The 57,500-nt window shown below is 45.4% G+C and carries 57 protein-coding genes, 2 tRNA genes, 2 rRNA genes and 1 pseudogene (2 of these 62 running past the window's edge); 61 read left to right on the forward strand and 1 reads right to left on the reverse strand.

Features of this window, described 5'->3' with window-relative positions; translation table 11 throughout:
• The 12 genes from MHB72_RS00205 to rsmI all read left to right on the forward strand — a co-directional run.
• A protein-coding gene (locus MHB72_RS00205) for a 5-bromo-4-chloroindolyl phosphate hydrolysis family protein (protein ID WP_023855986.1) crosses the window boundary here: on the forward strand, positions 1 to 168 show its 3' end. Its footprint begins 450 nt before the window's first position; the window shows 168 of its 618 coding nt (coding positions 451-618); the start codon falls outside the window, past its left edge; the stop codon is at positions 166 to 168.
• Positions 169 to 184: 16 nt separating this feature from the next.
• A complete protein-coding gene (locus MHB72_RS00210; RefSeq protein WP_216922097.1) occupies positions 185 to 1,378 on the forward strand; it encodes a toxic anion resistance protein in 1,194 nt (397 codons plus the stop codon).
• Between the two features lie 139 nt (positions 1,379 to 1,517).
• A complete protein-coding gene (locus MHB72_RS00215) occupies positions 1,518 to 2,960 on the forward strand; it encodes an aminotransferase class I/II-fold pyridoxal phosphate-dependent enzyme (protein ID WP_105979408.1) in 1,443 nt (480 codons plus the stop codon).
• A complete protein-coding gene (gene tmk / locus MHB72_RS00220) occupies positions 2,957 to 3,595 on the forward strand; it encodes a dTMP kinase (protein ID WP_026579005.1) in 639 nt (212 codons plus the stop codon). The genes MHB72_RS00215 and tmk overlap by 4 nt, the downstream gene beginning before the upstream one ends.
• 74 nt (positions 3,596 to 3,669) lie before the next feature.
• The gene (locus tag MHB72_RS00225) at positions 3,670 to 3,999 is read left to right on the forward strand and encodes a cyclic-di-AMP receptor (protein WP_003178156.1); all 330 of its coding nucleotides are present in this window, start codon (positions 3,670 to 3,672) and stop codon (positions 3,997 to 3,999) included.
• A gap of 11 nt (positions 4,000 to 4,010) precedes the next feature.
• The gene (locus tag MHB72_RS00230; RefSeq protein WP_020449792.1) at positions 4,011 to 4,451 is read left to right on the forward strand and encodes a YaaR family protein; all 441 of its coding nucleotides are present in this window, start codon (positions 4,011 to 4,013) and stop codon (positions 4,449 to 4,451) included.
• Positions 4,452 to 4,462: 11 nt separating this feature from the next.
• Positions 4,463 to 5,452 carry a DNA polymerase III subunit delta' gene (holB, locus tag MHB72_RS00235; protein WP_216922101.1) on the forward strand — a complete coding sequence of 330 codons (990 nt, stop codon included), beginning with the start codon at positions 4,463 to 4,465 and terminating at the stop codon, positions 5,450 to 5,452.
• Positions 5,453 to 5,454: 2 nt separating this feature from the next.
• Positions 5,455 to 6,282, forward strand: a complete 828-nt coding sequence (locus tag MHB72_RS00240) for a PSP1 domain-containing protein (protein ID WP_020449794.1) — start codon at positions 5,455 to 5,457, stop codon at positions 6,280 to 6,282.
• 14 nt (positions 6,283 to 6,296) lie between these two features.
• Positions 6,297 to 6,659: a DNA replication initiation control protein YabA gene (yabA, locus tag MHB72_RS00245; RefSeq protein ID WP_020449795.1), complete on the forward strand. Its 363-nt coding sequence runs from the start codon at positions 6,297 to 6,299 to the stop codon at positions 6,657 to 6,659.
• Between the two features lie 64 nt (positions 6,660 to 6,723).
• The gene (locus MHB72_RS00250; RefSeq protein WP_020449796.1) at positions 6,724 to 7,467 is read left to right on the forward strand and encodes a tRNA1(Val) (adenine(37)-N6)-methyltransferase; all 744 of its coding nucleotides are present in this window, start codon (positions 6,724 to 6,726) and stop codon (positions 7,465 to 7,467) included.
• Positions 7,454 to 7,747, forward strand: coding sequence for a GIY-YIG nuclease family protein (locus MHB72_RS00255; protein WP_020449797.1), 294 nt, complete (start codon positions 7,454 to 7,456; stop codon positions 7,745 to 7,747). Before MHB72_RS00250 ends, MHB72_RS00255 begins: the two co-directional genes overlap by 14 nt.
• Positions 7,722 to 8,597: a 16S rRNA (cytidine(1402)-2'-O)-methyltransferase gene (gene rsmI / locus MHB72_RS00260; protein ID WP_216922126.1), complete on the forward strand. Its 876-nt coding sequence runs from the start codon at positions 7,722 to 7,724 to the stop codon at positions 8,595 to 8,597. The genes MHB72_RS00255 and rsmI overlap by 26 nt, the downstream gene beginning before the upstream one ends.
• Positions 8,598 to 8,646: 49 nt before the next feature.
• Here rsmI and MHB72_RS00265 read toward each other — a convergent pair whose 3' ends face one another.
• Positions 8,647 to 8,937 carry an AbrB/MazE/SpoVT family DNA-binding domain-containing protein gene (locus MHB72_RS00265; protein ID WP_085959887.1) on the reverse strand — a complete coding sequence of 97 codons (291 nt, stop codon included), beginning with the start codon at positions 8,935 to 8,937 and terminating at the stop codon, positions 8,647 to 8,649.
• 507 nt (positions 8,938 to 9,444) lie between these two features.
• On the opposite strand from MHB72_RS00265, the gene metG reads away from it, so the two are divergent.
• The 49 genes and pseudogenes from metG to MHB72_RS00510 all read left to right on the forward strand — a co-directional run.
• Positions 9,445 to 11,433, forward strand: a complete 1,989-nt coding sequence (gene metG, locus MHB72_RS00270; protein ID WP_216922105.1) for a methionine--tRNA ligase — start codon at positions 9,445 to 9,447, stop codon at positions 11,431 to 11,433.
• An 83-nt stretch (positions 11,434 to 11,516) separates the two neighbouring features.
• Complete coding sequence (locus MHB72_RS00275; protein ID WP_020449800.1) at positions 11,517 to 12,284, forward strand: TatD family hydrolase; 768 nt, start codon at positions 11,517 to 11,519, stop codon at positions 12,282 to 12,284.
• A gap of 244 nt (positions 12,285 to 12,528) precedes the next feature.
• Entirely contained in the window at positions 12,529 to 13,725 is a 1,197-nt protein-coding gene (locus tag MHB72_RS00280; RefSeq protein WP_020449801.1) for a G5 and 3D domain-containing protein, read from the forward strand.
• A 167-nt stretch (positions 13,726 to 13,892) separates the two neighbouring features.
• Positions 13,893 to 14,453, forward strand: coding sequence for a ribonuclease M5 (gene rnmV, locus MHB72_RS00285; RefSeq protein ID WP_020449802.1), 561 nt, complete (start codon positions 13,893 to 13,895; stop codon positions 14,451 to 14,453).
• The gene (gene rsmA / locus MHB72_RS00290; protein WP_020449803.1) at positions 14,446 to 15,324 is read left to right on the forward strand and encodes a 16S rRNA (adenine(1518)-N(6)/adenine(1519)-N(6))-dimethyltransferase RsmA; all 879 of its coding nucleotides are present in this window, start codon (positions 14,446 to 14,448) and stop codon (positions 15,322 to 15,324) included. Before rnmV ends, rsmA begins: the two co-directional genes overlap by 8 nt.
• Positions 15,325 to 15,483: 159 nt before the next feature.
• Positions 15,484 to 16,365 (forward strand): sporulation peptidase YabG, encoded by an 882-nt coding sequence (gene yabG / locus MHB72_RS00295; protein WP_023855980.1) that lies wholly within the window; start codon positions 15,484 to 15,486, stop codon positions 16,363 to 16,365.
• Positions 16,366 to 16,589: 224 nt separating this feature from the next.
• The gene (gene veg, locus MHB72_RS00300; RefSeq protein ID WP_003178187.1) at positions 16,590 to 16,850 is read left to right on the forward strand and encodes a biofilm formation stimulator Veg; all 261 of its coding nucleotides are present in this window, start codon (positions 16,590 to 16,592) and stop codon (positions 16,848 to 16,850) included.
• A gap of 156 nt (positions 16,851 to 17,006) precedes the next feature.
• Positions 17,007 to 17,192: a small, acid-soluble spore protein, alpha/beta type gene (locus MHB72_RS00305; protein WP_003178189.1), complete on the forward strand. Its 186-nt coding sequence runs from the start codon at positions 17,007 to 17,009 to the stop codon at positions 17,190 to 17,192.
• Between the two features lie 416 nt (positions 17,193 to 17,608).
• Positions 17,609 to 18,478: a 4-(cytidine 5'-diphospho)-2-C-methyl-D-erythritol kinase gene (gene ispE / locus MHB72_RS00310; RefSeq protein WP_025809574.1), complete on the forward strand. Its 870-nt coding sequence runs from the start codon at positions 17,609 to 17,611 to the stop codon at positions 18,476 to 18,478.
• Between the two features lie 56 nt (positions 18,479 to 18,534).
• Positions 18,535 to 19,388, forward strand: a pseudogene (purR, locus tag MHB72_RS00315) (pur operon repressor); the annotation flags it as partial.
• Positions 19,386 to 19,763, forward strand: coding sequence for a 2-iminobutanoate/2-iminopropanoate deaminase (ridA, locus tag MHB72_RS00320; RefSeq protein ID WP_020449807.1), 378 nt, complete (start codon positions 19,386 to 19,388; stop codon positions 19,761 to 19,763). The pseudogene purR and the gene ridA, both read left to right, overlap by 3 nt.
• Positions 19,764 to 19,943: 180 nt before the next feature.
• A complete protein-coding gene (spoVG, locus tag MHB72_RS00325) occupies positions 19,944 to 20,237 on the forward strand; it encodes a septation regulator SpoVG (RefSeq protein WP_003178198.1) in 294 nt (97 codons plus the stop codon).
• Between the two features lie 301 nt (positions 20,238 to 20,538).
• Positions 20,539 to 21,909 (forward strand): bifunctional UDP-N-acetylglucosamine diphosphorylase/glucosamine-1-phosphate N-acetyltransferase GlmU, encoded by a 1,371-nt coding sequence (gene glmU, locus MHB72_RS00330; protein WP_035337507.1) that lies wholly within the window; start codon positions 20,539 to 20,541, stop codon positions 21,907 to 21,909.
• Positions 21,910 to 21,929: 20 nt separating this feature from the next.
• The gene (locus MHB72_RS00335; protein WP_020449809.1) at positions 21,930 to 22,880 is read left to right on the forward strand and encodes a ribose-phosphate diphosphokinase; all 951 of its coding nucleotides are present in this window, start codon (positions 21,930 to 21,932) and stop codon (positions 22,878 to 22,880) included.
• Positions 22,881 to 22,960: 80 nt separating this feature from the next.
• Complete coding sequence (locus tag MHB72_RS00340; RefSeq protein ID WP_020449810.1) at positions 22,961 to 23,587, forward strand: 50S ribosomal protein L25/general stress protein Ctc; 627 nt, start codon at positions 22,961 to 22,963, stop codon at positions 23,585 to 23,587.
• 116 nt (positions 23,588 to 23,703) lie between these two features.
• Complete coding sequence (gene pth, locus MHB72_RS00345; RefSeq protein WP_020449811.1) at positions 23,704 to 24,270, forward strand: aminoacyl-tRNA hydrolase; 567 nt, start codon at positions 23,704 to 23,706, stop codon at positions 24,268 to 24,270.
• 56 nt (positions 24,271 to 24,326) lie between these two features.
• Positions 24,327 to 24,557 carry an anti-sigma-F factor Fin family protein gene (locus tag MHB72_RS00350; RefSeq protein ID WP_003178210.1) on the forward strand — a complete coding sequence of 77 codons (231 nt, stop codon included), beginning with the start codon at positions 24,327 to 24,329 and terminating at the stop codon, positions 24,555 to 24,557.
• Positions 24,558 to 24,621: 64 nt separating this feature from the next.
• On the forward strand, positions 24,622 to 28,155 hold the full coding sequence (gene mfd / locus MHB72_RS00355; RefSeq protein ID WP_025809571.1) for a transcription-repair coupling factor: 3,534 nt from the start codon (positions 24,622 to 24,624) through the stop codon (positions 28,153 to 28,155).
• 137 nt (positions 28,156 to 28,292) lie between these two features.
• A complete protein-coding gene (gene spoVT / locus MHB72_RS00360; protein ID WP_020449813.1) occupies positions 28,293 to 28,829 on the forward strand; it encodes a stage V sporulation protein T in 537 nt (178 codons plus the stop codon).
• A gap of 224 nt (positions 28,830 to 29,053) precedes the next feature.
• Positions 29,054 to 30,646, forward strand: coding sequence for a putative polysaccharide biosynthesis protein (locus MHB72_RS00365; protein ID WP_216922108.1), 1,593 nt, complete (start codon positions 29,054 to 29,056; stop codon positions 30,644 to 30,646).
• Positions 30,636 to 32,105, forward strand: coding sequence for a nucleoside triphosphate pyrophosphohydrolase (gene mazG / locus MHB72_RS00370; protein ID WP_026578996.1), 1,470 nt, complete (start codon positions 30,636 to 30,638; stop codon positions 32,103 to 32,105). Before MHB72_RS00365 ends, mazG begins: the two co-directional genes overlap by 11 nt.
• Positions 32,106 to 32,111: 6 nt before the next feature.
• The gene (locus tag MHB72_RS00375; RefSeq protein WP_003178218.1) at positions 32,112 to 32,375 is read left to right on the forward strand and encodes an RNA-binding S4 domain-containing protein; all 264 of its coding nucleotides are present in this window, start codon (positions 32,112 to 32,114) and stop codon (positions 32,373 to 32,375) included.
• Positions 32,376 to 32,451: 76 nt separating this feature from the next.
• Positions 32,452 to 32,760 (forward strand): sporulation protein YabP, encoded by a 309-nt coding sequence (gene yabP / locus MHB72_RS00380; protein ID WP_011197470.1) that lies wholly within the window; start codon positions 32,452 to 32,454, stop codon positions 32,758 to 32,760.
• A complete protein-coding gene (gene yabQ / locus MHB72_RS00385) occupies positions 32,757 to 33,383 on the forward strand; it encodes a spore cortex biosynthesis protein YabQ (RefSeq protein WP_020449817.1) in 627 nt (208 codons plus the stop codon). Before yabP ends, yabQ begins: the two co-directional genes overlap by 4 nt.
• 16 nt (positions 33,384 to 33,399) lie before the next feature.
• Positions 33,400 to 33,777, forward strand: a complete 378-nt coding sequence (locus tag MHB72_RS00390) for an FtsB family cell division protein (protein ID WP_025809568.1) — start codon at positions 33,400 to 33,402, stop codon at positions 33,775 to 33,777.
• A gap of 79 nt (positions 33,778 to 33,856) precedes the next feature.
• Positions 33,857 to 34,255: a S1 domain-containing RNA-binding protein gene (locus MHB72_RS00395; protein WP_216922111.1), complete on the forward strand. Its 399-nt coding sequence runs from the start codon at positions 33,857 to 33,859 to the stop codon at positions 34,253 to 34,255.
• A 150-nt stretch (positions 34,256 to 34,405) separates the two neighbouring features.
• Positions 34,406 to 34,479 (forward strand) — tRNA-Met (locus MHB72_RS00400).
• Between the two features lie 10 nt (positions 34,480 to 34,489).
• Positions 34,490 to 34,561: transfer RNA gene (locus MHB72_RS00405), tRNA-Glu, on the forward strand.
• 210 nt (positions 34,562 to 34,771) lie between these two features.
• Positions 34,772 to 37,261: a stage II sporulation protein E gene (spoIIE, locus tag MHB72_RS00410; RefSeq protein ID WP_020449819.1), complete on the forward strand. Its 2,490-nt coding sequence runs from the start codon at positions 34,772 to 34,774 to the stop codon at positions 37,259 to 37,261.
• A 76-nt stretch (positions 37,262 to 37,337) separates the two neighbouring features.
• On the forward strand, positions 37,338 to 38,075 hold the full coding sequence (locus tag MHB72_RS00415) for a vWA domain-containing protein (RefSeq protein WP_020449820.1): 738 nt from the start codon (positions 37,338 to 37,340) through the stop codon (positions 38,073 to 38,075).
• Positions 38,044 to 39,078, forward strand: a complete 1,035-nt coding sequence (locus tag MHB72_RS00420) for a protein kinase domain-containing protein (protein ID WP_020449821.1) — start codon at positions 38,044 to 38,046, stop codon at positions 39,076 to 39,078. Before MHB72_RS00415 ends, MHB72_RS00420 begins: the two co-directional genes overlap by 32 nt.
• 102 nt (positions 39,079 to 39,180) lie before the next feature.
• Positions 39,181 to 40,611 carry a tRNA lysidine(34) synthetase TilS gene (tilS, locus tag MHB72_RS00425; RefSeq protein WP_023855974.1) on the forward strand — a complete coding sequence of 477 codons (1,431 nt, stop codon included), beginning with the start codon at positions 39,181 to 39,183 and terminating at the stop codon, positions 40,609 to 40,611.
• Complete coding sequence (gene hpt / locus MHB72_RS00430; protein WP_197406972.1) at positions 40,595 to 41,134, forward strand: hypoxanthine phosphoribosyltransferase; 540 nt, start codon at positions 40,595 to 40,597, stop codon at positions 41,132 to 41,134. Before tilS ends, hpt begins: the two co-directional genes overlap by 17 nt.
• A 96-nt stretch (positions 41,135 to 41,230) precedes the next feature.
• A complete protein-coding gene (ftsH, locus tag MHB72_RS00435; protein WP_020449823.1) occupies positions 41,231 to 43,150 on the forward strand; it encodes an ATP-dependent zinc metalloprotease FtsH in 1,920 nt (639 codons plus the stop codon).
• Between the two features lie 200 nt (positions 43,151 to 43,350).
• Positions 43,351 to 44,127, forward strand: a complete 777-nt coding sequence (locus MHB72_RS00440) for a type III pantothenate kinase (RefSeq protein ID WP_003178242.1) — start codon at positions 43,351 to 43,353, stop codon at positions 44,125 to 44,127.
• Between the two features lie 11 nt (positions 44,128 to 44,138).
• On the forward strand, positions 44,139 to 45,008 hold the full coding sequence (hslO, locus tag MHB72_RS00445) for an Hsp33 family molecular chaperone HslO (protein ID WP_020449824.1): 870 nt from the start codon (positions 44,139 to 44,141) through the stop codon (positions 45,006 to 45,008).
• A gap of 52 nt (positions 45,009 to 45,060) precedes the next feature.
• The gene (locus MHB72_RS00450) at positions 45,061 to 45,951 is read left to right on the forward strand and encodes a peptidyl-prolyl cis-trans isomerase (RefSeq protein ID WP_216922114.1); all 891 of its coding nucleotides are present in this window, start codon (positions 45,061 to 45,063) and stop codon (positions 45,949 to 45,951) included.
• Positions 45,952 to 46,026: 75 nt separating this feature from the next.
• A complete protein-coding gene (gene cysK, locus MHB72_RS00455) occupies positions 46,027 to 46,950 on the forward strand; it encodes a cysteine synthase A (RefSeq protein ID WP_020449826.1) in 924 nt (307 codons plus the stop codon).
• Between the two features lie 198 nt (positions 46,951 to 47,148).
• Positions 47,149 to 48,579: an anthranilate synthase component I family protein gene (locus MHB72_RS00460; RefSeq protein WP_216922129.1), complete on the forward strand. Its 1,431-nt coding sequence runs from the start codon at positions 47,149 to 47,151 to the stop codon at positions 48,577 to 48,579.
• Positions 48,576 to 49,160, forward strand: coding sequence for an aminodeoxychorismate/anthranilate synthase component II (gene pabA, locus MHB72_RS00465; protein ID WP_020449828.1), 585 nt, complete (start codon positions 48,576 to 48,578; stop codon positions 49,158 to 49,160). Before MHB72_RS00460 ends, pabA begins: the two co-directional genes overlap by 4 nt.
• Positions 49,157 to 50,026 (forward strand): aminodeoxychorismate lyase, encoded by an 870-nt coding sequence (pabC, locus tag MHB72_RS00470; RefSeq protein ID WP_216922117.1) that lies wholly within the window; start codon positions 49,157 to 49,159, stop codon positions 50,024 to 50,026. The genes pabA and pabC overlap by 4 nt, the downstream gene beginning before the upstream one ends.
• A 5-nt stretch (positions 50,027 to 50,031) precedes the next feature.
• Positions 50,032 to 50,889 carry a dihydropteroate synthase gene (gene folP, locus MHB72_RS00475; protein ID WP_216922121.1) on the forward strand — a complete coding sequence of 286 codons (858 nt, stop codon included), beginning with the start codon at positions 50,032 to 50,034 and terminating at the stop codon, positions 50,887 to 50,889.
• Positions 50,882 to 51,244 carry a dihydroneopterin aldolase gene (gene folB / locus MHB72_RS00480; protein WP_023855968.1) on the forward strand — a complete coding sequence of 121 codons (363 nt, stop codon included), beginning with the start codon at positions 50,882 to 50,884 and terminating at the stop codon, positions 51,242 to 51,244. The genes folP and folB overlap by 8 nt, the downstream gene beginning before the upstream one ends.
• Complete coding sequence (gene folK, locus MHB72_RS00485; RefSeq protein WP_025809559.1) at positions 51,241 to 51,741, forward strand: 2-amino-4-hydroxy-6-hydroxymethyldihydropteridine diphosphokinase; 501 nt, start codon at positions 51,241 to 51,243, stop codon at positions 51,739 to 51,741. Before folB ends, folK begins: the two co-directional genes overlap by 4 nt.
• Positions 51,693 to 51,902: a helix-turn-helix domain-containing protein gene (locus MHB72_RS00490; RefSeq protein WP_031304995.1), complete on the forward strand. Its 210-nt coding sequence runs from the start codon at positions 51,693 to 51,695 to the stop codon at positions 51,900 to 51,902. Before folK ends, MHB72_RS00490 begins: the two co-directional genes overlap by 49 nt.
• Before the next feature lie 16 nt (positions 51,903 to 51,918).
• Positions 51,919 to 52,920: a tRNA dihydrouridine synthase DusB gene (dusB, locus tag MHB72_RS00495; protein ID WP_216922123.1), complete on the forward strand. Its 1,002-nt coding sequence runs from the start codon at positions 51,919 to 51,921 to the stop codon at positions 52,918 to 52,920.
• A gap of 84 nt (positions 52,921 to 53,004) precedes the next feature.
• On the forward strand, positions 53,005 to 54,504 hold the full coding sequence (gene lysS / locus MHB72_RS00500) for a lysine--tRNA ligase (RefSeq protein WP_026578986.1): 1,500 nt from the start codon (positions 53,005 to 53,007) through the stop codon (positions 54,502 to 54,504).
• Positions 54,505 to 54,799: 295 nt separating this feature from the next.
• Positions 54,800 to 56,349 (forward strand): 16S ribosomal RNA (locus MHB72_RS00505).
• 170 nt (positions 56,350 to 56,519) lie between these two features.
• A 23S ribosomal RNA gene (locus MHB72_RS00510) occupies positions 56,520 to 57,500 on the forward strand (it continues 1,949 nt past the right edge of the window).
• The 16S and 23S rRNA genes sit together here, the layout of an rRNA operon.

Consider the following 57,500-nt stretch of genomic DNA (forward strand, 5'->3'; position numbering starts at 1 on the left):
CAGCCAAAACGTAATGCGAAGCTTGAAGTTTCTTTAAGCGAAACACGCATGATGATCGATAAGCTTGCCAAGCAATTGGAAGACGACCTTTATGACTTGCTGAAAACAGACATTGACCACTTGGAGTTTGAACTGGACGTCGCAAAGCATTCAATGAAAAAAGGCTGACGGAGGAAAGCTGAAAATGAGCGAATATAAACCATCGTTACACAAAACTGGCGCACAGCTTAAAATTGATGATTTGCTTTCCGATCCTTTTGGACAAGGAGAAAAGTCTGTTTCCGGCATGGAGGAAGAACACCGCGGGCAGCAAGTAAATCTGGTTGATACGTTATCCGAAGAAAAACGCCGGCAGGCATTCCAACTGGCCGAACAGATCGATCCAAAACAACATGACAGCATGACTCTGTATGGAACGCAAGCTCAATCCAAACTCTTGAATTTTTCACACGAGATGCTTGAGCACGTCCAAAAAAAAGATATTGGTGAAATTGGGCAGGTCTTAAGCGACCTAATGAAAAAGCTTGAACAGGTCAGCCCTGATGAATTGAAAACTGAAAAAAGGAACTTTTTTTCCCGTTTTTTCGGAAGAGTAACCCATTCTGTTCAAGAAGTCTTATCAAGGTATCAAAAAACCGGCGCCCAAATAGACAGAATCAGCGTAAAACTTGAGCATTCCAAAAGCGCGCTGATCAATGATAATAAGATGCTCGAACGGCTGTATGAAAAAAATAAAGAATATTATGAAGCGCTGAATGTCTATATTGCAGCCGGTCAGCTGAAGCTTGAAGAATTAAAACATCAAACCATACCCGAATTAAAAGAGAAATCGAAAACAGAACATCATCATATGGCCGTTCAGGATGTAAATGATATGATTCAGTTTGCCGACCGGCTGGAAAAGCGGGTTTATGATTTAACATTGAGCAGACAAATTACACTGCAGAGCGCCCCGCAAATCCGTTTGATCCAACACACAAATCAAGTGCTGGCGGAAAAGATCCAATCATCGATTATGACAGCAATTCCTCTTTGGAAAAATCAGGTTGCTATTGCGCTTACTCTGTTGAGGCAGCGCCGAGCCGTAGAAGCTCAAAAAAAGGTGTCAGCCACAACAAACGAACTGCTCTTGAAAAATGCCGAGATGCTGAAGGCCAACACGATCGAAACTGCCAAGGAAAATGAGCGCGGCTTTATCGATATCGAAACATTGAAACAAGTGCAGGACAATCTGATCGGAACGCTTGAGGAGACGCTTAAAATTCAAGAAGATGGCCGTTCAAAGCGCCTTCAGGCAGAAGAAGAAATAAGGGCAATGGAAGATGGTCTCAAGGCTAAGCTGCTGGACATGAAAGAAAACCAAAACCGTTTATCATAAGCAAGATAAACATTTACCAAAACGTCCGCCCTTTATGTAATCCGCCTTGAAGGGTATAATAAATGCAGAATGTCATACCGTCACCCGGGAGCACGAGGGTGACGAAGAAAATAGAGAAGATGACTAAAGGATCGGTTATATGAAGACACCTTTATATACAGCATTGGTGAACCATGCTGAAGGACATCATTATTCTTTTCACGTTCCGGGACATCACAATGGAGATGTCTTTTTTGATGAAGCGAAAACCTTTTTCGAAACGATTCTCAAAGTTGATCTAACTGAACTGACGGGTCTGGATGATTTGCATGAGCCATCAGGCGTCATCAAAGAAGCGCAGGATTTAGTTTCGCGGCTTTATGGCGCGGAAGAAAGTTTTTTTCTCGTCAATGGTTCGACCGTCGGGAATCTGGCGATGATCATGGCTGTTTGTCAGCCGGGTGACACGATACTTGTTCAGCGGAACTGCCATAAGTCTGTATTTCATGCGATTGAACTTTCAGGCGCCCATCCGGTTTTTTTGACGCCGGAAATTGATGAGGCGATGGCCGTTCCCACACATATATTGTACGAAACGGCAAAAGATGCAATTTCACAATATCCGCACGCTAAAGGAATCGTGCTGACATATCCCAATTACTACGGACATGCTGTTGATCTGAAGCCGATCATAGAAGAGGCCCATCAACACGACATTCCCGTTCTAGTCGACGAGGCTCACGGCGCCCATTTTGTGCTGGGCCATCCATTTCCCCAGTCGTCGCTGAAAGCGGGCGCCGATGTTGTCGTTCAGTCTGCGCACAAAACGCTCCCGGCGATGACAATGGGATCTTATCTGCATATTAACAGCCGCAGGATGAACAGGGACAGACTGGCATATTATCTCTCTGTACTTCAAAGCAGCAGTCCTTCTTATCCAATCATGGCATCTTTGGATATAGCCAGAGCATACGCCGAAGATATCTTGAAAACAAATCGAACAGCCGATATTGAGAAAGAGCTCCTCAACATGAGAGAAGCCTTTTCTCAAATAAACGGAGCCGAGATCGTCGAGCCGGCTGAAGCCGGTATCCAGCAAGATCCGCTTAAGCTGTCTGTCAGATCAGCGTATGGCCACTCCGGTTTTGAACTGAAATCCATATTTGAAGCAAACGGCATCCATCCTGAATTGGCAGATGAAAGGCAAGTCCTGTTGATCCTGCCGCTTGAAGCAAAAAACAAGCCTGCGCCGGAACTGATCAGCACAATCAGCAAAGAAATCAAAGATACAGCTGTTCAACACGATCATCCTGCCGGAATCGGGATCCCTTCTGAAAAAGTCACAGCTTTGCCTTACCGGAAAAGCAAGTTGTCAGCCTTCAAAAAAGAATCGGTTCCTTTTACGGAAGCCGCGGGCAGAATAAGCGCGGAACCGGTCATACCGTACCCTCCGGGTATTCCGTTGATTATGGCGGGTGAGAGAATAACAAAAGAGACGATCAGTCGGCTGACGCGGCTCGTCGACCTGAATGTACACATTCAGGGCAGCAATCAGCTCAAACAAAAGCAATTAACTGTATATATAGAAGAGGAGAAATCATGAACGGATTATTTATTACTTTTGAAGGGCCTGAAGGTGCGGGGAAAACGACAATCCTTCAGGCTGCGGCAGACCAATTGACGAAAAACGGCTATTCTGTTCTCGCGACAAGAGAACCGGGCGGCATTGAAATATCTGAACGAATTCGCGAGGTTATTTTAAATCCAAGTCATACGGCTATGGATCCAAAAACCGAAGCCTTATTATATGCAGCCGCAAGAAGGCAGCACCTTGTCGAAAAAGTAAAACCGGCGCTTGAAGAAGGAAAAATCGTCTTATGCGACCGGTTCATCGACAGTTCACTTGCTTATCAGGGGTATGCCAGGGGACTCGGCATTGATGAAGTATTTTCTGTTAATCAATTTGCGATCGGCAATATGATGCCTAATATGACGATTTATTTCGACATCGACCCGGAAGAGGGAATGAAGCGGATCAATATAAATCATGCCAGAGAGAAGAACCGGCTTGATCTGGAAAAACTCCATTTTCATCAGCTTGTTCAAAAAGGCTATAAAGAAGTTATGAACCGGTTTCCCGGCCGATTTCGGATCGTGGATGCCAGTCAGAATGTTGAACATGTGTTAAAAAGGGTAAATAACATCATTAAGGAAGCATTAAAAGAAAATCAGTTGTGACCTGTTTACCATTCATTGTTATAATGGTAGCAAGAGTATCCTTAAGTGTTTCCATCCAAAAGGGGGCTTTTCATATGAAGTTAATTATCGCTGTTGTTCAAGACCAAGACAGCAATAGGCTTTTAAAGGCTTTAACCGATCACAATTTTCGCGTGACTAAACTGGCGTCAACCGGCGGCTTTTTGAAATCGGGAAACACAACCTTCATGTTGGGTGTAGATGATATTCGAGTAGACAAAGCTTTAAGCTTGATAAAAGAAAACGGAAGCAAGCGCGATCAGCTGATTGCCCCTGTTTCTCCAATGGGCGGAAATGCCGATTCATATGTTCCTTATCCCGTTGAAGTTGAAGTGGGCGGAGCAACCGTTTTTGTACTGCCGATCGAGCAATTCCATCAATTTTAAGGGTTGAGGATATGAAAATAAGTCAAGAACTGCGTACAATGATAGAGAAACAGCAGACTCCGCCTGCAAGAGGAGAAAACGTTTCTGCTTCATTTAAAGAGAAGATGAATATACAAAGCGGCAAGCTACGAGTTGAACAGTTGACAATGCTTTTAACAGATATTGAAGCGTTCGGAAAACGCTTATCAAAGTCGAGGAACTTCAAGGATTTGGCCAGATTCAAAGGCTTGATCAAACGATTTGTAAAAGAGACCGTTGAAAACGGGCTGACGGTGGAGAATTCAAGAAGCTTCGATCTGTACGGAAACAGCCGGACATTGAGCATTGTAAAAGAACTGGACGAAAAGCTTGTGCAATTAACAGAGGACCTGATGGACCAAGAAAAATCTTCTATCGAACTTTTAGAACAGATTGGCGAAATCAAGGGTTTACTGATAAACCTTTACACATAGAGAGTGATGGTATGGCTACAACCTGGACAGAAATGCAGAAGCTTCAGCCACGGGTCATGAAGCTTTTGCAAAATAGTATAGAAAGAAACCGGCTTGCCCATGCCTATTTATTTGAAGGGCGCAAAGGGACGGGCAAATTAGACGCGGCAACCCTTCTGGCAAAAAGCTTTTTTTGCCTTGAAGACGGAGCGGAGCCATGTGAGTCGTGCCGGAACTGCCAGCGGATTGAATCAGGAAACCATCCGGACGTTCACGTCGTGCATCCGGACGGACTTTCGATTAAAAAGGGACAAATTCAGGCGCTTCAGGAAGAGTTTTCAAAGACCGGTTTGGAATCGCATAAAAAGCTGTACATTATCTCCCATGCCGATCAAATGACGGTCAATGCGGCGAACAGCCTTCTGAAGTTTTTAGAGGAGCCGAGCAGCGATACAATCGCTGTTCTTTTAACGGAACAGCCGCAAAAATTGCTCGATACGATCATATCGAGATGCCAAGTTTTATCCTTTCAGTCGTTGCAGCCCGAATCAATTGAAAAGGAACTGATCAAACAAGAGGTCTCACCGAATATTACTGCCCTTTTGTCGAATATGACAAACAATTTATCGGAAGCGCTCGAATTGAGTCGAAATGATCAGTTTGCAGAGTCGCGAGCGAAAGTGATAAAATTGTATGAAGTCTTACACCAGCGAAAAGGACATGCTTTTTTCTATATTCAAGATCAGTGGATGCCCTTTTTCAAGGAGAAAGACCACCAAGAAATGGGTCTTGATATGCTTTTATTTATATATCGCGACGTGTTGTCCATTCAGTTGGGACATGAAGATAAAATACTATTTCAGGACTTATTCCAATCATTAAAACAGCATGCGCTGCAAACAACACAACAAAGAGTGACAAACCAGATACTTGCTGTTTTAGAAGCAAAAAAACGGCTTTATTCCAATGTGAATGCTCAAGGATTAATGGAGCACTTGGTTTTAATGCTGCAGGAGGGATAAGCTTGTACAACGTTATTGGTGTCCGTTTTAAAAAAGCGGGCAAAATATATTATTTCGATCCGAACGGATTTCAGATAGATAAAGACAGCTGTGTGATCGTCGAAACGGTTCGCGGTGTTGAATACGGGCAGGTTGTCATCGCCAACAAGAAAGTAGACGAGAATGATGTCGTGCTGCCTTTAAGAAAAGTGATCAGAGTTGCGGATGAGCGCGACCGCCTGATCGTTGAAGAGAATCAAGAAGCTGCGCTGTCCGCCTTTGATGTCTGCCAGAAAAAGGTTAACGAGCACGGCCTTGAGATGAAGCTGGTCGATGTGGAATTCACTTTTGACCGCAACAAAGTCATTTTTTATTTTACGGCTGACGGAAGAGTCGATTTTAGAGAACTCGTCAAAGATTTGGCGTCAATCTTTAAAACGAGAATCGAACTGAGGCAAATCGGCGTCAGGGATGAAGCGAAGATGCTGGGCGGCATCGGACCGTGCGGAAGAATGCTTTGCTGTTCCACATTTTTAGGTGATTTTGAGCCCGTGTCTATTAAAATGGCAAAGGATCAAAATCTGTCGCTGAATCCGACGAAGATTTCCGGACTATGCGGACGGCTGATGTGCTGTCTGAAATATGAAAACGATGAATACGAAACAGCAAAAGAACAGCTTCCGGATATTGGGGAAGTGATCGCCACGTCCAACGGCCCGGCAAAAGTCGTCGGCTTGAATATTCTTGAACGCATTCTCCAAGTTGAACTGACAGACTGTGACAAAGTCGTTGAATATACGTGGGATGAGCTGTTGCAAGAAGGTGTCGTATCTGCACAAACCACAGATTAACGAGGTGTGAAACCTTGGATAAAAAAGAATTGTTTGATACAGTGATAAGTTTAGAAGAACAAATCGGGTCCCTTTACCGCCAGCTTGGAGATCTCAAGCAGCATATCGGGGAAATGATTGAAGAAAACAATCATTTACAGCTTGAAAACGAGCATTTGCGCAAGAGGCTGGAAGAAACGGATCAAAGGCTAAAAAACGCAAAATCCGATGAAAAAGAGATAAAAGCAGAAAAGACAGGGCATGCTGATATTGGAGAAGGCCATGATAATTTGGCGCGCCTGTATCAGGAGGGTTTCCATATTTGCAACATCCATTACGGAAGTGTTCGCAAAGAAGGAGACTGCCTGTTCTGCCTCTCGTTCTTAAATAAAAAATAAGAAAGGCTTCCGGCGGAACGGAAGCCTTTTTAACGGTACAATGTGTTTAGGAAAGGGAAAAGACATGATTCAATTAAAAGACGATGAACGACTGGATTATTTACTTGCAGAAGATATGAAAATCGTGCAAAGCCCGACAGTTTTTGCGTTTTCCTTAGACGCCGTTCTGCTGTCGAAATTTGCATATGTTCCGATACAAAAAGGAAACATCATTGATCTGTGCACAGGGAACGGGATTGTTCCGCTGCTTCTCAGCACCCGCACAAAAGCCGCCATCACCGGGGTGGAAATTCAGGAAAGGCTGTATGACATGGCTCTCCGCAGCGTGGAATACAACAACCTACAAAAACAGATTCATCTCATCAGGGACGACTTGAACAATATGCCGCAGGTGCTCGGATATAATAAAGCTGATGTCGTCACATGCAATCCCCCTTATTTCAAGACGCCGCAAAAAACGGAGCAAAACTTAAATGAACATCTGGCCATTGCCAGACATGAAATTTACTGCACGCTTGAAGACGTCGTTCGCGTCAGCAGCAAGCTGTTAAAGCAGGGCGGCAAACTCGCTCTCGTTCACCGGCCGGGGAGGCTGCTCGAAATCTTTGAATTGATGAAGGCCTTCCAAATCGAGCCGAAGCGCGTCCAGTTTGTTTACCCGAAAAAAAGTAAAGAGGCCAACACCATTTTAGTGGAAGGAATAAAAGACGGCCGGCCTGACCTGAAAATTCTGCCTCCTTTATTCGTATATGATGAACAAGATCAATATACACCTGAAATAAGGAAGATTTTATATGGAGACGAGTAGCCATTATTTTTACGTGCTTTCGTGCCGGGACGGTAGCTTGTACGCCGGCTATACAAACAATATCGAGAAGCGCCTGAAAACCCATAATGACGGGAAAGGCGCGAAGTATACGAGGGCAAGGCTGCCAGTAAAACTCCATTATGCAGAGTGCTTTTCAACAAAGCGAGAGGCGATGCAGGCCGAATACTATTTTAAAAAATTATCGAGAAAGAACAAAGAACGTTATATAGAAGAAAAAAGACGGGAGGGTGTTGATTATCAACCGGCAAAAGAGCTTTGACCAAAAATCAGACATGGGCATGTTATATCTCGTTCCGACACCCATCGGCAATTTGGAGGATATGACATTTCGAGCGGTTTCTGTGTTGAAAGAGGCGGACATTATCGCTGCGGAGGATACGAGGCAGACGAAGAAATTGTGCCATGTATACGAAATCGAGACACAGCTTGTCAGCTACCATGAACACAATAAAGAAAGCAGCGGATACAAAATTTTGGAATGGCTGAAAGAAGGTAAAAATGTCGCGCTGGTCAGTGACGCCGGAATGCCGACAATATCTGACCCCGGGGCTGAAATCGTCCGCGATTTTATCGAAATGGGTGGCTATGTCGTGCCTTTGCCCGGTGCAAATGCTGCTTTGACCGCACTGATAGCCTCAGGCATTGCGCCGCAGCCGTTTTTCTTTTTCGGTTTTTTGGACCGTAACAAACGGGAAAGGAAAAAACAGCTCGAGGCTTTGAAAAACAGACAGGAGACGATGATTTTTTACGAGTCCCCGCATCGGCTGAAAGAAACCTTGTCAGCCATCAGAGAGGTATTCGGCAACCGGCAAATCGCATTGACAAGGGAACTCACGAAAAAATTTGAAGAGTTTATCAGAGGTTCGATCGAAGAAGCACTCACATGGGCTGAACAGGAACAGGTGCGCGGAGAGTTTTGCCTTGTGATCGAGGGAAGCCGTGAAGAAACGATCGAAGAATCGTTCTGGTGGGAGAACCTTTCAGAAAAAGAACATGTCGAGCATTATATCAGCGAAGGATACCATTCAAAAGAAGCCATTAAAAAAACCGCGGTAGACCGCGGCGTTCCGAAACGGAAAATTTATGACGCTTATCATATTCAAAACTAAAAAAACCGCCCTTGCTTCGGCAAGAGCGGTTTTTGTATAATCAAAATAATTATTTTTGAGATTGAAGTTGTGCTTGAATTTCGTTAATGATTTGCTCAGCGCCTTCAGGGCTAAGAACCAATTTACCGCCTGCAAGTTTAAGGTTGTCATCAGAAACTTCACCTGTAACTTGGCAAGTCATGTTTGGTTTATATTTTTTCAAGATGATTTTTTCGTCATCTACATAGATTTCAAGAGCGTCTTTTTCCGCGATTCCAAGCGTACGGCGAAGTTCGATCGGAATCACCACGCGTCCTAGCTCATCAACTTTACGTACAATACCTGTAGATTTCATATTCATTCTCCTCCCGAAAGATTGTTATTTTTATAGGTGTTTATTATCTTCGTCATTATTCGACAAAATCCTTACAGTCCTAGCATAACAAGGTTTCCAATAAACGTCAATCATTTTCTTTTCTATTGTTTGTAAAAATTAGATCATATAGTCAAAAGACCTTGGAAGAACTGATGTAACAAGGGAAATGAAGATGATAAAACAGTAGGATCAATCAAAAAAAAGCCCTTAAATCAAGACTTTCGAACTAAGGTTTTTCCTCATATCGATTATATACGACATTATTCGACAATGAAAGCATTTTTTTGTCGAAGTATAATATTTCTTTCTGTTAAAAAATTTGTAATCGACCGTATTCATGATGGATCGACAATGTATATTTTCTTGAACTTGAAGGCTAAGATGGTATCATATAAAGAGGGATTATATATTGAGTATATACTGAATGAATACACATGCCGCTCTCGTCCTTTGGGCGGGAGTTTTTTGACATTTTAATTGGGAGGTTCCATCATGCCGCAAGAAAAAAATACGTTTTACATCACTACACCCATTTATTACCCAAGTGGAAAGCTACATATTGGACATGCCTACACAACCGTTGCCGGTGATGCGATGGCTCGGTATAAAAGACTGAGAGGCTTTGATGTCAGGTACTTAACAGGTACAGATGAGCACGGACAAAAAATCCAGCAAACGGCGGAGAAGGAAAATATTACTCCGCAGGAATTGGTCGATCGTGCGGCAGAAGACATTCAGCAGCTTTGGAAAAAGCTCGACATATCCAATGACGATTTCATACGGACGACAGAGGAACGTCATAAAAACGTGATCGAAAAGGTTTTTCAGAAGCTGCTTGACAATGGTGATATATATCTTGATGAATATGAAGGCTGGTACAGCATACCTGACGAAACGTTTTACACCGAAACCCAGCTCGTTGATGTTGAGCGAAACGAAAAAGGCGAGGTAATCGGAGGAAAAAGTCCTGACAGCGGCCATCCCGTTGAGTTAATCAAAGAGGAATCTTACTTCTTCCGCATGGGAAAATATGCGGACCGGCTGCTCGCTTTCTATGAAGAAAATCCTGAATTCATTCAGCCTGAATCCCGCAAAAATGAAATGATCAACAACTTTATCAAACCGGGTCTTGAGGATTTGGCTGTTTCCCGGACGACGTTCGACTGGGGAATAAAAGTGCCCGACAACCCGAAGCATGTCATCTATGTTTGGATAGACGCGCTGTTTAATTACATTACGGCACTTGGCTTTAATACGGCAAACGATGAAAATTATCAAAAATATTGGCCTGCAGACGTTCATCTTGTCGGTAAAGAGATCGTCCGTTTCCATACCATTTACTGGCCGATTATGCTGATGGCATTGGACCTTCCGCTGCCGAAAAAAGTTTTTGCCCACGGATGGCTGCTGATGAAAGACGGAAAAATGTCTAAATCAAAAGGAAATGTGGTCGATCCAGTCACATTAATCGACAAATACGGACTTGATGCATTGCGTTATTATCTTCTCCGCGAAGTGCCGTTCGGTTCTGACGGCGTATTTACACCGGAAGGATTTGTCGAGCGGATTAACTATGATTTAGCGAATGATTTAGGCAACCTGTTAAACAGAACGGTCGCCATGGTCAACAAATACTTTGACGGCCGGGTTCAGTCATACGAAGGCCCGGTTACCGCTTTTGACGAACAGTTGTCATCATTCTCACAAAAGACAATTGAAGCGTACGAACAGGCGATCGAAAATATGGAGTTTTCTGTAGCGCTTTCTTCATTGTGGCAGTTTGTCAGCAGAACGAATAAATACATTGACGAGACAGCCCCATGGGTACTGGCAAAAGATAAGGACAAAGAAAAAGATCTTCAATCGGTCATGTACCATTTGGCAGAGTCGTTGCGCATCACTGCTGTATTGCTGCAGCCGTTCTTAACGCAGACGCCTGAAAAGATTTTTGCACAGCTCGGTGTTACGGATGCGTCATTGAAAAACTGGGACAGCATTAAAAGCTTCGGCCAGCTGAAATCGGTCAAAGTTCAAAAAGGAGAACCGTTGTTCCCGCGTCTTGAAGCGGAAGACGAAGTCGCTTATATCAAATCAAAAATGCAGGGAACGGCTCCAAAAGAAGAACCGAAACAAGAGGAAAAAGCAATTGAAAGGCTTCCGGAAATCACGATAGACGATTTTATGAGCACGGAGCTGAGAGTGGCTGAAGTCATCCATGCCGAACCCGTCAAAAAAGCGGACCGTCTGTTAAAGCTTCAGCTTGATTTGGGCTTTGAAAAACGCCAGGTCGTTTCAGGAATTGCCAAGCACTACAAACCTGAAGAGCTTGTCGGCCGGAAAGTCATTTGTGTAACAAACTTAAAACCGGTCAAACTAAAAGGAGAACTTTCTCAAGGCATGATATTGGCTGGAGAAGACAACGGCGTTCTGTCGCTTGCAGCGGTAGACAGTTCATTATCAAACGGAACGCGAATCAAATAAATGTTGGCAAAGGGTGTTCCACGTGTAACATTTCGTCGAACACCTTTTGTTTTTCGACAATATCTAAAAAAGGTGGCATTTTGATGTTATTTGATACACATGCACATTTAAATGCCGAGCAATTTAATGAGGATTTGGAAGAAGTCATTGCTCGGGCAAAGGAAGAAAAAGTGGAGCACATTGTTGTTGTGGGATTCGATCGTCCGACGATTAAGCGCGCAATGGAATTGATTGAAGCATACGATTTTATTTATGCTGCCATCGGGTGGCATCCGGTTGATGCAATTGATATGACCGATGAAGATTTGGCTTGGATCAAAGACCTCTCTGCCCATGAAAAAGTTGTGGCGATCGGTGAAATGGGACTTGATTATCATTGGGATAAGTCGCCGAAGGACGTTCAAAAAGAGGTGTTCAGAAAACAGATTGCTTTGGCAAAAGAAGTCGGCTTGCCAATCGTGATTCACAACCGTGATGCAACAGAGGATGTCGTTTCTATTTTGCGGGAAGAAGGGGCCGAGGAAGTCGGCGGGATCATGCACTGTTATACCGGAAGCGCCGAAATTGCACAAGAGTGCATAAATATGAATTTCTACCTATCTTTCGGCGGTCCCGTCACATTTAAAAATGCCAAAAAGCCGAAGGAAGTGGTCAAACAAATACCAAATGACCGACTTTTAATTGAGACGGACTGCCCGTATTTAACGCCGCATCCATACAGAGGAAAGCGGAATGAACCAAGCTATGTGAAGCTTGTCGCCGAACAAATTGCTGAATTGAAAGGGATGACTTATGAAGAAATAGCGGCCATCACCACAGAAAATGCAAAAAAACTTTTCGGCATCAGCTGACACGATTTGATATCGAGCCTTGTTCAAGCTTGTCTCTTCGGGGGACGGTTCTAAAAAGTTCTACATGTCTGTTTGCACTCATAGGATATCTTTGTCGACAAGTCTTTCTTTCTTTTATGAGGTGGTTTTCCCATAATAAAAGAGATGGCGGGCTTGCGGAGAAATAGAGAGGAGGGTTGACAGGCTTGTAGATACTCTATATAATCTCCCCGAGGAGAAGGAGGCGTTTTTCATCATACAAAAAATGAAAAAGCTGTTTTCCGTAAAGCTTAGCAAAAGCAGATGGATACTGATTGCTGCTGGACTGCTTGTCGCAGGAAGCGGAACTGCTTACGGAGCACATGAGCTCGCTAAACAGCAAGTCACCATTTCGATAAACGGGAAAAAGCAGGATGTTCGCACGAATGCTGAAACCGTAGGTGAACTGCTGAAAAGCTTAGACATCGAGACGAGGAAAGAAGATCACATCTCTCCCGCTGAAGATACAAAATTAACGGCGAACACGAATGTTGAGTATGTTGCCGCAAAACCTGTTCATTTCGCGGTCGACGGACAGGAAAAAGAAATCTGGACAACAGCGGGTACTGTCGGCAAACTGCTGAAAGATTTAAATCTAGAGTTGGCGGAACACGATCAAATTGAACCCTCAGTTGATAAAGAAATAACGAAAGACATGAAGCTGACTTTGCAAAGGGCTTTTAAAGTAACCGTAAAGGATGCCGGTAAAGATAAAGATATATGGACGACTTCGACTACGGTCGCTGACTTTTTAAAACATCATAAGATCAGCATAAAAGGCGATGATGAAGTTAAGCCTGCGCTTGATAAAAAGCTGACAAAAGATCAGGCGATTCACATTACTCGTATCAAAAAAGTCACCGATGTAGTGGAAGAGAACATCCCTTTTGAAGTCCGCAAAAAAGAGGACGATTCACTTGAAAAAGGGAAAGAAAAAGTTGTACGGGACGGTAAACATGGCAAGCTTAAAAAGCACTATGCCGTTGTTATGAAAAACGGCAAGGAAGTTTCCAGAGAACTGGTTAAAGAGGAAACAGCCGCTGAAAGCAAAGCCAAAATTATTGCTGTCGGTACAAAGCAAGCCGCAGTGGCTACAGTCAGCGCGAATGTATCGCGCGGAAATCAATCCTCAGGAAAAGAATTTTATGTATCCTCTACAGCTTATACGGCAAGCTGCAACGGATGCTCTGGCCACACTGCGACCGGCGTTAACTTGAAAAATAATCCGGGTGCTAAAGTGATCGCTGTCGATCCGAGCGTCATTCCGCTGGGTTCTAAAGTACATGTAGAAGGATATGGCTACGCGGTTGCAGCCGATACAGGCTCAGCCATCAAAGGCCGTAAAATCGATGTATTCTTTCCGAGTAAGTCTACAGCTTACCGCTGGGGTAACAAAAGAGTTAAAATCAAGGTGTTGAACTAAATATCATTTATTACGCTTCTTATATAAGCAGAGGGATTTTGCGCCCTCTGTTTTTTTGGTTATAATAGATCCATCTTGTTTTCTAATTAATTAGACGGTTTTATTACAAAAAGGTTTCAATAATTTTAAAAATGTAATAAAAGGTTTTTCACTATACGGAGGAAGAAATGAAGATTAAAGAAATTATTGTTGTCGAAGGCCGTGATGACACAGCAAAAATCAAATCGGCTGTTGATGCTGATACGATTGAAACGAACGGATCTGCCATAGGGGAAGACGTCATCAAACGGATTAGGCTTGCCCAGGAAACGCGCGGGGTCATTATTTTAACCGATCCTGATTTCCCGGGGGAAAAAATCAGAAAAACGATTGCAGAAAAAGTCCCCGGCTGCAAGCATGCATTTTTACCCAAGCATTTGGCAAAGCCTAAAAATAAGCGCGGAATCGGTGTTGAACATGCTTCGCTTGAGGCAATCCGCGAATGCTTAAAAACCGTTCAGGAGGAAATGGAGGCGACGGAACCTGAGATTGAGGCTCGGGATTTAATCGAAGCCGGCCTGATCGGGGGCCCTCTGGCAAAACAAAGGCGGGAGCGGCTCGGCGAGATATTGAATATCGGCTATACAAATGGGAAACAGCTTCAAAAGCGGCTGCAAATGTTTCAGATCAAAAAGAGTGATTATTTAAGCGCACTGGATGTTGTGCTGCGGGAGGAAGAGCATGAATAAAGATATCGCCACCCCAATTAGAACTAAGGAAATTCTCAATAAATACGGATTTTCATTCAAAAAAAGCCTGGGGCAGAACTTCTTGATTGATACGAACATATTGGACAGAATTGTCGACCATGCGGGAGTGACGGAGCGTACCGGCGTGATTGAAATCGGTCCGGGGATCGGGGCATTGACCGAGCAGCTGGCAAAGCGTGCGAAGAAAGTGACGGCCTTCGAAATCGACCAAAGGCTCCTGCCGATTTTAAAAGATACGCTTTCTCCGTATGATAATGTGACTGTCATTCACCAGGATGTCCTGAAAGCCGATGTCCGGGCGGTAATGGACGAGCAGTTTCAAGACTGCGATGAGGTGATGGTTGTCGCCAACCTCCCGTATTACGTCACGACTCCGATCATCATGAAGCTTTTAGAAGAAAATCTGCCGCTGAAAGGGATCGTCGTCATGCTTCAAAAAGAGGTGGCGGACCGAATGGCTGCGAAACCTTCTACAAAGGAATACGGGTCCCTTTCCATCGCGGTTCAGTTTTATACCGAAGCCAAAACGGTCATGAATGTGCCAAAGACTGTATTTGTCCCTCAGCCTAACGTGGATTCCGCGGTCATCAGGCTGACGCTGAGGGGAGAACCGGCTGTCGCGGTTCAAGATGAAGCCTTTTTCTTTCAAGTCGTAAAATCCAGCTTTGCACAGCGCCGAAAAACGCTTTTCAACAACCTCGTTAACAACCTGCCGAATGGCAAAGAGAATAAATCAAAAATTGAAAGAGCGCTTCAGGATTCACAAATCGACGGAAAACGACGCGGAGAATCGCTGAGCATTGAAGAGTTCGCCGTCTTATCTGACCGCTTGAGAGCAGTCCTTCTTTAATGGAGGGCTTTTTTTATTTGAAGCCGGGCTTTAAGCCTGATCAGGCTTGTCATCCGTTCACCACTTGAAGGGCGGGCACATAGGCTAAAGAAGCACCTTTACTTTTCATTGCTTTATATTCATCAGGATGGGGCTTAGTCTATGTGTGGAGTGAAAAGCATGCAATTTAAAATAGGCGATATGGTCGTCAGAAAATCTTATCGAAGAGATATCTTATTTCGAATTATACGAATTGATCAATCGGCAAATGGAGAACCTGTGGCCGTTTTGCACGGAGATGAGGTCAGATTAATCGCTGACGCATATTTAACGGACTTGGAGATGGTCCGCGAGGCTGAGCGGCAGATGAGAAAGCGGGAAGAAGAATCGAGAATGAAGGAATCCCTCGATCTTCTCCGCCAGGATTACAAACTCCTTCACAATAAACATGAGTACCGCGCCACAAACCAATATAACAATCAACAGCAGTACTTTCATATGCCTGGAAGAGTCCTTCATTTAGACGGGGATTCGGCTTATTTAAAAAAATGTCTGGCGCTCTATGAAAAGATCGGGGTTCCTGTATACGGCATTCATTGTTATGAAAAGAAAATGTCATCGGTCATCGAGGAACTGATCGATGAGTACCGCCCGGATCTTCTCGTCATCACCGGACACGATGCCTATTCTAAGCAGAAGGGTGATATTAACAATCTGGATGCCTACAGGCATTCAAAAGATTTTATCGAAACCGTTCAAAAAGCGAGAAAAAAAATTCCCCATCTTGATCAGCTTGTCATTTTTGCAGGCGCATGCCAGTCCCATTTTGAATCACTGATCAGAGCCGGTGCAAATTTTGCAAGCTCTCCGTCAAGAGTCAACATCCATGCGCTTGATCCGGTCTATATAGTCGCAAAAATCAGCTTCACACCGTTTATGGACCGCATTAACGTCTGGGAAGTGCTCAGAAACACCCTGACGAGGGAAAAGGGACTCGGAGGCATTGAGACGCGAGGCGTATTGCGAATCGGAATGCCATATAAAACAAAAGAAAACGATTAAACGAGCCCGCCGGATGGCGGGTTTTTGCCATACAGCCGAATGTTTTTACCTTTTTTTAAAAAAACATACATAATGAAACGAAAAATGAGGAAAATAAGGGAAAGTCGGCGTATAATTTGTCACAAATATTTTATTGACAGAGGCTTATGAACGTTGATATAATTTAAATTTTATTTGACAAAAATGGGCTTCTGGTGTATACTGAATATAGTGAGGTGGATGCAATGGCGAAAACGTTGTCCGATATTAAAAGATCGCTTGATGGACATTTGGGAAAAAGGCTGACGTTAAAAGCAAACGGTGGCCGCCGAAAAACGATTGAGCGTTCGGGCATTTTAGCTGAGACGTACCCTTCTGTTTTTGTGATACAACTAGACCAAGACGAGAATTCGTTTGAAAGAGTTTCATACAGTTATGCGGATATTCTTACTGAGACGGTTGAATTGAGATTTTCTGATGATAAAACCAGCTCAGTAGCCCTTTAATAAGCAGCGGACTTTATGTTTGCTGCTTTTTGTTTTGCCTTTTTTTATCCAGAATTTTTCGGGGAAGTTCTGCACAAATCGAGCAAAGCTAATACATGTCACTTGTTTTATGATGAGTCAGACGGATGGTATGATACTTGAAAGGGGCTGTTTCGCATGGGCAGACGTCGAAGCATCATGTCAGAGGAATTCAAAAATGAATTGGCTAAGGATCTTGGATTTTACGACACGGTAAAAACCGAGGGCTGGGGCGGAATTCGGGCCAGAGACGCCGGTAACATGGTGAAGAGGGCCATTGAATTAGCCGAACAGCATATGGCTCAAAACCAGCAAAATCATTAAAACAGTGACATACGGAGGGCGCTTCTGTCCTCCGTTTTTTTCATTGATCTGCATTCAGCCGATCAGGTGCTGCAAACGCCTTGAGGATTCGCTGAAGGGGGCAATCGCGATCTGCGGGAATGACCGCATGCTAAGAGCGCGGTGTCCTGCACGGGCGCATGCATTTGTACTTGTATGGAAAATGACCGCATGCTAAAGGCGCGGCGTCTTGCGCGGGCGCATGCATTTGTACTTGTAAGGATGACCGCATGCTAAAGGCGCGGCGTCCTGCGCGGGCGCATGCATTTGTACTTGTAAGGATGGCCGCATGCTAAAGGCGCGGCGTCCTGCCGCAACGCATGCATTTGTACGTCCTGTACTTCAAAATATGTTACAATGTGGATACTTATGTTTAGATGGAGAAGTAGGTGAATGGATTGCGTATTTTAGAGAAGGCGCCGGCTAAAATTAATTTGTCGCTCGACGTTCGCCGCAAACGTCCAGATGGGTATCATGAAGTAGAGATGGTCATGACGACAATTGATTTGGCGGATCGGATTGAATTAACCGAGCTGGCAGAAGATAAAGTAACGGTTTCCTCGCATAACCGCTTTGTTCCCGACGATCAGCGAAACCTTGCTTATCAGGCTGCAATGCTCATGAAAGAACGATACGGCATTAAAAAAGGTGTTTCTATATTTATTACGAAAGTGATTCCCGTTGCTGCGGGGCTTGCGGGAGGAAGCAGCGATGCGGCTGCCGTCTTCAGAGGGCTGAACCGGCTGTGGGATTTGAAGCTTTCGATGAATGAACTGGCTGAGCTTGGCGCTGAGATCGGATCTGATGTCTCCTTTTGCGTACATGGAGGAACGGCTCTTGCAACGGGAAGAGGAGAGAAAATCCGTCATATCGAGACTCCGCCGCACTGCTGGGTTGTGCTGGCAAAGCCGACGATCGGCGTATCAACTGCAGAAGTGTACAAGCAGCTGAAAGTCGATGAGATTGAACATCCGGATGTTCAAGGTATGATTTCTGCGATCGAAGAGAAGAATTTTCAAAAAATGTGCGACAAACTCGGCAATGTTCTCGAATCTGTTACATTGAATATGCATCCCGAAGTCGCGATGATCAAAAATCAAATGAAGCGGTTTGGCGCCGATGCTGTGCTGATGAGCGGGAGCGGCCCCACTGTGTTCGGATTGGTTCAATACGAATCAAAAGTACAAAGAATCTATAACGGATTAAGAGGGTTTTGCGATCAGGTTTATGCGGTGCGGATGATCGGAGAACAAAATGAACTTGATTAAATCCGTATGTTAAGTTATATTATTTTTAAAAATATTCGGATTTTGGAGGTAAGTGCATGAAGTTTCGTCGAAGCGGCAGATTGGTGGATCTGACAAATTATTTGTTGACCCATCCGCATGTCTTAGTGCCATTAACCTTCTTTTCAGAACGGTATCAATCTGCTAAATCATCCATTAGTGAAGATTTAACCATTATTAAGCAGACCTTCGAGCAGCAGGGGATCGGGACGCTTCAGACCGTGCCGGGAGCAGCAGGCGGCGTTAAATACATTCCAAAGGTAAAACGCGATGAAGCGGAGGAATTTGTAAAGTCGCTCGGTGAGTCATTGATCGATTCGGAACGGATATTGCCCGGCGGATATTTGTATTTAACCGATATCCTTGGCAAGCCCTCTGTATTAACGAAGGCCGGCAAGATTTTTGCTTCAGCTTTTTCAGACAGGGAGATCGATGTCGTGATGACGGTGGCGACAAAAGGAATTCCTCTGGCATATGCGGTAGCCAGCTACCTTGATGTGCCGACGGTGGTCGTCAGAAAAGACAATAAGGTAACTGAAGGTTCAACGGTCAGCATTAACTATGTGTCTGGATCTTCCAACCGCATTCAGACGATGTCTCTTGCAAAACGCAACTTGCAGACGGGCTCGCGCGTTTTGATTATAGACGACTTTATGAAAGCGGGAGGAACGATCAACGGTATGATCAATCTTCTCGAGGAATTCAATGCCCATGTAGCAGGCATCGGTGTTCTTGTGGAGGCTCAGGGAGTCAAGGAGCGGCTGGTCGATGAGTACATGTCCCTTTTGACTCTTTCTGAAATTGATATGAAGGAAAAAAAGGTGGAAATCCAAAACGGAAACTTTCAGCGTTTTTTTGCAGACAATGAATAGGAAATGGGGAGTTTGAGATGACAAAGGTTGTTCAGACAAAAGAAGCACCGGCGGCGATCGGACCGTATTCACAAGGAATTGTTGTCAATAATATGTTTTACAGTTCAGGGCAAATTCCACTGACCCCGTCGGGTGAAATGGTGACTGGAGACATCACAGAACAGACGCATCAAGTTTTCCGCAATTTAAAAGCCGTGCTGAAAGAAGCGAACGCCTCTCTGGAGACTGTCGTCAAAGCAACTGTGTTTTTGGCGGATATGAATCAGTTCGCAGAGGTGAATGAAGTTTACGGACAGTACTTCGATACCCACAAACCGGCGAGATCATGTGTTGAGGTGGCAAGGCTGCCGAAAGACGCGCTCGTTGAAATAGAAGTCGTCGCATTAGTAAAATAGAAAAAACTCCGAAAAGATGGTTTTGGTCTCCAAAATCATCTTTTTTGTTTGGAAAATTTGTCAATTCAGTGTTTTTTTATCCCAATATTACAAAAATATTTTTAATTATGCAGGAAAACAAAAAAAACCGTTGAATAGTTACACTAATGTTTTTATATTGGGAAAAGGTGGTGAACTACTGTGGAAGTTACCGACGTAAGATTACGCCGCGTGAATACCGATGGTCGCATGAGAGCGATTGCATCCATCACGCTGGATCACGAATTTGTAGTGCATGATATTCGTGTAATTGATGGAAACAATGGTCTTTTCGTTGCGATGCCAAGTAAGCGTACACCTGATGGAGAATTTCGTGATATCGCTCATCCAATCAACTCAAGCACCCGCGGAAAAATTCAGGACGCGGTGTTAAATGAATATCATCGTTTGGGTGACGTTGAGGAAATAGAATATGAAGAAGCTGGAGCTTCTTAAAAAAAGAAGGGCTTATGGATAAGCCCTTTTTGTTTTGAAAAAAAATAATCTTATCATAATAAAATGACAATATATGGTTTGTGATTGCGTATAACAGAAACAGGAGGTAAAACATATGGCGGTTTGAGAATCCCATCCCGAAGGAATCAATTTGTCTCCCTGATCAGTGAATCCTAAATATACTCTGAATATCCAAAATATGCTGTCTTGATTTTCTGATTTCTCATTTTGGCTTGCTTGAAATCAACTCATATTTAGGATATATTTTTCTATGGATAATAGGGATAATGGAGGCCAATACATGGATAAGCGGTTTGCAGTTGTGTTAGCAGCTGGTCAAGGAACAAGAATGAAATCAAAGCTTTATAAAGTTCTTCATCCGGTTTGCGGAAAACCTATGGTCGAGCATGTTGTCGACGAAGCTCGCAAGCTATCATTAGAAAAACTTGTCACAATAGTTGGACATGGAGCCGAAGATGTCAAAAAACAGCTCGGGGAAAAAAGCGAATATGCCCTGCAGGCTGAACAGCTCGGAACAGCCCATGCCGTTAAGCAGGCCAAGTCGATTCTTGGAAGCGAAAAAGGAACGACTATCGTCATTTGCGGAGATACACCGCTTTTAACTGCCGAAACGATGGAAGCCATGCTCAATGAGCACCAGAAAAAAGCAGCAAAAGTGACGATTTTAACCGCTGTAGCGGAGGATCCGACAGGCTACGGACGCATTATTCGCAATGAAAACGGCGATGTTGCAAAAATTGTCGAACATAAAGATGCAACAGACGAGGAAAGACTTGTCAAAGAAATTAACACAGGAACTTATTGTTTTGACAACGAAGCTCTTTTTCAAACGATCGAGCAGGTTTCCAATGACAACGTACAAGGGGAATATTATCTTCCGGATGTCATTGAGATCTTGAAAAATCAAGGTGAAACTGTAGCCGCTTATCAGACTGGCAACTTCCAGGAAACGCTCGGAGTCAATGACAGAGTCGCCCTTTCACAAGCGGAAATTTATATGAAGCAGCGGATCAATAAACGCCACATGCGAAACGGCGTAAGCTTAATCGACCCCGACAACACATATATTTCACCGGAAGCCGTCATCGGCAGAGATACCGTGATTTATCCCGGCACCGTTATTAAAGGGCGGGTTGTCATCGGTGAGGACGCGGTCATCGGACAGAACAGCGAACTCGAAAACAGTACGATCGGCAGCAGAACGGTTATTAAGCAGTCCGTTGTCGTGAACAGTGAAGTCGGTGACGATGTTACAATTGGACCGTTTGCTCATATCAGACCCGATTCAAAGATCGGCAATGAGGTAAGGATCGGGAATTTCGTCGAAGTGAAAAAATCGGAATTTGGTGATCGCAGCAAAGCATCTCATTTAAGCTACATAGGGGACGCGGAAATCGGAACGGATGTCAATCTCGGCTGCGGGTCGATTACCGTAAATTATGATGGGAAACATAAGTTCAAAACGAAGATTGAAAATGGGGCATTTATCGGCTGCAACTCCAATTTGGTCGCTCCGGTGACAATCGGCGAAGGCGCATACGTAGCTGCGGGTTCAACGATTACCGACGATGTACCAGGCAGGGCTTTGTCTATTGCCAGAGCAAGACAAGTCAACAAAGAAGACTACGCTGAGAACATACACAAAAAATAATCCTAAATCGGAGGTTTACCATGTCTAAATATGAAGACGACAATTTGAAGATTTTTTCTTTAAACTCAAATCCGGGTCTTGCGAAGGAAATCGCAGATATCGTCGGAGTTGAGCTGGGGAAGAGTTCTGTTAAACGCTTTAGCGACGGTGAGGTTCAAATTAATATTGAAGAAAGCATCCGCGGCTGCGACTGCTATGTCATCCAATCGACAAGCGCACCGGTGAACGAGCATATTATGGAGCTTTTGATTATGGTGGATGCGCTGAAACGCGCATCGGCGAAAACGATTAATATCGTGATGCCTTACTACGGCTATGCCCGTCAGGACCGTAAAGCCCGTTCCCGTGAGCCGATCACAGCCAAACTGGTGGCAAACCTGCTGGAAACCGCCGGAGCTACCCGTGTGATTGCACTTGATCTTCACGCGCCGCAAATCCAAGGTTTCTTTGATATACCGATCGATCATTTAATGGGTGTTCCGATTTTAGGTAATTATTTTGAAGAGAAAAATTTCAAGGATGTCGTGATCGTGTCCCCTGACCACGGCGGTGTGACGCGTGCCCGCAAATTGGCGGACCGCTTGAAAGCGCCGATTGCGATTATCGATAAACGCCGACCTAAGCCGAATGTAGCCGAGGTTATGAATATCATCGGACATATTGAAGGGAAAACAGCCATTTTAATTGATGATATTATTGATACGGCAGGAACGATTACGCTTGCGGCTAATGCGCTCGTCGAAAGCGGCGCAGAGGAAGTGTATGCATGCTGTACACATCCGGTTCTTTCCGGTCCGGCGATCGAAAGAATCGACAATTCGAAAATTAAAGAGCTCGTTGTGACCAACAGCATTGAGCTTCCTGAAGAAAAGAAAATCGCGAAGTTCAAGCAGCTTTCTGTTGCACCGCTTCTGGCAGAAGCGATTATTCGTGTGCATGAAAAACAATCTGTCAGCTTCCTGTTCGATTAATTTGCTGATTCTGGTTTAAAGTTTTGTCGTTATGGGTATGGTTTTAGAAAGACCAATCTAACGATAGGATGGTGCTGAACATGGCAATTTTAAAAGCGGAAGAAAGAACGGATTCCAGACGGTCTTCTTTAAGAAAGATCCGGCAATCCGGGTATGTGCCGGGTGTCATTTACGGAAGAAACCTGGAAAACAAATCCGTTGCGTTAGACAGTATTGAGCTTTTAAAAATTTTGCGAGCTGAGGGCAAAAATACGATTATCAACTTGGATATAAACGGAGACCAGCACTCTGTTATGGTGACTGAGCTGCAGACGGATCCATTAAAAGATTCAATTGTACATGCCGATTTTAAAGTGGTTGATATGGAAGCGGAAATGGAGGCGACGGTTCCTGTAAACCTTACGGGTGAAGCAGAGGGGATTAAACAGGGCGGTGTTCTTCAGCAGCCGCTTTACGAGCTGTCTGTCACAGCGAAGCCGAAGAACATTCCGCAAACGATCGAGGTCGATATTTCCAGTCTCGAAGTCAACGATGTTCTAACCGTCGGCGATATTCCGTCTAAAGGCGATTATTCATACAACCATGAGCCTGATGAAGTTGTTGCATCCATTCTTCCTCCTCAAAAGCAGGAAGAAACGGAAGCCGAATCAGCCGCTCAAGACGTTGAGGAACCAGAAAAAGGCACTGAAGAGGAAAAAGAAGAATAAGTACGTAAGACGTAATCCTCCCGCGGTTACGTCTTTTGTGCTAGAATGAGGGGAAATTAGGATGCTCCCCCTCAGTATGCTGAGGCAGGGTTTTGCTTAAGGGAGGATATAGAATAATGCTTGTGTTTGCAGGATTGGGCAATCCGGGTAAAACATATGAAAATACGAGACATAATGTAGGATTTATGACGATCGATGAGCTTTCAAAAGAGTGGAACATTCCGCTTGATAAAACAAAGTTCAACGGTCAATACGGAATCGGATTTGTTTCCGGCAAAAAGGTTCTACTTGTTAAGCCGCTTACATATATGAATTTATCGGGAGAATGTTTGAGGCCGCTTTTGGACTATTATGAGATCCCTGTTGACAATTTGAAAGTGATTTACGATGACTTGGATCTTCCGACCGGAAGAATCCGTCTGAGGACGAAAGGAAGCGCAGGAGGCCATAACGGCATCAAATCGATGATTCAGCATCTGGGAACAACTGAGTTTAACCGGATCAGAATCGGAATCGGCCGTCCGGTCAACGGCATGAAAATCGTCGATTATGTGCTTGGCGCTTTTACAGATGAAGAAGAGCCGGTGATACAAGAGGCCGTCAGACAATCGGCCAAGGCCTGTGAAGCTTCTCTGGAAAAACCTTTTTTAGAAGTCATGAATGAATTTAATGCTAAGGTATAAGGCAGAAGGGAACGGAACATACTAGTTTTAAAAAGACTCGGTATGGAGGTTCCTTTATGGCTTTACATTATTATTGCCGGCATTGCGGCGTTAAAGTCGGAAGTCTTGATCATTCTTATGTAAACAGTGAACAGTTAGGCTTTAACCACTTAACAAACGATGAAAGAAACGATATGATTTCTTATATGGATAATGGGGATTTACACGTGAAGACGATATGTGAAGATTGTCAAGAAGCGCTTGAGCGAAACCCGGATTATCACCAATATCATTCGTTTATTCAATAAATAGCTTTGGTGTAGAGACTAGACCAAAGCATTTTTCTATTTGAGGAAGAGAGGAGGGGCTCATTTGAACAATATTCAATCCTATATCACAAAAAGCGATGATTTTAAATCCATCGTCAACGGCTTGAACGAAGGGCTGAAGGAACAGCTGCTTGCGGGGCTCTCCGGATCTGCCCGGTCGTTATTTACAGCCGCTCTTACAAAAGAAACGAGACGGCCGGTATTTTTAATTACGCATAACCTTTATCAGGCTCAAAAAATTACAGATGACTTGACAGGGCTGATAAAAGATCAGCCTGTCCTATTATATCCTGTCAACGAATTGATTTCTTCTGAAATTGCGGTGGCAAGCCCTGAGCTGCGCTCGCAAAGGCTTGATGTCTTAAATCGGCTTGCAAGCGGTGAAACGCCTATCGTTATTGCTCCGGCAGCAGCCGTCAGAAGAATGCTGCCCCCTGTCGAAGTATGGCAAAACAGTCAGATTCGCATTGAGACGGGGCGCGACATCGACCCGGAACAGCTGCTTCAGAAGCTTGTTCAAATGGGGTATGAGCGTACGGATATGGTGGCGGCTCCAGGCGAATTCAGTATTCGCGGGGGGATTATCGATGTCTATTCATTGACCGAAGAAAACCCTGTCCGGATTGAATTGTTTGATACAGAAGTTGACTCGATTCGTATATTCAATACGGATGATCAGCGCTCACTGGAAACGCGCGATGAAGTAACGATCGGCCCTGCGAAGGAACTGATCGTGCGGGATGAAGATCGGCAAAGAGCGCTTGAACAAATCGATAAAGGTCTTGCCAACAGTCTTAAAAAGCTGAAGCTTGATAAACAAAAGGAAATTCTCGATCAAAATATAGCGGAAGATAAAGAGCGGCTCAAGGAAGGTCATATCGGCCAGGAAATGGTTAAATACCTTTCTTATTTCTATGAGAGGCCTGCTAGTTTACTAGATTATTTCCCGAAAAATACTTTGCTGATACTAGATGAGATCAGCCGTATTCATGAAATGGAAGACCAGCTTCAAAAGGAAGAGGCAGAATGGATTACGAGCCTGCTGGAAGAAGGGAAAATCCTTCATGATACAGCAATGTCATTTCCTTTTCACAGCCTCATTTCAAAACAGTCCCGCCCGATTTTGTATTACTCGCTGTTTTTAAGGCATGTGCAGCACACCAGTCCGCAAAACATCGTCAATGTTTCAAGCAAGCAAATGCAGAGCTTTCACGGACAAATGAATGTGCTCAAAAATGAGATTGAACGGTTTAAGAAATCGAAATATACAACGGTTTTTCTAGGGGACAGCAAAGAACGCGTCGAAAAACTTGCGTCTGTATTGTCCGATTATGAGATCGAAGCCGCCCAGGCCGACCAGGATGCAGCGCTTGCCCAAGGCCAGATTTACATTATGGAAGGCGGTCTTCAATCCGGCTTTGAACTTCCGATGATCAAGCTGGCCGTCATTACCGAAGAAGAACTGTTTAAAAAGCGTGTCAAAAAGCAGGCGCGCAAACAAAAACTGACCAATGCCGAACGGATCAAAAGCTACTCGGAGCTTCAGATCGGCGATTATGTCGTCCATGTGAACCACGGTATCGGAAAGTATTTAGGGATTGAAACGCTGGAGATCAACGGCATTCATAAGGATTACCTGAATATTCACTACCAGGGAAGCGACAAGCTTTACGTACCGGTTGACCAAATTGATCAGGTGCAAAAATACGTCGGTTCCGAAGGCAAAGAGCCGAAGCTTTATAAACTCGGGGGAAGCGAATGGAAACGGGTTAAGAAAAAGGTTGAAAGCTCTGTCCAGGATATCGCCGATGACTTGATCAAGCTTTATGCCGAAAGGGAAGCAAGCAAAGGTTACGCGTTTTCTCCCGACCATGAAATGCAGCGTGAGTTTGAAGCCGCATTTCCTTATCAGGAGACAGAGGACCAGCTGAGATCGATCCATGAGATTAAAAGAGACATGGAAAAAGAAAGACCGATGGATCGGCTCCTTTGCGGCGATGTGGGCTACGGCAAAACGGAAGTGGCGATCCGCGCCGCCTTTAAAGCGATTGCAGACGGAAAACAGGTCGCGATCCTCGTGCCGACTACGATCCTCGCACAGCAGCACTATGAAACGATATTGGAACGTTTCCAGGACTACCCGATTAATATCGGTTTGCTCAGCCGGTTCCGGACGAGAAAAGAAGCAAATGAAACGATCAAGGGCTTAAAAAACGGAACGATTGACATCGTAATCGGCACTCACAGGCTGTTGTCCAAGGATGTCGTGTACAAAGATCTTGGACTGCTTATCATCGATGAAGAACAAAGGTTTGGTGTCACGCACAAGGAAAAAATTAAACGCATTAAAGCGAATGTCGACGTTTTGACGTTAACGGCAACTCCGATACCTCGAACCCTTCATATGTCCATGCTCGGTGTCAGAGATTTGTCAGTCATTGAAACGCCTCCGGAAAACCGCTTCCCTGTACAGACGTACGTTGTCGAATACAACGGGGCCCTAGTCAGAGAAGCGATAGAACGCGAGCTGGCCAGGGGCGGTCAGGTTTACTTCTTGTACAACCGGGTGGAGGATATTGAAAGAAAAGCGGAAGAAATCTCGATGCTTGTGCCTGATGCCAAGGTGACGTATGCCCATGGGAAGATGACAGAAAACGAACTCGAATCGGTCATGCTGAATTTCTTAGAGGGAGAATCGGATGTGCTCGTCAGCACAACGATTATTGAAACGGGCGTTGATATTCCAAACGTCAATACCCTAATTGTATTTGACGCAGATAAGATGGGGCTTTCCCAGCTGTACCAGCTGAGGGGCCGTGTCGGGCGCTCAAACCGTGTAGCTTACGCTTACTTTACGTACCGGAAGGACAAAGTCCTTACGGAAGTGGCCGAAAAAAGGCTTCAGGCGATTAAAGAATTTACAGAACTCGGGTCAGGATTTAAAATCGCGATGCGCGATTTAACGATCCGCGGCGCCGGAAACCTTTTAGGTGCGCAGCAGCACGGGTTCATTGATTCTGTCGGTTTTGATTTATATTCGCAAATGCTCAAGGAAGCAATAGAAGCTCGCAAGGGAGATGTACCGCAAGCTGAAAAATTTGAACCGGAAATCGATTTGGAGCTTGACGCATATATTCCGCAGACTTATGTGACAGACGGCAAGCAAAAAATAGATATGTATAAACGGTTCAGAGCGATTTCAACCATTGAAGAAAAGAGCGAGCTTCAAGACGAGATGATCGACCGCTTCGGCGAATACCCGAAAGAAGTCGAATATTTATTCGCCATCGCAGAGGCGAAGGTATATGCCATCACCGAACGCGTCGAGCTGATCAAGCAGGATAAAGACGCCGTCAGACTGACGATTGACGAAAAAGCTAGTGCCGAAATAGACGGCCAAAAACTGTTTGAACTCGGCAGTAAGTACGGCAGACAGATCGGCCTCGGGATGGAAGGAAAGAAATTGAAAATTTCGATTCAAGTGAAAAACCGAAATCCGGAAGAGTGGCTGGAAACGCTTCTCGAAATATTGAAAGGCCTTCAAAACGTTAAAAAGCAAACGATCGCTTCATCATAAAAATTTGTTGTTTCTCGCGTATATTACATTTGATGTGAAGGATACTAAAACCAATCAAGAGTGGAGAGTGTTACATAAGTACACAGCTCTGTTTATATCCACCAGATATATCATCAAATGAAAGAGAGGCAGCAGAGATGAAAGCAACTGGTATCGTACGTCGAATTGATGATTTAGGCCGGGTCGTGATCCCGAAGGAAATCCGCAGAACTTTGCGCATTCGTGAAGGAGACCCTTTGGAAATATTTGTGGACCGGGATGGGGAGGTTATTTTAAAAAAATATTCTCCGATCAGCGAGCTCGGCGACTTTGCAAAGGAGTATGCTGATGCGCTTTATGACAGCATGGGCCATTCCGTGCTGATTTGCGACCGGGATGTGTATATCGCAGTATCCGGGGGGTCTAAAAAAGACTATTTAAACAAATCGATCAGCGACATGGTCGAAAAGGCGATGGATCAGCGAAATTCTGTTTTGGAAGGAGACGCCAAGACAATTCAGCTTATTGATGGTATTGACGAAGAGGTTGCTTCTTATACCGTCGGTCCGATTGTTGCAAACGGCGATCCGATCGGAGCGGTTGTCATTTTTTCGAAAGACCAGTCAATCGGAGAAGTGGAACATAAAGCGGTTGAAACCGCCGCTGGTTTTTTGGCCCGTCAAATGGAACAATAGGTCTCATTCCTTTTATTTTGACATTCCTGCTCGAACGAGCTGGAATGCCGAAAGCGTTTTTCTCAGCTTGAATCAGCATCAGCAGTTGGAACAGCACCTTTTGGGCTGTTCTTTTTTAGTTCACAGTTGCAGGCGGGGTATGAGTCTTGAATATGGTATAATAAGCACGTTTCGTGCGCTTTTTAGAAAGCTGAGAGAAAGCGCATTGGAAGGAGCTTAAAGGAATGGGGTTTTTAAAAGGCCAAAGACAATGGATTTGGCAAGGCGCCTTTGTTTTATCATTGGCGGGGATATTATCAAAGATATTAAGCGCTGTATATAGAGTGCCTTTTCAAAATATAGTTGGAGATGTCGGTTTTTATATTTTTCAGCAGGTGTATCCGATGATCGGAATATCTGTGATGCTTGCCACCTCCGGGTTCCCGGTCATCATTTCAAAGTTGTTGAATGATTACGGGACGGCAAACCGGGCAAAAATTCTCCGGGTGTCTATGTTTTTTTTGTCGGTCGTGGGCCTTGGCTTTTTTCTTCTCTTGTTTGCCGGAGCCGAAGCCATCGCAGGGTTTATGGGTGATCCCGCCCTTGCCGGGGTGATCCGCGCCGTGTCGTTTTCTTATTTGCTGCTGCCGCTCGTGTCTTTGCTTAGAGGCTATTTTCAAGGAGGCGAACGGATGCTTCCGACGGCACTTTCTCAAATTGGAGAGCAGACACTCCGGGTCGGGGCGATCCTCATTTTGACGTGGTGGCTCGTCAAAAACGGCTTTTCCTTATATGACGCCGGGGCAGGGGCTGCCTTTGGCTCCCTTGTCGGCGGCCTTGCGGCGTTTTTCATTCTCGCCGTGTTTTGGGCCAAGCGTGAAAAGCAACCCGCTGCCGCCGGGATAGAGGCCGGTACAGGCGATATTTTGAAACAGCTGTGTCTGTACTCGGTTACGATTTGCACGGCCGGCCTCATGCTGATTCTCATCCAGCTCGTCGACGCAATGAACTTGTATTCATTGCTGGCCGGACAAGGAATGGACGAACTTCAGGCGAAACATACAAAAGGGGTGTATGACAGAGGACAGCCGCTTTTGCAGCTTGGAACCGTTTTTGCTGCGAGCATTGCGACAGCTCTTGTCCCGTCCCTTACAAAAGCGAAGAAAAATGGAGAAACGGCGGTTCTGGAGGAAAAGATCCGTTATTCGCTAAAAATGAGCTTCGTCATCGGCACTGGAGCAGCCGCCGGTCTGATATGCATTTTGGAGCCGGTGAATGTCATGCTGTTTAAGAACAGCGATGGAACGGCTGCGCTGCAGATTTTCAGCGTGTCGATTCTGTTTGCATCGTTGGCGATCACGATGACTGCTGTTTTGCAAGGACTCGGCAATACATGTCTTCCAGCTGTTTCCGTCTGCTGCGGCTTTTTTGTGAAAGCCGTATTGAACGAGTTCCTGATCCCCGGTTTCGGCATTTCCGGCGCCGCTTTTGCGACTATGATGTCATTCGCTGCTGTCGCTGGACTCAATTTTTTTCAGCTGAAAAGGAAAGGCTGGATCAAGTTGCCGGAATACAGGATAGCGGGAGTTTTGCTGTCGGCTGTGATCATGTCGGCCGCTCTGGCGGTGTGGCTTTTTGCTTTTGAAGCGGCCATACCTCATGAAAACAGATGGATCGCGGCGGCGGAAAGTCTTAGCGCCGTATTCGTCGGCGGCATTGTCTTTTTGTCCGGTATCTTCACATTACGCGTGTTTTCAGAAAAAGAACTTGAGCTTGTACCTTTTGGCAGCAAGCTCCTGACATTAAAACGAGAAAGGGGCGGCAGGCATGGCCGGTAAAATCACGGTAGTCGGCCTGGGGGCAGGCGATATGAATCAATTAACCCTCGGTGTATATAAACGGCTCACACAAGCGGAGGTTCTTTATGTCAGGACGAAAGACCATCCGTTAATAGAAGACCTGAAAAAAGAAATAGCTGAGATTCATTTTTTTGATGAGGTCTATGAAAAGCATGATCAATTCGAAGATGTTTACGAGGAGATCGTAGAGCGGCTGTTTGAGGAGGCGAAGCAGCGCGATGTGCTCTATGCCGTTCCGGGCCATCCGTTCGTCGCTGAAAAAACGGTTCAGCTTTTGCTTGAGAGGCGGGGCGCTCATCAGGCCGATGTCGTTGTCGAGGGAGGCCACAGCTTTATTGATGCGACATTAAATGCTTTGCAGATCGATCCGATTGACGGGTTTCAGTTTGTCGACGCCGTCCGGTTTTCCGCTGACGAAGTCGAGCTCCGTCATCATTTGATTATTTGCCAGGTATATGATCAAATGACGGCATCAGAGGTCAAACTGACGTTGATGGAAAAGCTCCCTGATGACTATGAAGTCGTCATTGTCACAGCGGCCGGAAGCAGTATGCAAGACATTCGGACAGTGCCTCTTTACGAATTGGACAGAAGTGTCGGTATCAATAATTTAACGAGCGTCTACGTTCCGCCGGTCAAAGACGAGGAGGTTCTGTACAAGGAATTTTCGATGTTCCGCAGCGTCATCAGGAAGCTGCGCGGACCGGACGGCTGCCCGTGGGATCGGAAACAAACCCATGAATCGCTCAAAAAATACTTAATTGAAGAATGCTATGAGGTGCTCGAGGCGATTGATGAAGAAGATCCCGACCACCTTGTTGAGGAGCTCGGCGATGTGATGCTCCAAGTTCTGCTGCATGCGCAGATCGGCGAGGATGACGGTCTTTTTACAATTGACGATGTGATTCGCGGCATTACGGCAAAAATGATCAGAAGGCATCCGCATGTCTTCGGAGAAGTATCTGTTCGTGATGAGGCCGACGTCATGGTAAACTGGGAAGAGATCAAGAAACAGGAGAAACAAGCGGACGATCCATCCCTTCTCGACGACATTCCAAAGCCGCTGCCTGCTTTGTCAAAAGCGAACAAGCTTCAGAAAAAGGCGGCAAAGACCGGATTCGACTGGTCGAATGTCCAGGATATTTGGGATAAAGTTCACGAGGAAATGAAAGAATTTTCTTCAGAAATTTCCGAAGCCGAACAGTCCAGCAAAAAAATGAAAGAAGAGTTCGGCGACCTTTTATTCGCTCTCGTCAACATCGGCCGGTTTTATAAAATTGAACCGGAAGAAGCCCTTGCGATGACAAATGCCAAGTTTTACAGAAGGTTCACGCATATTGAACAATCTGCAAAGCGCATGGGCAAGGATCTGGAAAGTATGACGCTTGAAGAAATGGACGAATTGTGGAATGAAGCGAAAGACATTGAAAGGAGCTGACAAGTGATGAGACTCGACAAATTTCTCAAAGTATCAAGGCTGATTAAAAGACGGACGCTTGCAAAAGAAGTGGCTGACCAGGGAAGAATTTCGATCAATGGCCAGCAGGCGAAAGCAAGCTCTGTTGTCAAAGCGGGAGACGAGCTTGCGGTGCGTTTTGGCCAAAAGCTTGTAACCGTCAAAGTCAATGAATTGAAGGATACGACAAAAAAAGAAGAAGCCGCTGATATGTATACCGTTCTCAAAGAAGAGAAGCTGGGAGGAGAATAGGCTTGTTCTAAAAAAATCCCCCGTCTCATACAATGCAGTATCGAATCTTTAGTATGAGGATATGGGGGATGAATCGATGAATGTATATTATGATCAGCACAACCCTTCCGGCGGGGCATCTGGTCCTGAACATAATGTGACGATGAAGGGCCGCAAGCTGCTGGATATATCCGGTGTCAAACAGGTCGAGAGCTTTGACAATGAGGAATTCTTACTTGAGACGGTCATGGGCATGCTGGCAGTCAGAGGCGAAAACCTGCAGATGAAGAATCTCGATGTGGAAAAAGGCGTTGTCTCCATCAAGGGAAGAGTGCTTGATCTCGTCTATTTGGATGAGCAGCAGGGGGAGAAAGCTAAAGGATTTTTTAGCAAGTTGTTTAAATGACGCTGACCACTCAGTTCTATACGATGCTGGCCATGGCCGGAATGGGGGCATGGCTTGGCGCTTCCCTTGACACCTACACCCGTTTTGTCGTTCGCTCAAAAACAGCAAGGTGGCTGTTGTTTCTCCATGACTTTTTGTTTTGGGTGGTACAAGGTCTCCTTTTTTTCTATGTTTTGCTGAGCGTGAATGAAGGGGAATTCCGAATTTATATCTTTCTGGCGGTCATGCTTGGATTTGCCGCTTATCAAAGCCTTTTTAAGCAGATCTATATCAAGCTTTTGGAATGGATGATTTCCTTTTTCATATTCATCTCCAGGCTGGTCTCAAAGATGATGCAGATGATGGTGTTTCGGCCTGTTGTATGGACGTTTCAAGCTATTTTTGCCATCATTCTTTTTACAATGAGAAATATCTATGTTCTTTTTCGTTTTTTTGCGGTATGTTTATATAAGATATTAAAATTTGCAGGATATCCGATTTATTTTATACTATATCAATGCTGCAGGCTTCTTCCCGCCCCGGTTCGGGGATTGTTGAGACGCTTTTTGCAAAAAGGAGCAGGATTTTTCGAAAAGGGGAAGAAACTATTCATAACCATTAAGGCAAAACTTTTAAAAAAATGAGGGGAGGCCGTCTGGAATGAATGATCCCACGAGACGCAACATATCGCAAATACAGAACGAATACAAAGAGCAGATGGAGCGAAAACAGCAGCAGCTGAAAAGAAAAAGACGCGGTCTATACAGACGGTTGATGGTTTTCGGCGCCGTTGTGCTGCTGTCGGCGATTGTGATTGTCAGTTCGCTTTGGTCGCAGACTTCGGATATCAGCGCGAAGCAAGAGAAGAAAGAAGACCTTTTGAAACAATTGGAACAACTGGAAGCAAAAAAATCGGATTTGAAAGATGAGATTGTGAAATTAAAGGATGAGGACTACGTTGCAGAGCTTGCCAGAAAGGATTATTACCTCTCAAAAGATGGCGAAATCATCTTCAAGTTTGAAGATAAGAGCAAGTAGCCTTGTTGACACTTAATTTTTTCTTTATGTATAATTAAACAAATGATCTTTTTTAAGTCTAAGGAGGAGCACTTTTTTTATGTCGATTGAAGTTGGCAGCAAGTTGCAAGGGAAAGTAACAGGTATTACAAATTTTGGAGCGTTTGTTGAACTGCCTGAAGGATCAACAGGTCTTGTTCATATTAGCGAAGTAGCCGATAACTACGTGAAGGACATTAATGATCATCTGAAGGTTGGTGATCAAGTAGAAGTTAAAGTCATCAATGTTGAGAAAGATGGGAAAATCGGCTTGTCGATCAAAAAGGCTGTAGACCGTCCTCAATCATCAAGACCTGCGAGACCTAAAAATGATTTCCGCTCTAAAGAAACGTTTGAACAGAAAATGAATAAGTTTTTAAAAGACAGTGAAGATCGCTTATCGTCTCTAAAACGCAACACGGAATCAAAACGTGGAGGGCGCGGAGCAAGAAGAGGTTAACTTGCTGCTTTCTATATATACGAAAGGCATTCGTCTTATCCCAACGGATGCCTTTTTATTGTCTTATAAAATTTTTATTAAAATTTCTATTGACGGATAGGACAATCCTTTGTATTATAGAACTTGTGCGTTAAAAGAAATCAACAACATGGCGGTGTAGCTCAGCTGGCTAGAGCGTACGGTTCATACCCGTGAGGTCGGGGGTTCGATCCCCTCCGCCGCTACTTATATGAAGGCCCGTTGGTCAAGTGGTTAAGACACCGCCCTTTCACGGCGGTAACACGGGTTCGAATCCCGTACGGGTCATTCCGGAAACCGGCTTCTTCTGAAGCCGGTTTTTTTGCTGCATAAAAATACGCAAAATAACGGGAATGGACTCGACTTATCAAGAGTGATTGAAGCATGCTACAAAAAGCGTCGAACAGTTCTTTAAATTCATTACCTTCTTTTGACAAAATCCTATTTCATCTTTCGTTATAATGGCAAGCAACGAATAAACGAGTGGGAGATGAGAGCATGGAAAAAGCGGAAAGAAGAGTGAACAGCCCAATAGCTGGACCTGTTGTTCAAAAATTGTATTCATGGATTGGCAGCACGACGAAGCTTGTAATGCAGCATTTATATTCCCTCTTTTTTTATAAAGGGCTGATCTATATGATCATCGGTTTTTTATTGGGACGAGCCTTCATTCTGTCAGAGGTCATTCCCTTTGCTCTTCCATTTTTCGGAGCGATGCTTTTAATTAAAAAAGATAAAGCTTTTCTTGCATGCCTGGCACTTCTTGCCGGGGCTCTGAGCATATCGCCTCAGCATTCGCTGTTCGTGCTTGCGGCTCTGTTTGCATTTGCGATATGTTCCAAAATGACGTCTCTTATTATAAAAGACCGCGTCAGAACGCTGCCTGTCGTCGTCTTTTTAGCGATGGCTGTGACAAGATGCGGATTCGTATATGCTGAATACGGAACGGTTTCGGGTTATCACTATATTATGGCTTTTGTTGAAGCCGGGTTATCGTTTATCCTCACACTGATTTTTTTGCAAAGCCTGCCGATTGTTACATCAAAGCGGGCGAAACAGTCGCTGAAAATTGAAGAGATCATTTGTTTTATGATTTTAATCGCTTCTGTTCTCACAGGTTTGACAGGCGTTTCTTTTCAAGGCATGCAGGCTGAACTGATATTGGCCCGTTATGTCGTGCTCGCTTTCGCGTTCATCGGGGGCGCGAGCATCGGCTGTACAGTCGGTGTTGTGACCGGGCTGATCCTCAGCCTTTCAAATATCGGCAATTTATATCAGATGAGCCTGCTGGCTTTTTCAGGCCTTCTCGGCGGTTTGTTAAAAGAAGGAAAAAAGTTCGGTGCTGCGGTCGGCTTATTGATCGGATCTCTATTGATTTCTCTGTACGGAGAAGGTTCAGCTGAACTTGTGCCGACGCTTTATGAATCACTGATTGCAATCGGTCTGTTCCTTTTAACCCCTCAGTCGATTACGAAAAAAGTGGCTAAGTATATACCGGGAACGACTGAACACGCTCAGGAACAGCAGCAATATGCAAGAAAAATCCGCGATGTCACCGCGCAGAAGGTCGATCAGTTTTCGAGTGTTTTTCACGCATTATCCGAAAGCTTCGCTACCTTTTATCATTCGGTTCCAGATGATGAAGGAAAAGAAAAAGAGATCGATCTGTTTTTGAGCACTGTAACAGAACACTCCTGCCAGTCCTGTTATAAGAAAAACAAGTGCTGGGTTCAGAACTTTGATAAAACATATGACTTGATGAAACGAGTTATGCAGGAAACAGAAGAAAAGCAATATTTTAAAAACCGCAAGCTGAAAAAGGAGTTTCATCAGCACTGCTCCAAATCAAAGCAAGTAGAAGCGCTGATGGAAGACGAGCTGTCTCATTTTAGGGCAAACCAGACATTAAAACAAAAGGTGCATGACAGCAGGCGTCTCGTCGCAGAGCAGCTGCTCGGGGTTTCTCAGGTTATGGCGGACTTTTCTCGGGAAATAAAAAGGGAGAGGGAGCAGCATTTTATTCAAGAAGAACAAATTCGGGATGCGCTGCAGCATTTCGGCATTGAAATTCAACAAGTCGAAATTTACAGCCTAGAGCAGGGAAATATCGATATCGAAATGAGTATCCCGTATTGCAACGGCCACGGGGAGTGTGAAAAAATCATCGCTCCGATGCTGTCCGATATTTTGGAAGAACAAATTATCGTCAAAGCGGAACAGTGCGCCGGCCATCCGAATGGATATTGTCATGTTGCTTTCGGTTCGGCGAAGTCATACAGGGTGGTGACGGGAGCCGCACATGCAGCAAAAGGAGGAGGGCTTGTCTCCGGCGACAGCTACAATATGATGGAGCTCGGCACCGGCAAATATGCGGCCGCCATCAGCGATGGTATGGGAAATGGCGCAAGGGCCCATTTTGAAAGCAATGAGACGATCAAGCTGTTGGAAAAGATTCTTCAGTCGGGCATCGACGAAAAAGTGGCGATTAAAACGATCAACAGCATTCTTTCATTAAGGACGACAGATGAAATATATTCGACATTGGATTTATCGGTCATCGATCTTCAGGATGCGAGCTGCAAGTTTTTGAAAATCGGCTCCACCCCGAGCTTTATTAAAAGAGGCGATCAGATTATCAAAGTGCAGGCCAGCAATCTGCCGATCGGCATCATTACAGAATTCGATGTTGATGTAGTCAGCGAGCAATTAAAAGCGGGAGACCTTTTGATCATGATGAGCGACGGAATCTTTGAAGGGCCTAGACATGTTGAAAATCATGATCTGTGGATGAAGCGTAAATTGAAATCTCTGAAAACCGAGGAGCCGCAGGAAATCGCCGACTTGATCATGGAAGAAGTGATTCGGACAAGGTCGGGTCTGATTGAGGACGATATGACGGTGATTGTTATCAAGCTGGACCATAATACGCCAAAGTGGGCCTCCATTCCGGCGCCGTCTTTTTTCCAAAAGAATCAAGAGATTTCTTAGCCTTCGTATAAATCAAATTTCTTCTGGCGATGATGGAACTAAATCAAGATATCTTTGTCCAGGAGGAATAAAAACGATGAAAAAGGGGCACTTGAATCAAATCCTGCTTTTGACGGACGGCTGTTCAAACCGCGGCGAAGACCCGCAGGCCATGGCCGCCTTTGCGAAGGAGCAGGGAATTACCGTGAATGTGATTGGGATTATGGACGAGCATGAAATGGATCAGGAGGCGATGAAAGAAGTTGAAGGGATCGCCCTCGCAGGCGGGGGAGTTCACCAGGTTGTTTACGCGTCGCAGCTGTCGCAGACTGTTCAAATGGTGACAAAAAAGGCGATGACGCAAACCCTTCAAGGCGTTGTCAATAGTGAGCTCAAACAAATTCTCGGCAAGCATACCGAAATGGATGAACTGCCTCCTGATAAACGCGGTGAAGTTATGGAAGTCGTAGATGAGCTCGGTGAGACCGTACATCTTCATGTATTGGTTCTTGTCGATACAAGCGCGAGCATGAATCCGAAGCTGCCGACTGTTAAAGAAGCATTGATAGACCTTTCCATCAGTCTCAATTCAAGAATCGGCGAAAATGAATTTGCGATGCTTATATTTCCCGGGAAAAAACAAGAGGTCGAGCTTGTGCTTGATTGGACCCCGAAGTTTGAATCTCTTTCTTCAATATTTTCCAAGCTTTCAGCCGGCGGCATTACGCCGACAGGACCCGCAATACGAGAGGCGATTCAGCATTTTAACAAAATCGGCTCAAGAAGGAGAATGTTAGAAGACGATGAAAAACACTTCGACGAGTTTGGCGGCTAGTCTAAAGCCGGGTGCAGCCGTTGTTGGAAAGTGGAACAATCATTCCTACAAGATCATCAGACAGCTTGGAAAAGGGGCGAATGGCGTTGTATATCTGGCCGATTCGGGAAAGGGCCGCGTTGCATTAAAAGTGAGCGATGACAGCCTGTCCATTACCTCGGAAGTGAATGTTCTGAAATCTTTCTCAAAGGCCCAGGCAAAAGCAATGGGGCCTTCTTTTTTTGATGTGGATGACATGATGGTTGCGGGTGCGGGCAAAAAACTTTCATTTTATGTCATGGAATATATTGAAGGTCCGCTTCTTTTAAGATATGTAAACGAAAAAGGCGAGGAATGGATACCGGTGCTAATCAGCCAGCTTCTCTCAAGTTTGTCGGCCATTCATCGCGAAGGATGGGTGTTTGGAGATTTAAAGCCCGAGAATTTAATCGTGACGGGCCCGCCGCCGCAAATCCGCTGCATTGATGTGGGCGGGACGACAAAAGAAGGCCGGGCAATCAAGGAATATACAGAGTTTTTTGACAGAGGCTATTGGGAATTTGGAACCCGTAAGGCTGAGCCTTCGTATGATCTGTTTTCAGTCGCCATGATTATGGTGAACTGTGCGGTGAAAAAAGAATTTAAAAAGACAGCAAGACCTCAGGAACAGCTTATGTCAGTCATCGACGGACAGCCGTTTTTAAAGCGGTATAAGCCGGTTCTTGCTTCTGCTTTAAAAGGAAGCTATCGAACAGCTGATGAAATGAAGGGAGACCTCCTGGCAATCGGACGGCCGGCCAGAATGCAAAGCAGCCGCCAGTCGAGAACCGCCCGCTCTTCATCGGCATCCGCCCCGTCTCAAGGCCCGCGGCATAAGCGGGGGACGCCTCAGCAGCAAATGTTAAGAAGCGGGCGCAGAAAGCAAAGAAACAGTTCTAAATCCGGCGGTGTTTTTGAAACGCTGCTGATCGTCGTAAGCGTTCTTGCCCTTTACTTTGCGTATATCGTTCTCTTTTTTATTTAGCTCTGCTTTGCTGGCGGATAGCTCTTCTTTGCAGGGACCGATTGAAAGTGTTAGGATATTTATATCTTTTGAAATACACCCTGCTCTTAGTGGGAGGACATTGTGAAAAGTATTGAAGATTTCATGAGAAAATACGAACTGTCATTTGATGGAGCGACACTGGTTGCAGGCGTCTCCGGGGGGCCTGATTCGATGGCGCTGCTGCATGCTCTGCAACGTACGGTTCCTGCCTCGGCGACGCTGATTGCCGCACACGTCGATCATATGTTCAGAGGCGAAGAGTCTGAGCATGATATGCGGTTCGTTCAGGACTACTGCGAGGCGGAAGGCATACAATGCGAGGCGGTGCAAATCGATGTCCTGACATTTGCCGCGGAAAACAATCTGAATAAACAGGCTGCTGCGAGAGAATGCCGGTATGCGTTTTTTCAAGAATTAATGAAAAGGCGCCGGGCTGAATACCTGGTTCTGGCTCATCATGGCGATGATCAGGTGGAAACGATGCTGATGAAGATGGCAAAAGGCACTGTCGGGCTCGGGCTTGCTGGAATTCAGCCAAAGCGCCGTTTTGACAGCGGCTGGCTGCTTAGGCCGTTTCTAAGGCTGTCAAAGGATGATCTTTTGGCTTACTGCAAAGAGAATCGAATACCGTATAGAACCGATCCGAGCAACAGTGAGGATGATTACACAAGGAACCGGTTCAGGCACCATGTTCTCCCTTTTCTGAAGAAAGAGTCGGAAGATGTCCATAAAAGGTTTCAATCCGTCAGTGAATTCCTGACAGAAGACGAATTATACTTACAGGCATTAACGAAAGACAAAATGAATACAGTAATCACAAGCAAGTCAAGTTCCGGTGTCGAAATCAGCATCGATCGGCTTCTTGCGCTCCCTATGCCTTTACAAAGAAGGGGAGTTCATCTAATATTAAACTATCTTTATGAAAACGTTCCATCAGCGTTTTCAGCCCATCATATTCAAGTGTTTCTGGATTGGATTTCACAAGGTGGACCATCCGGTTCCCTTGATTTTCCGAATGGGCTAAAAGTTGCAAAATCTTATCATACATGTTTGTTTACATTTCAGCGTTTACAATGTGAAAATGTTTCCTATCATTATGAAATAAGCGGGGCAGACGAAGAAGAACTGAAGCTTCCCGACGGCTCCTCCCTTCATGTGAGCGGACCCGGTTCAACCCGGAAGCTGCAAGGAAACGATGTTTTTGCAACAAGTCCCAAGCAGGTTCAATTCCCCCTTTATGTACGGACAAGGCAAAACGGAGACCGAATCAAACTTAAAGGGATGAACGGCTCAAAAAAGGTTAAAGATATATTTATTGATGAAAAAGTGCCTCTTGCGAAAAGAGACAGCTGGCCCATTGTAACAGACGCGGTTGGAAACATTATTTGGATACCTGGTCTGAAAAAAACCATTTTTGAGGAACTTGATGTTACAAACAATGATCGCATTGTATTACAATATAGACAGCATGAAAAGTGTAGGGGGCTAGCAAAGAATGAAACAGGATATTGAAAATATCTTGATCTCAGAAGAAGAGATCCAAAAGAAAGTCAAGGAGCTGGGCGCAACTCTGACAAAAGAGTACAGCGGCAAGTTTCCGCTGGCAATCGGTGTGTTAAAGGGAGCCATGCCGTTTATGGCTGATCTTTTGAAGCATATTGATACATATTTGGAAATGGATTTCATGGATGTATCAAGCTACGGCAGTTCAACGGTTTCTTCCGGAGAGGTAAAAATCATTAAAGATTTGGACACATCTGTAGAGGGCCGTGACATCTTAATTATTGAGGATATCATCGACAGTGGGCTGACCTTGAGTTATCTTGTAGAGCTTTTCCGATACCGCAAAGCAAAATCGATTAAGATCGTAACCCTTCTTGATAAACCAAGCGGACGAAAAGCGGATATCAAAGCGGATTACGTCGGCTTTGAAGTTCCCGATGCATTCGTTGTCGGATATGGTCTCGATTATGCTGAACGCTATCGTAACCTTCCGTACATCGGAGTGCTGAAACCTGCGGTTTATGAGAGCTGATTCGGGCTTGTTAGCGAAAGGGATATCTGTTGTATTGGAACGATTTTCTATGATACTATTGAACATAGTTGTGCTTACTGTGGGAGGAGGTAAGGAATGAATCGGGTCTTCCGTAATACCATTTTTTATTTACTTATTTTATTAGTTGTGATCGGAGTTGTGAGCTACTTCCAAACCGCAAATCCGAAAACAGAAAATATGACGTATAGTGACTTTGTTTCAAACCTAGATAAAGGGAAGGTTGAAAATGTCTCCATCCAGCCTGTCAGGGGCGTGTACGAGGTTCGGGGACAGCTGACGACCTATGAGAAAGATCAATATTTCCTGACCCATGTTCCTGAAGGAAAAGGGGCAGATCAAATCATTGATCAAGTGAAAAAAACGAAGATACAAGTAGAACCTGCACAGGAAGCAAATGGATGGATGACGTTCTTTACCACCATCATCCCTTTTGTTATTATCTTCATTCTTTTCTTCTTCCTGCTTAATCAGGCTCAAGGCGGCGGAAGCCGTGTTATGAACTTTGGAAAAAGCAAGGCGAAGCTCTATACAGAAGAAAAGAAACGCGTCAAATTCAAAGATGTGGCAGGAGCGGATGAAGAAAAGCAAGAGCTTGTGGAAGTCGTTGATTTCCTCAAGGATCCCCGCAAGTTCGCTGAACTCGGAGCAAGGATTCCGAAAGGCGTGCTTTTGGTCGGACCTCCGGGTACCGGTAAAACATTGCTGGCGAAAGCTTGTGCCGGAGAAGCAGGGGTGCCTTTCTTCAGCATCAGCGGTTCTGACTTCGTTGAAATGTTCGTCGGGGTTGGTGCATCACGTGTTCGCGACTTATTCGAAAACGCTAAGAAAAATGCACCGTGTCTGATTTTCATCGATGAAATTGATGCTGTCGGACGCCAGCGGGGAGCAGGTCTTGGTGGAGGGCACGATGAACGTGAACAGACGCTCAACCAGCTTCTTGTTGAAATGGACGGATTCAGCGCCAATGAAGGAATCATCATTATCGCTGCGACAAACCGCGCCGATATTTTAGACCCTGCATTGCTGCGTCCGGGACGTTTTGACCGTCAAATTACAGTTGACCGCCCAGATGTTAAAGGCCGTGAAGCTGTACTTCAAGTACACGCAAGAAACAAGCCGCTTGATGAATCCGTAAACTTAAAAGCGATCGCGATGCGGACGCCTGGATTCTCAGGTGCAGATCTTGAAAACCTTTTAAATGAAGCGGCTCTCGTAGCAGCGCGTCAAGATAAGAAAAAGATCGATATGCGAGACATCGATGAAGCGACAGACCGCGTCATCGCCGGACCTGCAAAGAAAAGCAGGGTCATTTCGAAAAAAGAACGCAATATCGTGGCTTATCACGAGGCGGGACACACTGTAATCGGACTTGTCTTGGATGAAGCGGATATGGTGCATAAAGTAACGATCGTACCGCGCGGCCAAGCGGGCGGATACGCCGTTATGCTTCCTAAGGAAGACCGTTATTTCCAAACCAAACCCGAACTTCTCGATAAGATCGTCGGCTTGCTTGGAGGCCGTGTAGCTGAAGAGATCATCTTCGGTGAGGTCAGCACGGGTGCCCATAACGACTTCCAGCGCGCTACAGGCATTGCCAGACGAATGGTAACTGAATTCGGTATGTCTGAAAAGCTCGGTCCTCTTCAATTCGGACAATCGCAAGGCGGGCAAGTGTTCTTGGGACGCGATTTCAACAATGACCAAAACTACAGCGACGCGATTGCGTATGAAATCGATAAAGAAATTCAGCGCTTCATTAAGGAATGTTATGAACGTGCAAAAACAATCCTTACTGAAAATCGCGACAAACTTGAGCTGATCGCTCAAACATTGCTGGAAGTTGAAACGCTCGACGCTGAGCAAATCAAACATTTGTCTGAGCACGGAAGACTTCCTGATCGCACATATTCGGATGATCAGGAAAAGACAGACGATGTGAAAGTCAACATCAATAAACGAGATGACGAAGAAAAAAACGAGGATGAGAAAGAATAACGACTTATTTCCGCCTCTTCAGGAAAACTGCCAAGCTCTGCTTTTGGCAGTTTTCTTTTTTTATGGTTAAAAAACCTCTTTGGAAAATCTTTGTTCACTACGATTTGATTCGTTTACAAACAGAATCGGCATCGTGTATTGTATGATGGTAGAATGTTTTATGCCCAAGTAAGAGAAACTAGTCAAAAGTGGTGATCAGAATGTTGCTTGTTATAGATGTGGGAAATACAAACACCGTCCTTGGCATCTACCACGAAGGAGAGCTCGAATATCATTGGCGGATTGAGACAAGCCGCCATAAAACGGAAGATGAATTCGGCATGCTTCTTCGTTCTTTATTTGATTATGTCGGACTGATGTTTGACCAGATCGAAGGAATTATTATTTCATCAGTTGTACCTCCGATCATGTTCTCCCTCGAAAGAATGTGTATTAAATATTTTCAGATCGAGCCTCAGATTGTCGGTCCGGGAATGAAAACAGGATTAAACATAAAATACGATAATCCGAAAGAAGTCGGAGCAGACCGCATTGTAAATGCAGTGGCGGCTATTCATCTCTATGGGAGCCCCCTGATTGTCGTTGATTTTGGAACCGCTACGACGTACTGTTATATTAACGAGCGCAAGGAGTACATGGGCGGTGCGATCGCGCCGGGCATCACGATTTCAACTGAAGCGCTTTATTCGAGAGCTGCCAAGCTTCCCAGAATTGAAATTGCACGGCCCGATCATATTGTCGGCAAAAGTACGGTCAGCGCGATGCAGTCCGGAATCCTTTACGGCTACGTCGGACAGGTTGAAGGCATTGTCAAACGGATGAAATGGCAGTCCAAGAAAAATCCGAAAGTCATTGCGACGGGAGGTCTTGCTTCCTTGATAGCAGACGAATCGGACTGCATCGATATCGTTGACCCGTTCCTTACATTGAAGGGACTAGAGCTTATTTATGAACGGAATCGTGTTGAAAGTGTATAGGAGGATGAGGTATGGATTATTTAGTGAAAGCCATCGCATATGACGGCAAAGTGAGAGCATATGCAGCGAATACAACAGAAACGATTCATGAAGCCCAAAGAAGGCATAACACATGGCCTACCGCTTCCGCCGCTTTAGGAAGAACGATGACGGCGGCTGTCATGCTCGGTGCCATGCTGAAAGGCGAAGACAAGCTTACCGTCAAGATTGAAGGAGGCGGACCTATCGGCGCGATTGTCGCTGACGGAAATGCAAAAGGAGATGTCAGGGGCTACGTGTCCAATCCGCACGTTCATTTTGACTTAAATGAACACGGCAAACTGGACGTCAGAAGAGCCGTCGGTACGTCCGGCACACTAAGCGTAGTAAAAGATCTCGGTCTCCGCGATTTATTTACAGGCCAGGTTGAGATCGTTTCCGGAGAAATCGGCGAGGATTTTACATATTATCTCGTATCTTCTGAACAGGTTCCTTCTTCGGTGGGTGTAGGGGTGCTCGTCAACCCCGACAATACGATTTTAGCTGCAGGCGGATTTATCCTTCAGCTGCTGCCGGGCACGGACGATGAAACAATCACGAAGCTTGAAACAAACCTTTCTCAAGTGGAGCCCATTTCAAAGCTGATTCAGAAAGGTTTGACACCTGAGGAAGTGCTGGCTGCGGTATTGGGAGAAGAACCGGAAATACTGGAAACCGTTCCTGTCCGGTTTACATGCAATTGTTCAAAAGAGCGTTTCTCAGGAGGCATCATCGGTCTTGGCAAAGATGAAATTCAACAGATGATTGATGAAGATGGCCAAGCTGAGGCTCAATGCCATTTTTGCAATGAAAAGTATCTGTTTACAAAGGAAGAGCTTGAAGCGCTTCGAGATGAAATATAAGCCCGCTATGCAGTAGCGGGTCTTTTACAATGGGGAAAGGGGAGACACCATATTGAAATCAAGAACACTTTGGCCGATTATTTTAGGTGCGATCTTTGTCAACTGTATCGTGATCGCGTATGTTTTGACGAAATCGCAGACTGCTTCTTCACCGTCCGCTCAAGAAGTCATTGCACATATCGGAAAAAACGGCATCACGCGTGAAGAATGGCTGAGCGAAATGGAAGAGCGCTATGGAAAATCAACGCTTGAAGATATGATCAACGACCGCGTTGTTACCCAAATGTCCGAAAAAAATAAGATCAAAGTGTCTGATGAAGACATTGAAAGAGAATTTCTGCTGATTAAAGCTGTATACAATTCCTTCTACGAAGACGAAGCCACAACAGAAAAAGAATGGAAAGAGCAGATCAAGCATAATATTCTTCTAGAAGAGCTCCTGACAAAAGATATTGTCATTTCTGACAGCGAATTGAAGTCGTTCTATAACAAAAATAAGGACTTATATAAATTCGATGATTCTTATCGCCTCAAGCATATCGTTGTCAAAGATAAAGACGAAGCAGAACAAGTTCTTAAAGAGCTGAAGGAAGGATCCAGCTTTGAAGCGGCCGCGGCTGAACATTCGATTGACCGGTATACGTCTCCTTACGGCGGTGACCTCGGGTTCGTCAATGATCAGCACGAAAACATTCCGGCCGAATATTTAGAGAAAGCTGAGCAGCTAAAGGAAAATCAATGGGTGGATGAACCGATTAAAACGAGTCAGGGCTATGCAATCATCCAGCTCAAAGAAAAGCTCCCGGGGCAAGCTTTCACTTACAGCGAAGTGAAAAATCAAATCAGAAGGCAGATCGCGATGGATCAATTAGGCGACAAAGCTTCAGTGAAGACACTTTGGAAAGATGCGAAAGTATCTTGGTTTTATGACGATAAAAAATAAAGATTGACAAAATATTTTGATATTGATAAATTAGATATAATCCCAATAAAATTACTCGGAAATTGAGGTGTTCAAATGGTTCGCGTTGCAAACTCTGTTTATGACTTAATCGGAAATACACCTGTCGTTAAATTAAATCGACTAGTTGATGAAGACAGTGCTGAAGTATATGTGAAACTGGAGTATATGAACCCTGGAAGCAGCGTAAAAGACCGGATTGCGCTTGCCATGATAGAAGATGCTGAAGAGAAAGGCCTTCTGAAAGAAGGAGATACACTGATTGAACCGACCAGCGGAAATACGGGAATCGGACTTGCCATGGTCGCTGCAGCGAAGGGCATCAAAGCGATTCTTGTTATGCCTGATACAATGAGTTCTGAGCGCCGCAACCTTCTGCGTGCATATGGAGCTGAGCTTGTGCTGACTCCGGGTGCTGAAGGAATGAAAGGCGCGATTAAAAAAGCGGAAGAACTGGCTGAGGAGCACGGCTATTTTATGCCTCAGCAATTTAACAACCCTGCGAACTCAGAAGTTCACCGCCGCACAACGGGAAAAGAAATCGCCGAACAATTCGGAGACGGTTTAGATGCATTCATTGCAGGTATCGGAACCGGCGGAACGATAACAGGTGCCGGAGAAGTCCTGAAAGAAAAAAATCCGTCCATCAAGATTTTCGCGGTGGAACCGACTGATTCTCCTGTTCTTTCCGGAGGAAAACCAGGTCCGCACAAAATTCAGGGAATCGGAGCGGGATTCGTTCCGAAAATCTTGAATACGGAAATTTACGATGAAATCATCACAGTGAAAAACGAAGAAGCCTTTGAATTTGCCCGTAAAGCGGCGAGAGAAGAAGGAATTCTCGGAGGAATTTCTTCGGGTGCTGCGATCTGTGCTGCTCTTCAAGTCGCTAAAAAGCTTGGGAAAGGCAAAAAAGTTCTCGCTGTTCTTCCTAGTAACGGAGAGAGATACTTAAGCACGCCTCTTTATCAATTTGAATAGGCTCCAGTTGAAACGGGAGGCTGCCGACAATGTCGGCGGCCTTTTGTTTTTCACGGGCGAAGCCCTTTTAAAAGCTCGGTGTCCTTGAGTGAACATGCTCAAGGACTTTTTTCTATATTGGAAATGAAATTCTCTTTTCCTAGAAAAAAGATATGCATTACAATAAGGACATTAGACTAACGGCAGAGGAATGATATGATGAGACAACGAAGGCCTGTAGCCAGAGCGTTCCCATTTTCCAATCAACGGTTTTTAGAGCAATTTGAAAGCCTGTCGAAAGGAAAGCAGTACCGCGTTCTGCTCGAAAGTGCGAGAGGCGGAGAATACAGCATAGCCGGGCTCGACCCTGTCGCAATAGCAAAAGGGAAAGACGGCATCACGACGATTCAATACAAAGGGGACATCATATTCAAAGAGGGGGATCCGTTTCAGCAGTTTTCTCAGTGGTTTGAAACGCTGAAAACGGAGACGGTTGCAGATTTTCCCGACTTTCAGGGCGGGGCTGTCGGTTTTCTAAGCTATGACTATGCCCGATATATTGAGAAATTCAAAATCCTGTCTATCGATGATCTGCAAACGCCGGATTTATTCTTTCTCGTATTTGATGATATAGCCGTCTATGATCATAAGCAGCAGCAGCTTTGGGTGATTACCCACACCGTTGAAGAATCGCCGGCCGCTTCGGAAGAGAAACTGGACAGGCTTGAGCAAATGTGGAAGACGGAACATCCGAAGACCGCTGGCGGTTATCAATCAAATGATAATAAAAGCCCGTCATTCGCAGCTTCATTTACAGAAGCCGGCTTTTCTCAGGCCGTTGAGAAGGTGAAGCAATACATTGCAAGCGGCGACGTATTTCAGGTGAACCTTTCTGTTCGCCAGTCGGAGCGCCTGTCTGCGCCCCCTTATGAGGTATACAAAATGTTAAGAGAAATCAACCCTTCGCCGTACATGTCCTACTTGGAAACCCCGGATTTTCAAATCATCTGCGGGTCGCCCGAACTGCTCATTAAGAAAAAGGGCACCAGGCTTGAGACAAGACCGATTGCCGGGACGAGATCCCGCGGGGCGGATGAAGCGGAGGATGAAGCGCTCGCGAACGAACTGATCATGAATGAAAAAGAGCGCGCCGAACATGTGATGCTCGTTGATTTAGAGCGTAATGACCTCGGCAGGGTCTCCAAGTACGGTTCGGTCAGGGTCGATGAATTCATGGTGATTGAGAAGTATTCCCATGTCATGCATATCGTCTCTAATGTGTGCGGGGAACTAAGGGACGAATGCGATGCCGTGGCTGTCATCCATGCCGTGTTTCCCGGCGGTACGATTACAGGAGCGCCGAAAGTTAGAACGATGGAAATTATAGAGGAGCTTGAGCCGACGAGACGGGGGCTTTATACTGGTTCTATAGGATGGTTCGGATATAATCAGGATATGCACTTTAATATCGTTATCCGAACGATATATGTGAAAGCGGGCCAGGCGTTCATGCAGTCCGGAGCTGGAATCGTCATCGATTCCAACCCTAAGCATGAATATAAAGAGTCAATTAAAAAGGCTCTGGCGATGAAAAAGGCGCTGCAGTTGAGTGAAGAAGAGAAAAAAGAGCAGAGGAGAGCTGAGATATGATTCTAATGATCGACAATTACGATTCATTTACGTACAATTTGGTTCAGTATTTAGGTGAGCTTGGCGAGGAGTTAGTCGTCAAGCGGAACGATGAGATCACGCTTCAGGAAATAGAGGATATGTCGCCTGACTTTTTGATGATATCTCCCGGTCCTTGCAGTCCGGATGAGGCCGGGATCAGCCTTGAAGTGATCCGCCATTTTGCCGGGAAGATACCGATTTTCGGGGTCTGTCTCGGACATCAGTCGATCGCCCAGGTTTTCGGAGGCGATGTCGTCAGGGCGGAACGGTTAATGCATGGGAAAACTTCCGAGATCTTGCACGACGGGTTGACGGTCTTTAAAGACTTGGAACATCCGCTCACGGCCACGAGGTATCATTCGTTGATCGTCAAACCGGATACGCTGCCCGGTTGTTTTGTGACATCGGCTTGGACGGAAGAAGGGGAGATTATGGCCATCAGGCATAAAGAACTGCCTATTGAAGGCGTTCAGTTCCATCCGGAGTCGATTATGACTGCCTCCGGAAAAGAAATGCTGAAGAATTTTATTGAGACTTACCGAAAGAAAGTGAACACATGATCATTTACCTGAACGGTCAATATGTGAAGGAGGAGGAAGCAAGACTTTCTCCTTTTGACCATGGTTTTTTATACGGAATCGGGGTATTTGAAACGTTCCGCCTTTATGAAGGGGAGCCCTTCCTTTTAGACTGGCATATGGACAGACTGAACAACGCTTTGGAACAGCTGAGAATTGAGCTTGAGCTGACAAAAAGCGAAGTGCTTGCCATTCTTGGCAGGCTGCTTCAGTTGAATCAGCCCCCAAATCTGGATGCCAAGGTCCGGTTAAATATATCTGCCGGTCCCGGTGACTCAGGTCTTTTTCCTGATTCATACAAAAAACCCGGTGTTATGGTGATGATGAATCCTTTTCATCCTGAATCGGTTCCGGTTGAAAAGGAGGGTGTCATTTTACAGGTCCGACGCAATACGCCAGAAGGTCCGTTCCGCTTGAAATCACATCACTTTTTAAATAATCTGTTCGGAAAAAGAGAGCTCGGACCAGACGCTGCCAAAGAAGGGATTTTTCTTACCGAAGGGGGAGCTGTAGCCGAAGGGATCATTTCCAACATTTTTTGGGAAAAAGACGGTTGTGTGTATACACCTTCTCTTGATACCGGCATATTAGGCGGCGTCACCCGGCGTTATGTCATTGAGCGCCTTGCAGATATGGGAATCGAAGTTATGCAGGGGATATACCCTTTAAAGGAGCTTCTCTTTGCGGACGAAGCATGGATGACCAATTCCGTTCAGGAAATCGTTCCATTCCGGAGAATCGGCAGCACTCAATTTCCGGGAAAGGATGGAAATTTGTCGAAACGTCTGCAAGAGGCATACACTAACGATAGAAAAGCAGCAAAAGACTATATTTCAATTAAAGGGTGAAGGATATGGCGCTTCAAACAGCGGTGCGTTCAAAGAAGTTGACCGCAAAGCAATACACATTGTCTTATGAAGATAAAACATTGATCATGGGGATTTTAAATGTGACGCCCGATTCTTTTTCAGACGGCGGAAAATATAACAGCATCGACCGCGCCGTTATTCATGCAAAGCAAATGATCGAAGACGGCGCCCATATCCTTGATATCGGAGGAGAATCAACGAGGCCAGGGGCGGAAAAGGTTTCTCTTGATGAGGAGCTGTCAAGGGTCATACCTGTAATTGAAAAACTTGTTCAGGAAATCGACGTGCCGATTTCTGTTGACACTTATAAAGCAAAAGTGGCGGATGAAGCCCTTAAGGCCGGTGCAGCGATTATCAATGATGTCTGGGGAGCAAAAGCAGACCATGACATGGCCCGGGTTGCGGCCGCTCATAATGTGCCGATTATCTTGATGCATAACCGCGAGGAACGGAATTATAAGGACTTGATCCCGGACATGCTGTCTGATTTGATGGAATGTGTGAGCATTGCAAAATCAGCAGACGTTCAAGATCATCACATCGTACTTGATCCGGGTATCGGCTTTGCCAAAACGTATCATGACAATCTGGCGGTCATGAACCAGCTTGAGAAATTCAGCGAACTCGGATACCCGGTTTTATTGGGGACGTCACGCAAAAAATTTATCGGCCGCGTTCTGGATCTGCCGCCTGAGGAGAGGGCGGAAGGCACGGGCGCGACGGTATGCCTCGGTATTCAAAAAGGGTGCGATATCGTCAGGGTGCATGACGTCAAGCAAATTTCCAGGATGGCAAAAATGATGGATGCCATGATTGATAAAGGAGGCGTTTATCATCGATAAAGTGTATGTAGAGGGCATGGAGTTTTACGGATATCACGGTGTTTTCAAAGAAGAAAACAAACTTGGCCAAAGATTCCGCGTTGATCTGACAGCATTTTTAGACTTAAGCGAAGCCGGAAAAACGGATCGTATTGATGCCACCATTAATTATGCTGATTTGTATAAGCTGTGCAAAGAGGTTGTGGAGGGAGAGCCGGTCAACCTTGTGGAGACCCTCGCAGAAACGATTGCCGCAAAAGTGCTGAAGCATTTTGAAGCGGTTCAGGAATGCACGGTCAAAGTCGTCAAGCCTGACCCGCCTATACCGGGACACTATAAATCGGTGGCCATCGAGATGACGAGGAAACGACAATGAACAATTCGGCATATATAGCGCTCGGCTCGAATATCGGCCAGCGGGAAGAATATTTAAAAAAAGCTGTCTCTCTCCTCCATCAACATCCGTCTGTACAGGTGACAGACATCTCGTCGATTTATGAAACAGATCCTGTCGGGTATACAGACCAAGATCTATTTTTAAACATGGCTGCAGCTGTTAAAACATCTCTTTCACCGTTTGAATTGCTTGATTTGACTCAGCGTATTGAAAAAGAACTCGGCCGCAAACGCGACATCAGATGGGGGCCGAGAACTGTAGACCTTGACATTTTGTTGTATAATCGTGAAAATATTGAGACAGAGCAACTTATCGTTCCTCATCCTAGAATGCATGAACGTTTGTTTGTGCTCATCCCGCTGCTGGAGATTTATCCCGAGCTTGAGGGAGCTGTCAATCATGCGAAAAATCAAGAAGGTGTAAGAGTATGGAAGCAGAAATCTGGGGTAGACGAATTCGTGCATATCGAAAGCTGAAGGGTTATACTCAAGAAGGGTTTGCAAAAGCATTGGGTATATCCGTTTCTGTGCTTGGTGAAGTAGAACGCGGGAATCGTATGCCGTCGGAGAGCATGCTCAGGGATGTAGCCAATACTTTAAATATAACAGTGGAGGAATTATCTCCATCAGAAGAATAAGAAAGGAGGACTAAAAATGTTTAAAATCGGTGATATAGAATTAAAAAACAGGGTTGTGCTTGCGCCGATGGCCGGTGTCTGCAACTCCGCCTTCCGCTTGACGGTTAAGGAATTCGGAGCGGGTTTGGTCTGCGCCGAAATGGTCAGCGATAAAGCGATCCTTTACAATAATGCAAAAACAATGGGAATGCTTTATATCGATGAACGTGAAAAACCGCTCAGCCTGCAGATCTTCGGCGGCGAAAAAGAAACGCTTGTCGAAGCGGCGAGGTTTGTTGACCAAAACACAACTGCGGATATTATTGATATAAACATGGGATGTCCGGTGCCAAAGATTACAAAATGTGATGCAGGAGCCAAATGGCTGCTTGATCCGAATAAAATTTATGAAATGGTTTCTGCAGTAGTGGAGGCTGTTGACAAGCCGGTGACCGTAAAAATGAGAATGGGCTGGGATGAAGACCATATCTTTGCCGTTGAGAATGCGAAAGCTGTAGAGCGCGCAGGCGGAAAAGCGGTCGCTCTTCACGGGCGGACCCGCGTGCAAATGTACGAAGGAACGGCAAATTGGGATATTATCAAAGAAGTGAAGCAGTCCGTTTCAATACCGGTAATCGGAAACGGTGATGTCAAAACTCCGCAAGATGCAAAACGCATGCTTGATGAAACAGGGGTTGACGGTGTCATGATCGGCCGTGCAGCGCTGGGTAACCCGTGGATGATTTACCGTACGGTTCACTATTTAGAAACAGGCGAATTGAAAGATGAGCCGCAAGTGCGTGAGAAAATGTCTGTCTGCAAACTTCACCTTGACCGATTAATCGGACTGAAAGGCGAAAATGTTGCGGTTCGCGAAATGAGAAAGCACGCAGCCTGGTATTTAAAAGGCATAAGAGGAAACGCAAAGGTCCGGAATGAAATTAATCATTGCGAAACGAGGGATGAGCTCGTTCAGCTTTTAGACGCGTTTACGATTGAAGCCGAGGCAAAAGAGCTTCAGGATGCAAAAGTAGGATAAATCCGACCTCTGCTCACTGCCAGTTTTCACTGGCAGTTTTTCTGCTTTTTTCCTGAAAGACTAAAAGTAACGGAGTGATATATGATGAGTCATGAAGAGCATAACCATGAAGAATTAAACGACCAGCTGCAAGTCAGACGCGATAAAATGAATCAATTGAGAGAAAACGGGAAAGATCCTTTCGGGCAGCGTTTTGACCGCACCCATCAATCAACTGATCTCATTGAATCATATAATGAATTCTCAAAAGAAGAATTAGAGGAAAAAGCAATTGAAGTGACGATTGCCGGCCGGATGATGACAAAGCGTGGAAAAGGAAAAGCGGGATTCGCGCACATTCAGGATTTAAAGGGCCAGATTCAGATCTATGTCAGGAAAGACAGTGTCGGTGAAGAGCAGTACGAATGGTTTAAAAGCTCTGACCTCGGGGACATTGTCGGCGTTACAGGCGTCATGTTTAAAACGAATGTTGGCGAATTGTCTGTCAAAGCTACATCCTTTGATTTATTAACAAAAGCACTTCGTCCGCTTCCGGACAAATATCACGGATTAAAAGACATCGAACAGCGCTACCGTCAGCGTTATTTGGACTTGATCGTAAACCCGGAAAGCAAAAATACGTTTATTACGCGCAGCAAAATCATTCAATCGATGAGAAGATACTTAGATGACCACGGATACTTAGAAGTTGAGACGCCTACGATGCACGCGATTCCGGGCGGAGCGTCTGCCCGTCCGTTCATTACGCATCATAATGCGCTTGATATGCCGCTTTACATGAGGATCGCTATCGAGCTCCATTTGAAAAGGCTGATTGTCGGCGGATTGGAAAAAGTCTATGAAATCGGACGTGTATTCAGAAATGAAGGAGTTTCCACACGGCACAATCCTGAATTTACGATGATCGAACTTTACGAAGCTTATGCTGACTATAAAGATATTATGAGCTTGACGGAAAACCTTATCGCTCATATTGCACAAGAAGTGCTTGGCACTACAACCGTTCAATACGGAGATTATGAAGTTGACCTCAAGCCTGAATGGAAGAGACTTCATATGGTCGATGCTGTTAAAGAAGCCACCGGTGTAGACTTCTGGAAAGAAGTATCGGTAGAAGAAGCAAGAGCATTCGCGAAAGAACACGGAATTGAAATTTCTGAAAGCATGTCAGTAGGACATATCATTAATGAGTTCTTCGAGCAAAAAGTTGAAGAAACATTGATTCAGCCTACTTTTATATACGGACACCCTGTGGAGATTTCTCCGCTTGCTAAGAAAAACCCTGAAGACCCTCGATTTACAGACCGTTTTGAGCTGTTTATCGTAGGCCGTGAACACGCGAATGCATTTACTGAATTAAATGATCCTATCGACCAAAAAGAACGCTTTGAAGCGCAATTAAAAGAACGTGAAGAAGGAAACGATGAAGCGCATATGATGGATGAAGACTTTGTCGAAGCACTGGAGTACGGAATGCCTCCTACCGGCGGTCTTGGAATCGGCATTGACAGACTGATTATGCTTTTGACGAATTCTCCTTCAATCAGGGACGTTTTACTATTCCCGCAAATGAGACATCGTTAAATGACGTTTGGGCAGCAGCCGTGTAACAAGCGGCTGCTGCGCATTTAAAACAAATTAAATTTTTTCTCAAAAAAGTATTGCACAATCATAAATACGGTGGTATATTATTATTCGTTGCCGCAAAACGGCGGCGAAAGAAAAAAAGAACTTAAAAAAAGTTCTTGACTTAATATCCGAGATTGGATATAATATAAAAGTCGCTTTAATAATGATCTTTGAAAACTAAACAAGACAAACGTACCTGTTAATTCATTAAATAAATCGCACATGCGAATGTGCGTAGTCATTATCAAACTTCATGGAGAGTTTGATCCTGGCTCAGGACGAACGCTGGCGGCGTGCCTAATACATGCAAGTCGAGCGGACAGATGGGAGCTTGCTCCCTGATGTTAGCGGCGGACGGGTGAGTAACACGTGGGTAACCTGCCTGTAAGACTGGGATAACTCCGGGAAACCGGGGCTAATACCGGATGCTTGATTGAACCGCATGGTTCAATTATAAAAGGTGGCTTTTAGCTACCACTTACAGATGGACCCGCGGCGCATTAGCTAGTTGGTGAGGTAACGGCTCACCAAGGCAACGATGCGTAGCCGACCTGAGAGGGTGATCGGCCACACTGGGACTGAGACACGGCCCAGACTCCTACGGGAGGCAGCAGTAGGGAATCTTCCGCAATGGACGAAAGTCTGACGGAGCAACGCCGCGTGAGTGATGAAGGTTTTCGGATCGTAAAACTCTGTTGTTAGGGAAGAACAAGTACCGTTCGAATAGGGCGGTACCTTGACGGTACCTAACCAGAAAGCCACGGCTAACTACGTGCCAGCAGCCGCGGTAATACGTAGGTGGCAAGCGTTGTCCGGAATTATTGGGCGTAAAGCGCGCGCAGGCGGTTTCTTAAGTCTGATGTGAAAGCCCCCGGCTCAACCGGGGAGGGTCATTGGAAACTGGGGAACTTGAGTGCAGAAGAGGAGAGTGGAATTCCACGTGTAGCGGTGAAATGCGTAGAGATGTGGAGGAACACCAGTGGCGAAGGCGACTCTCTGGTCTGTAACTGACGCTGAGGCGCGAAAGCGTGGGGAGCGAACAGGATTAGATACCCTGGTAGTCCACGCCGTAAACGATGAGTGCTAAGTGTTAGAGGGTTTCCGCCCTTTAGTGCTGCAGCAAACGCATTAAGCACTCCGCCTGGGGAGTACGGTCGCAAGACTGAAACTCAAAGGAATTGACGGGGGCCCGCACAAGCGGTGGAGCATGTGGTTTAATTCGAAGCAACGCGAAGAACCTTACCAGGTCTTGACATCCTCTGACAACCCTAGAGATAGGGCTTCCCCTTCGGGGGCAGAGTGACAGGTGGTGCATGGTTGTCGTCAGCTCGTGTCGTGAGATGTTGGGTTAAGTCCCGCAACGAGCGCAACCCTTGATCTTAGTTGCCAGCATTCAGTTGGGCACTCTAAGGTGACTGCCGGTGACAAACCGGAGGAAGGTGGGGATGACGTCAAATCATCATGCCCCTTATGACCTGGGCTACACACGTGCTACAATGGGCAGAACAAAGGGCAGCGAAGCCGCGAGGCTAAGCCAATCCCACAAATCTGTTCTCAGTTCGGATCGCAGTCTGCAACTCGACTGCGTGAAGCTGGAATCGCTAGTAATCGCGGATCAGCATGCCGCGGTGAATACGTTCCCGGGCCTTGTACACACCGCCCGTCACACCACGAGAGTTTGTAACACCCGAAGTCGGTGAGGTAACCTTTTGGAGCCAGCCGCCGAAGGTGGGACAGATGATTGGGGTGAAGTCGTAACAAGGTAGCCGTATCGGAAGGTGCGGCTGGATCACCTCCTTTCTAAGGATATTATACGGAATATAAGACCTTACGGTCTTATAGACAGGTGCGTTTAGATCTTGTTTAGTTTTGAAGGATCATTCCTTCAAAGCGTGTTCTTTGAAAACTAGATAACAGTAGACATCACATTCAATTAGTAAGCAAGATATCACGTAGTGATTCTTTTTAACGGTTAAGTTAGAAAGGGCGCACGGTGGATGCCTTGGCACTAGGAGCCGATGAAGGACGGGACGAACACCGATATGCTTCGGGGAGCTGTAAGCAAGCTTTGATCCGGAGATTTCCGAATGGGGAAACCCACTGCTCGTAATGGAGCAGTATCCATATCTGAATTCATAGGATATGAGAAGGCAGACCCGGGGAACTGAAACATCTAAGTACCCGGAGGAAGAGAAAGCAAATGCGATTCCCTGAGTAGCGGCGAGCGAAACGGGAACAGCCCAAACCAAGAGGCTTGCCTCTTGGGGTTGTAGGACACTCTGTACGGAGTTACAAAGGAACGAGGTAGATGAAGAGGTCTGGAAAGGCCCGCCATAGGAGGTAACAGCCCTGTAGTCAAAACTTCGTTCTCTCCTGAGTGGATCCTGAGTACGGCGGAACACGTGAAATTCCGTCGGAATCCGGGAGGACCATCTCCCAAGGCTAAATACTCCCTAGTGACCGATAGTGAACCAGTACCGTGAGGGAAAGGTGAAAAGCACCCCGGAAGGGGAGTGAAAGAGATCCTGAAACCGTGTGCCTACAAGTAGTCAGAGCCCGTTAACGGGTGATGGCGTGCCTTTTGTAGAATGAACCGGCGAGTTACGATCCCGTGCAAGGTTAAGTTTGAAAAGACGGAGCCGCAGCGAAAGCGAGTCTGAATAGGGCGCATGAGTACGTGGTCGTAGACCCGAAACCAGGTGATCTACCCATGTCCAGGGTGAAGTTCAGGTAACACTGAATGGAGGCCCGAACCCACGCACGTTGAAAAGTGCGGGGATGAGGTGTGGGTAGGGGTGAAATGCCAATCGAACCTGGAGATAGCTGGTTCTCTCCGAAATAGCTTTAGGGCTAGCCTCAAGGTAAGAGTCTTGGAGGTAGAGCACTGATTGGACTAGGGGCCCCTACCGGGTTACCGAATTCAGTCAAACTCCGAATGCCAAAGACTTATC

Source organism: Bacillus sp. FSL K6-1284, assembly GCF_038002625.1.
Lineage (GTDB): Bacteria > Bacillota > Bacilli > Bacillales > Bacillaceae > Bacillus > Bacillus paralicheniformis.

Bases quoted from the DNA above. Each gene is read 5' to 3' on its own strand.
- MHB72_RS00210 (WP_216922097.1), top strand. From the start codon at position 185: ATGAGCGAATATAAACCATCGTTACACAAAACTGGCGCACAGCTTAAA.
- MHB72_RS00215 (WP_105979408.1), top strand. From the start codon at position 1,518: ATGAAGACACCTTTATATACAGCATTGGTGAACCATGCTGAAGGACAT.
- tmk (WP_026579005.1), top strand. From the start codon at position 2,957: ATGAACGGATTATTTATTACTTTTGAAGGGCCTGAAGGTGCGGGGAAA.
- MHB72_RS00225 (WP_003178156.1), top strand. From the start codon at position 3,670: ATGAAGTTAATTATCGCTGTTGTTCAAGACCAAGACAGCAATAGGCTT.
- MHB72_RS00230 (WP_020449792.1), top strand. From the start codon at position 4,011: ATGAAAATAAGTCAAGAACTGCGTACAATGATAGAGAAACAGCAGACT.
- holB (WP_216922101.1), top strand. From the start codon at position 4,463: ATGGCTACAACCTGGACAGAAATGCAGAAGCTTCAGCCACGGGTCATG.
- MHB72_RS00250 (WP_020449796.1), top strand. From the start codon at position 6,724: ATGATTCAATTAAAAGACGATGAACGACTGGATTATTTACTTGCAGAA.
- MHB72_RS00255 (WP_020449797.1), top strand. From the start codon at position 7,454: ATGGAGACGAGTAGCCATTATTTTTACGTGCTTTCGTGCCGGGACGGT.
- MHB72_RS00265 (WP_085959887.1), bottom strand. From the start codon at position 8,937: ATGAATATGAAATCTACAGGTATTGTACGTAAAGTTGATGAGCTAGGA.
- metG (WP_216922105.1), top strand. From the start codon at position 9,445: ATGCCGCAAGAAAAAAATACGTTTTACATCACTACACCCATTTATTAC.
- MHB72_RS00275 (WP_020449800.1), top strand. From the start codon at position 11,517: ATGTTATTTGATACACATGCACATTTAAATGCCGAGCAATTTAATGAG.
- MHB72_RS00280 (WP_020449801.1), top strand. From the start codon at position 12,529: ATGAAAAAGCTGTTTTCCGTAAAGCTTAGCAAAAGCAGATGGATACTG.
- rnmV (WP_020449802.1), top strand. From the start codon at position 13,893: ATGAAGATTAAAGAAATTATTGTTGTCGAAGGCCGTGATGACACAGCA.
- rsmA (WP_020449803.1), top strand. From the start codon at position 14,446: ATGAATAAAGATATCGCCACCCCAATTAGAACTAAGGAAATTCTCAAT.
- yabG (WP_023855980.1), top strand. From the start codon at position 15,484: ATGCAATTTAAAATAGGCGATATGGTCGTCAGAAAATCTTATCGAAGA.
- veg (WP_003178187.1), top strand. From the start codon at position 16,590: ATGGCGAAAACGTTGTCCGATATTAAAAGATCGCTTGATGGACATTTG.
- MHB72_RS00305 (WP_003178189.1), top strand. From the start codon at position 17,007: ATGGGCAGACGTCGAAGCATCATGTCAGAGGAATTCAAAAATGAATTG.
- ridA (WP_020449807.1), top strand. From the start codon at position 19,386: ATGACAAAGGTTGTTCAGACAAAAGAAGCACCGGCGGCGATCGGACCG.
- glmU (WP_035337507.1), top strand. From the start codon at position 20,539: ATGGATAAGCGGTTTGCAGTTGTGTTAGCAGCTGGTCAAGGAACAAGA.
- MHB72_RS00335 (WP_020449809.1), top strand. From the start codon at position 21,930: ATGTCTAAATATGAAGACGACAATTTGAAGATTTTTTCTTTAAACTCA.
- MHB72_RS00340 (WP_020449810.1), top strand. From the start codon at position 22,961: ATGGCAATTTTAAAAGCGGAAGAAAGAACGGATTCCAGACGGTCTTCT.
- pth (WP_020449811.1), top strand. From the start codon at position 23,704: ATGCTTGTGTTTGCAGGATTGGGCAATCCGGGTAAAACATATGAAAAT.
- MHB72_RS00350 (WP_003178210.1), top strand. From the start codon at position 24,327: ATGGCTTTACATTATTATTGCCGGCATTGCGGCGTTAAAGTCGGAAGT.
- spoVT (WP_020449813.1), top strand. From the start codon at position 28,293: ATGAAAGCAACTGGTATCGTACGTCGAATTGATGATTTAGGCCGGGTC.
- MHB72_RS00365 (WP_216922108.1), top strand. From the start codon at position 29,054: ATGGGGTTTTTAAAAGGCCAAAGACAATGGATTTGGCAAGGCGCCTTT.
- mazG (WP_026578996.1), top strand. From the start codon at position 30,636: ATGGCCGGTAAAATCACGGTAGTCGGCCTGGGGGCAGGCGATATGAAT.
- MHB72_RS00375 (WP_003178218.1), top strand. From the start codon at position 32,112: ATGAGACTCGACAAATTTCTCAAAGTATCAAGGCTGATTAAAAGACGG.
- yabP (WP_011197470.1), top strand. From the start codon at position 32,452: ATGAATGTATATTATGATCAGCACAACCCTTCCGGCGGGGCATCTGGT.
- yabQ (WP_020449817.1), top strand. From the start codon at position 32,757: ATGACGCTGACCACTCAGTTCTATACGATGCTGGCCATGGCCGGAATG.
- MHB72_RS00390 (WP_025809568.1), top strand. From the start codon at position 33,400: ATGAATGATCCCACGAGACGCAACATATCGCAAATACAGAACGAATAC.
- MHB72_RS00395 (WP_216922111.1), top strand. From the start codon at position 33,857: ATGTCGATTGAAGTTGGCAGCAAGTTGCAAGGGAAAGTAACAGGTATT.
- spoIIE (WP_020449819.1), top strand. From the start codon at position 34,772: ATGGAAAAAGCGGAAAGAAGAGTGAACAGCCCAATAGCTGGACCTGTT.
- MHB72_RS00415 (WP_020449820.1), top strand. From the start codon at position 37,338: ATGAAAAAGGGGCACTTGAATCAAATCCTGCTTTTGACGGACGGCTGT.
- MHB72_RS00420 (WP_020449821.1), top strand. From the start codon at position 38,044: ATGAAAAACACTTCGACGAGTTTGGCGGCTAGTCTAAAGCCGGGTGCA.
- hpt (WP_197406972.1), top strand. From the start codon at position 40,595: ATGAAACAGGATATTGAAAATATCTTGATCTCAGAAGAAGAGATCCAA.
- ftsH (WP_020449823.1), top strand. From the start codon at position 41,231: ATGAATCGGGTCTTCCGTAATACCATTTTTTATTTACTTATTTTATTA.
- MHB72_RS00440 (WP_003178242.1), top strand. From the start codon at position 43,351: ATGTTGCTTGTTATAGATGTGGGAAATACAAACACCGTCCTTGGCATC.
- hslO (WP_020449824.1), top strand. From the start codon at position 44,139: ATGGATTATTTAGTGAAAGCCATCGCATATGACGGCAAAGTGAGAGCA.
- cysK (WP_020449826.1), top strand. From the start codon at position 46,027: ATGGTTCGCGTTGCAAACTCTGTTTATGACTTAATCGGAAATACACCT.
- MHB72_RS00460 (WP_216922129.1), top strand. From the start codon at position 47,149: ATGAGACAACGAAGGCCTGTAGCCAGAGCGTTCCCATTTTCCAATCAA.
- pabA (WP_020449828.1), top strand. From the start codon at position 48,576: ATGATTCTAATGATCGACAATTACGATTCATTTACGTACAATTTGGTT.
- pabC (WP_216922117.1), top strand. From the start codon at position 49,157: ATGATCATTTACCTGAACGGTCAATATGTGAAGGAGGAGGAAGCAAGA.
- folP (WP_216922121.1), top strand. From the start codon at position 50,032: ATGGCGCTTCAAACAGCGGTGCGTTCAAAGAAGTTGACCGCAAAGCAA.
- folK (WP_025809559.1), top strand. From the start codon at position 51,241: ATGAACAATTCGGCATATATAGCGCTCGGCTCGAATATCGGCCAGCGG.
- MHB72_RS00490 (WP_031304995.1), top strand. From the start codon at position 51,693: ATGGAAGCAGAAATCTGGGGTAGACGAATTCGTGCATATCGAAAGCTG.
- dusB (WP_216922123.1), top strand. From the start codon at position 51,919: ATGTTTAAAATCGGTGATATAGAATTAAAAAACAGGGTTGTGCTTGCG.
- lysS (WP_026578986.1), top strand. From the start codon at position 53,005: ATGAGTCATGAAGAGCATAACCATGAAGAATTAAACGACCAGCTGCAA.